Here is a 57,671-nt window from a genome sequence, read left to right on the forward strand (position 1 = left end):
ATTACTTGGGGTAGTTTGATTCCCATTACTTGGGGTAGTTTGATTCCCATTACTTGGGGTAGTTTGATTCCCATTACTTGGGGTAGTTTGATTCCCATTACTTGGGGTAGTTTGATTCCCATTACTTGGGGTAGTTTGATTCCCATTACTTGGAGTAGTTTGATTCCCATTACTTGGGGTAGTTTGATTCCCATTACTTGGGGTAGTTTGATTCCCATTACTTGGGGTAGTTTGATTCCCATTACTTGGGATAGTTTCAGTTCCAGCAACTACTCGTACATCACTTTTGCCAGACCAAGTCATATCTGTTTCAACACCTAAGATAATACCATTTCCAAGATCAAAGTTAGATCCTGTATAAATACCGCCAATCAAACCTGAAAGTTTAGGTGATAAGTCTTTAAAAATTGAAGTATCTTTATCTTTATCTTTTAGGTCAATGTTACTTGAAAAACCACCAATCTGAGCACCAAGATAGAAACCTGTCCAAGAAAATGTAGGGGCTGTGATAACAGGTGCAGCTTCGTGAGGGATGACAACATCAGCAGCTTGTACCGCAGAAGCCGAAATCAAAGCAACGACAGAAGTCGTTATTAAGGATTTTATATTCATAAATTTGCTCCATAATTTATTTATGTCGCAATGCTATACGTCTAGATAAAAAAAATCTGTAGTAAAAATAACACAGCTATACAAAATAAAAATCCCATTTAGAGACAAAATCTCTTTATAACTTGGTTTTACACGAAAAATTGCATGTTATATATTACTATAACCAATTGATATTATAACTAAATCGTCATCTGTTGTTGATGAATTTATTTTTACTATGTTCAAAATGTATCAACATTCCACATATACAAATAATATGTGGAATGTGATAATATAAACACAATAAAACTCCCAAATCATAACTAAAGATAGAACATCTCTCTTAGACTATGGTATTAACCCGTGCCTTTTAGTGACTTAGCCTACCGATAGATTAAAATTTGTAAGCGACACCAACACGGAAATCATTGGTTTTGTAAGAAGTTTCATACTTATCGTTCGAGAATTTCTTTTTACCAAAATCTGTGTAACGATATTCCGCACGGACAATGACATTATTGGTCATGGCAAAATCAACACCAGCGCCAAGAGTGTAACCAACCATCGTCTTTGTTTCATCAGATAAATTACCAGAAGCTATTACTTTTCCTGTATCCTTTTTGGTTATTGATATCGACGCGATATCTTGAAGCTGTGTATAGGCAATACCACCAGCAACATAAGGCATAATGCGCTCAGCTGCAAAACCAATCCGCACCCTTGTAGCACCAGCCCACTTTTCTTTAAAAGTGAAACTATGGGAGCGCTTATCACCAACTTCGATTTTATTTTCACCAATATTAATACCAGCGTCTTTCACTATCTTATTAACATAAGCCACGTGAGCTGGAGTAATTTCGTATGCTGGTACTGTTTTCGTATCATTTTTATCAGTCCAAATGATGTCTGTATCAACACCTAAAATAAGGCCATTACCGAGATCAACATTCGAACCCGCATAAATCCCCCCCATAAATCCAGAGAGTTTAGGCAAATAATCATCATGCACCGGAAAAGTTTTTCCATTATTAAGGATGTCCATCTTTGTTTTACTTGAAAAACCGCCAACCTGACCACCAATATAAAAACCTGTCCAAGAAAAAGTTGGATTCACAATAACTGGTGCAACAGGTGTAGGACTGGGGGGCATAACAACATCTGCTGCATACGCTACTGAAGCTGAAACAAAAGCGAAAGCAGAAGCTGTTATTAACCATTTCATATTCATAATTTCTCTCCATAGCTGAATATTTGAACACCTAGCCTCATATAGAGCCCCAACTCTGGATATCTGTAGTAAAAATGATACACTCATAAAAAAAACAAAATTCCCTCCCCTTTAATCATTTGGTCTGTAATATAAGCTATGGCAACATCGAAATTATTTCTATCTCCGTTCTTTAATCATAAAAACACACATTTGATTATCCTTTCAAAGGTATAAAATATTCCCTAACTCTTGCATGACTGTATGCAATGGTGTGGCTTATCAGAAATCGGTATAACAACGACACAGACAAAAATTATTTCTTTAACCCTACTCCGTCTACCCCCCCTCTAGACTTCGCAAAATATATCGCTTAGCATACCGCTTTGCTTATTTATAACTCATCGGACCCCTAAATATCGTGGGCCGTGGTTTTGGGTGTTTAGGACCACGACCTCTTCTTTTTCCCAAAGATGATACAGCTACCAATTCAGCAGCTGCTTCCCCATTATCATCAAGATGAGAAGACTTCGTTTGCGAAAGTTTAGATAAAGTACCACTAGGCTGTTTCTGCAAAAAAAGTTTTCCAGAAAAACCCGCAGAAGGTATTTCCTGTTCTAATTGAGCAGTTAACAAACTTGCTCCCTGTGCTATAGAAATTGAAAAAAAAGTAGCTAAAGCTGTAATTAAATATTTCATGTGCATAGAATTTTCTCCATATTTAATATCCATAATGGATTCTACCTAGTGCTTTCATTTCGAATTTCCATAGAAAAATGATAGCTTTTCTCTTTAAAATGAGGATTTGAGTGCTATGATTTTAAAATAAATGGAAATTACCAAGCTATGCTGACATGAAAATCACTTACTTTGTAATAAATAAGAATATAATGCGCTCTTGGATATAAAATCAACGACATAACTCTTTATATTCTCGCTTCTTTAGCAAAAATTTTTCTTATCCTTATCGCTCAATGCATCATATATAATAGCAAGATGGCACAACCATTCTATTTTTCTGCTTAAAACATTGTCATAGCTCTTTATACTTGAGATGGCTCATAAGAAGTATGTTCACTTCTTTCTCCCATAGTTTTTATCTATACAAACTCTACTCATGAAGCATATAGGCAAATGATTTTAATCGTTTTTATGGCAAATAAATTTGAAATGAGAAAATCTTATGTTACTCAAGGCTCTCATTCAATAAGCAAAAAGATAAATTATCTTTTATAAACCAATATGTTAAATCGAAAATGATATATTAACTCTTCCATTAACCGATCTCCCACATCTAACAGTTTTCTATAAAACTGTTTGTTTTTTGCAAATAAAAGCGGTGAGAAATACCAAAAAGCACATCTTTATAAAGATCTTTTTATCGTGCAATCTTTAAATTGAATAACACATCCTCCTCAATTGAGAACTGCGTTGTCATTAAATACTCTCATCAAAATAGAAGAAAGAACAAAATACCCGTGAAATACGGGTATTTTGTTCTTTGTATTAAATTACTTTTCTTATTTTTTAAAAAAGTAATTTAAAAGTCAGCTATGTGCAAAAATATCAACCTCCGCCCATCCCAAAAGATCAAGTTTAGCCCTCATAGGCAAAAATTCAAAACATGCCTTTGCAACATGCTCTCGTTCTTCACGCCTTAAGCGTTCTTCAAATATATCCTTTAAACGATGTAAATATAAAACATCTGAAGCTGCATATTCAATTTGCGCACGTGATAAAGTTTCAGCAGCCCAATCTGAAGATTGCTGCTGTTTAGAAATATTCACATTGAGCAATTCACCACAAATTTCCTTTAATCCATGACGATCCGTGTAAGTACGCGTGAGTTTTGAAGCAATTTTTGTACAAAAAACGACATCCGGCATCACGCCAAATGTATGTGCTAAAATAGAAAGATCAAAACGCCCGAAATGAAATATTTTTGTAATTGCCTTATCTTCAAGCAACTTAACCAAATTAGGCGCACTCTTTTGCCCTTTAGCAATTTGTACAACATCAGCAGTACCATCCCCCGAAGAAAGCTGCACAACACATAAACGATCACGATATGGTTGTAGCCCTAAAGTCTCAGTATCAATTGCAACGGCACCAATCTGATAATTGTCTAAGTTTGGTAAATCACCTTGATGAACGCGAATTTCAACCATTTACACCTCTATTTGCTAAAGCGGCAAGAATACGCGCCCAAGACCGCTGCCCTTTATGAAATGATTTTAGATTATATTTTTCATTAGGCGAATGCATACGGTCATCAGTCAGTGCAAAACCAACTAAAAGAGTTTCCATATCAAGAATTGATTGAAAATCTGCCACTATTGGAATCGAACCACCCATAGCTACTAATACAGCGGAAAATCCCCACTCTTGTGATAAAGCATCCTTTGCAACCTCGATAAAAGGAGAATCATAAGAAAGCTGAATTGCCGGAGAAGAACCGTGTTTCTTGAATTCAACTGTACAATCGGCTGGTATTGAGCTGCGTACATAATCACGCAAAGCTTGACGTATTTTCTCTGGATCTTGCTTATGGACTAAACGACATGATATTTTTGCACTCGCTTGAGAGGCGATAACCGTTTTCATCCCTTCCCCTTCATAGCCTCCACTAATACCATTAATTTCCATGGTAGGACGTGCCCACATCAGCTCTAAAACGCTTCGCCCTTTTTCACCAGAAGGAATAGAAAGTCCTATCGGTCCAAGAAGGTCTTCAGCCGTGCAATTCAGTGCATTCCATGATTGCAAAATATGTGGAGGCGTCTCTTCTACCCCATCATAAAAACCAGGAAGCGTTACCCTATTATTTTCATCATGAAGTCCTGCTAAAACTTTAGCTAAAATACGAATGGGATTAGCTGCTACCCCCCCAAAAGCACCAGAATGCAAATCACGATTAGCTGCAGTGATAATAATCTCTTCTGACATCATTCCGCGAAGAGCAACACAAATAGATGGCGTATCTGCATCCCACATTGCTGTGTCACAAACCAGTGCGCAATCAGCCTTAAGCTCATCCTTATTTGCTTTTAAAAATGGGACAAGAGAAGGGGAAGAACTTTCTTCTTCACCTTCACATAAAATAGTAACTTTAACAGGAAGCTGTCCCGTTTCTTTCTTATATGCACGGCATGCTTCAATAAATGTCATAAGCTGACCTTTGTCATCTGAAGCTCCGCGAGCACAAATAACTTTCTCTCCAGCTCTCTCTTTTAAAGAAGGAGTAAATGGATCATCTTCCCATAAATTCAGTGGATCAACAGGTTGAACATCATAATGCCCGTAAAATAATACATGAAAACAATCATCTGAAGGTCCTGGGTGATGCCCAACAACCATTGGATGACCTGGTGTATCTCGCCGAGAAGCCTCAAAACCTATAGTTTTTAAATCCTCTACTAACCAATCAGCTGCTCGACGACATTCATCCTTATAAGCAGAATCTGTAGAAATCGATTGAAAACGTAAAAAAGAAAAAAGGCGTTCAAGACTTTCTTCTAAATTTTCATCAAGATTTGTTAATACTTTATTCAACATAAAAAGCCTCCCAATCCTTATATTATTAGATAACACGACTTTAAGCCTCTTATAGGATTTTGCAAGAGTTCTTATTCATTTTTGAAACTGTGAATAATAAAAAGAAGGTATAATCTCCACCCATCCTCAAAAATCAAGTTTAATCCCTATAGGAAAAATTGAAAATATTCCTTTGCAACATATTCTCATTCTTCACGCCTTAAATGTTCTGCAAATATATCTTTTATCAGCAGTATCATCCCCCGAAGAAAGCTGCACAACACATAAACGATCACGATATGGTTGTAGCCCTAAAGTCTCAGTATCAATCGCAACGGCACCAATCTGATAATTGTCTAAGTTTGGTAAATCACCTTGATGAACGCGAATTTCAGCCATTTACACCTCTATTTGCTAAAGCGGCAAGAATACGCGCCCAAGACCGCTGCCCTTTATGAAATGATTTTAGATTATATTTTTCATTAGGCGAATGCATACGGTCATCAGTCAGTGCAAAACCAACTAAAAGAGTTTCCATATCAAGAATTGATTGAAAATCTGCCACTATTGGAATCGAACCACCCATAGCTACTAATACAGCAGAAAATCCCCACTCTTGTGATAAAGCATCCTTTGCAACCTCGATAAAAGGAGAATCATAAGAAAGCTGAATTGCCGGAGAAGAACCGTGTTTCTTGAATTCAACTGTACAATCGGCTGGTATTGAGCTGCGTACATAATCACGCAAAGCTTGACGTATTTTCTCTGGATCTTGCTTATGGACTAAACGACATGATATTTTTGCACTCGCTTGAGAGGCGATAACCGTTTTCATCCCTTCCCCTTCATAGCCTCCACTAATACCATTAATTTCCATGGTAGGACGTGCCCACATCAGCTCTAAAACGCTTCGCCCTTTTTCACCAGAAGGAATAGAAAGTCCTATCGGTCCAAGAAGGTCTTCAGCCGTGCAATTCAGTGCATTCCATGATTGCAAAATATGTGGAGGCGTCTCTTCTACCCCATCATAAAAACCAGGAAGCGTTACCCTATTATTTTCATCATGAAGTCCTGCTAAAACTTTAGCTAAAATACGAATGGGATTAGCTGCTACCCCCCCAAAAGCACCAGAATGCAAATCACGATTAGCTGCAGTGATAATAATCTCTTCTGACATCATTCCGCGAAGAGCAACACAAATAGATGGCGTATCTGCATCCCACATTGCTGTGTCACAAACCAGTGCGCAATCAGCCTTAAGCTCATCCTTATTTGCTTTTAAAAATGGGACAAGAGAAGGGGAAGAACTTTCTTCTTCACCTTCACATAAAATAGTAACTTTAACAGGAAGCTGTCCCGTTTCTTTCTTATATGCACGGCATGCTTCAATAAATGTCATAAGCTGACCTTTGTCATCTGAAGCTCCGCGAGCACAAATAACTTTCTCTCCAGCTCTCTCTTTTAAAGAAGGAGTAAATGGATCATCTTCCCATAAATTCAGTGGATCAACAGGTTGAACATCATAATGCCCGTAAAATAATACATGAAAACAATCATCTGAAGGTCCTGGGTGATGCCCAACAACCATTGGATGACCTGGTGTATCTCGCCGAGAAGCCTCAAAACCTATAGTTTTTAAATCCTCTACTAACCAATCAGCTGCTCGACGACATTCATCCTTATAAGCAGAATCTGTAGAAATCGATTGAAAACGTAAAAAAGAAAAAAGGCGTTCAAGACTTTCTTCTAAATTTTCATCAAGATTTGTTAATACTTTATTCAACATAAAAAGCCTCCCAATCCTTATATCATTAGAGACACGACTTTAAGCCTCTTGCAGGACTTTACAAGAAACCTTATTTATTTTTGACACCGTGAACAATAAAAACTTGAACGCCCCGACTGTAAAATACGTATAATAGGTGTTCTACATTGCAAACACTCCTTGCCTTCTCGTCCATAAACTGAAAAAGCATGTTGAAAATAACCAAGGGAACCATCTACATGCATATAATCACGTAAAGAAGATCCACCAGACAAAATGGCTTCAGAAATAACACTACATATATTCTGCGCTAAAGAATCTGCATCTTCCCGTGCACGTACAGTTTTCGACGCTAATGTATATGCACTGCGTTGTGGAGATAAGCGGCTACGCCAAAGTGCTTCGCAGACATAAATATTCCCAAGACCCGCAATAATAGACTGATCAAGCAAAACTCCCTTAAGCGATATTTTTTTATTAACGAAAGCTTTTTGTAGATAACGACCAGAAAACGCATTACTTATAGGCTCGATCCCTAGCTTTTTTAAAAGGGGATGCTCATAAAGTTTACTTGTATTTACTAAAAGCATAAACCCAAAACGACGCACATCATTATAAGTAAGATGATAAACTTTGCCATCCTTTGCTTGAACACCCATGACAAAGTGATCATGCTTAACAAATTTCTTTGTACTAGAAGATGCTTCTTTTAAAAGATCATCTTCTATGCGCCATGACCCTGACATTCCTAAATGACTTAAAATCGTTTCATCTTCTGAAAGATGAAACAATAAATATTTTGCGCGCCGCCCAAGCTCTATAATTGTCCTACCCAGAAGCCGCTCAGAAAACGCCTCAGGGAAAGGAAAACGTAAATCTCTACGATGAAGCGTGACAGATAGTATCTTCGCGCCAGTTATAACTGGCTCAAGTCCACGACGAACGGTTTCTACTTCAGGAAGTTCAGGCATTTATTTTTTAATAATTACATATTTTCCAACAATAGCATTGAAAAAATAAAATACTAAGCCCATTCACCTTTACGAAATACAGGGACTCTTGTACCATCTTGCGTAATACCATCAATATCAATTTCACCAGATCCAATCATCCAGTCAATATGAATGACACTTTTATTACCACCACGCGCTGCAATCTCCTCTGCCGTCAATGATGCTCCATCTAAAAAACACTTGGAATAACACTGCCCTAAAGCAATATGACATGCAGCATTTTCATCAAATAACGTATTATAAAAAAGTAGATCGCTTTTGGAAATCGGTGACGAATGTGGAACAAGAGCAACTTCGCCCAGTCGACTTGCACCCTCATCACTTTTTAAAACCCGCCGCAAAACTTCCTGCCCCGTCGAAGCACGCGCATCAACAATACACCCTGCTTCAAATCGTACCTCAATATTATCAATCAGTGCTCCTTGATAGGAAAGAGGCTTCGTCGAACGAACAAAACCTTCAACCCTATGAGCATGAGGAGTGGTGAACACTTCTTCTGTTGGAATATTAGGATTGCAGACAACACCATTTTTAGCAATGGATGCCCCCCCCTGCCATTCATGATCGTCTGCCAAACCGAGCATTAAATCAGTCCCTGGTCCTGTAAAATGCAAAGCAGAAAAACGCTGCCTATTCAACCAAGATGAACGTTCCTTCAAAGTTGCATTATGGGCAGTCCACGCCTCTATTGGATTTTCTTCTGTAACACGTGAAGCAGAAAAAATTGCATTAGCTAATTTTTTAACCGCTTCATGAAGTGGCAAAGAAGGGAACATCGCCTCAGCCCACCCTGTTGTTGGATAAGCAACAATGGACCAATTCATAGCAAAATTTGATATTTGTTTAAGAGCGAGCTGATAAGCCATTGAAGTAGCTTTATTTAAGCGTGCAACTTTATCAAAATCTTGATTGGAAAGCAGCAAAGGATTATCACCAACAATCGCCAAACGCGCTGCTCCATTTTCAAAAGATTTCGCCATTCCTTCATATAGCCAAGAAGGTGCACAATCAAAACTAGCAGTATGGGCATTTTCAAAACGTGTAAGCGATAACATATCATCACTAAAAAGTGGGGTAATTACACCTGCACCAACCTTATAAGCATGATATGCAATACGTCGAACAAGAGGTAATGCTGAAACTGGAGCAGTTAAAATAAGATCCTGTCCCTCTTGTAAATTTAACCCAACTTTTACCGTAACTTCTGCAAGACGATTAAGCATTTCAGGTGAAATTGTCTCATGAATATCAAAGTACATTACCAATATCCTTCTCTTTATATTATGAAAAAATTACCGGATTCTGTACTGTTTTTCTAACATTGCAACGATTGCATTTAACTGATCCGATGAAGGCATAGTATAGGCCACAATTGTTTTGCTTTCCTCTTCCTTTTCTATACGATGCGGTGCTGATGTGGGAATGGGAACTTTATCAAGTTGTACCGTAAAAAAAGATGTAGGACGCATCTCGTTTGCTTGCGCTATTTCTACTAAAGTAGATTTGTTTTGTTTTTCCTCTGTTTTCGCTCCTTTACGTGCTAAATCTATATCCACGAAATTCGGTGCATTTCCTGAGCGTTCTTGAGAAAACGCATAAGCGACATCATAGGGACGATCATTTGTGGGAACCTGAAGAGATCCATCACGTGAGCGCTTTTCATAAAAAGCATTTCCCCCCGCAATGCGAACATAATACATGTTTTTATAAGGAAAAGATAAACCTGCGGTATGAAAAAACTTAGCATTTTTAAGTTTTTTATCCCGTTCACCGCGTAAAACAGCGTCTGCTGCCTCTTTAACACGGTTCACAGATGAAGGCTCTGTCATAGGACGCGTTAAGACACCAGGAGCAAACTGCTTGTACTGACCAACAACACCACAAATCGTTCTTGGATAAGCACTTGAATTAACACGATTCATAACAACAGTGCCAACAGCAATCATTCCCTCACGGCTAGTACGATTTGATTCAAAATACATTGCACGTATAAGACATTGACGCTCTGTCAATGGATACATTACTGTTTTTGTCCTACTATTATCATTTCTATTTCCAAAACTAAAATGATTTGAAGCACACCCAACAATAACAAATGGCGCTAAAAAACAGCTTATAAAAACAGTTAAAAAATTTTTATTCATCTTATACAACAGATCCCCACCTCTTTGAAGTACTTAAAATCTGAATATTTTTTAAATGTACTTTCAAAGAAAGTATATGGTTAATTGTTACAACTTAGTAAAATTTTAATACAAGGAGTAACTAAAAGGTATTTATGCTCAATAAAGAGATACTCAACAAAAAATAAAAAAACCTTAATTTAGAGATCAATATTGCTGTTATTCATGGAATAAATGTCACTACAGAATACCCCTCTCTCCAGTTTGGAAAGTACAATAAAATAATACACACTTAAAAACCTTCCCGCAATTCTACATATGAGAAAGATTGAAATATTAAAAACTGTTTATATCAATATTGAAAAAACTAACACGAATACCCCCTCTCAACAAATTTCAATACAATGACCAAATATTATTTCATTTTGCCTAAAGTATAAAGAACGATATCACCCAATATCTAAATCTGTCAAATGAAGAATTAAAAATCCGCGATATTATCTTTAAAAGCTTTTTTCCGCTTCTTTACACTTGCTGATAACACCTCTAGCATACTCCTCTTACAACTATATTACAAAAAAGCAAATTAATACTTTGTATCTTCAAGAAAAATGTTAATCTATTTTTTCTCACCTACCACAACTTTATAGGTTAGATCATCACGAGGACGCTCTGAAGACATATGATGACCTGTTATAATGTAATGCAGCATCTCTGCAATATTGGTAACATGGTCGCCAATTCTTTCAATATTTTTTAAACAAAAAAGCAAATGCGTACAAACTGTAATATTACGCATATCTTCCATCATATACGTTAAAAGCTCACGAAAAAGGGAGGTATACAGAGCATCAATTTTACCATCGCGCTCACGTACAGCATCAACACGCTCCAATAAACGGCTCGTGTAAGCACTCAACACTTCTTTTAACTGATTGAGTGCTAAAGCTGTAATTGTTTCAAGCCCATGGTAAAAAGCTGCAGGTTGACGCGTTTCTGAAAGTGCAACCGTTCGCTTAGCAATATTTTTAGCCATATCACCAATCCGCTCAAGATCAGAAGAAATACGAATGGCTCCAATAATTTCACGCAGATCAACAGCCATAGGTTGGCGTTTGCAAATAATAGTAATCGCTTTCTCATCAATATCACGTTCTGCTTCATCCAAAAACAAATCATCCGCAATAACTGTCGTCGCAAGCTGAAGATCACTACACACAATCGAAGCAACAGAACGTTCAATCATTTTTTCTGCGTGGTTACCCATTTCTGTAATCCTTGCTTGCAAATATTTGAGTTCTGCATCATAGGAACGAACAATATGGTTCATAGACATCTCTTATTCTCCTCAATTCACCTATCCAAAACGCCCCGTGATATAATCTTGCGTACGTTGTTCTTTTGGTGACGTAAAGATCATTTCAGTTGCACCAACTTCTACCAAATGCCCCAAATGAAACATGGCTGTATATTGAGAAACACGGGCAGCCTGCTGCATCGAGTGTGTCACAATAACAATTGTATAATTTTGTCGTAATGCATCGATAAGCTCTTCAATACGTGCTGTCGCAATTGGATCAAGAGCTGAACAGGGCTCATCCATCAAAATAACTTCAGGACTAACAGCAATGGCTCGTGCAATACACAAGCGCTGTTGCTGTCCTCCTGATAAACTTGTTCCAAGTTCATGAAGGCGATCTTTTACTTCTTCAAATAGTCCCGCCTGCCTTAAACTCTTTTCAACAACATCATGCAATTCAGCACGTGATTTTACTAAACCATGAATACGTGGACCATAGGCAACATTCTCAAATATCGATTTAGGAAAAGGACTAGGCTTTTGAAAAACCATTCCTACACGGGCGCGCAATTCTACAACATCAATCCGTGAGTCATAAATATTTTCTCCATCTAAGGTAATCAGACCCGTTATTTTAGCGCCTTCAATCGTATCATTCATACGATTAAAACAACGCAAAAAAGTTGACTTTCCGCAACCTGAAGGACCTATCAAAGCTGTGACCTGATGTTCAGGAATATCAAGAGTAATACCATGAAGTGCTTCTTTCTCTCCATAAAAAACCTTTACATCTTGACCACGCATTTTAATTTTCATTACAAAACTTACCTTACTTTATATAAATCCTATTTTAGTTGTTGCTTTATTGAAATTACTTTTATCTACATTATTGACGACGTTCAAATCGTCGACGTAAAAAAACCGCCGAAATATTCATGATCGCAAGAAAAGTCATTAATATGATAATAGCACCAGAAGTCTTTTCAACAAAAGCACGCTCTGCTTCGCCTGCCCACATAAAAATCTGCACCGGCAAAGCTGTTGCCGGATCCATAGGGGTGGTAGGAATATTGACTACAAAGGCAACCATGCCAATCAAAAGTAATGGAGCCGTCTCACCTAAAGCCTGAGCCACACCAATAATTGTACCAGTCAAAATACCAGGAGCAGCTAAAGGAACAACATGATGAAAAACCATTTGTGTTTTTGAGGCTCCTAACCCTAAAGCGGCAGCGCGAATCGAAAGAGGAACAGCCCGCAAAGCAGAACGTGTCGCAATAATAATTGTGGGGAGCGTCATAAGAGCTAAAACAAGTCCTCCAACAAAAGATGCTGAACGTGGTAAACCCCAAAAATTAACAAACACTGCAAGTCCTAAAAGGCCAAAAACAATTGAAGGAACCGCAGCAAGATTATTGATATTAACCTCAATAAAATCAGTAAATTTATTTTTGCGTGCATATTCTTCCAAATAAACAGCAGTTGCTATCCCTATGGGAAGTGAAATCACTAAAACTATCGCTATCATATAAAAAGAGCCGATAATCGCAACACCTAAGCCGGCAGTTTCAGGACGGCTTGAAGCACCAAATGTAAAAAAACCAAAATTAAATGCTTTATAAAGTGTACCATCATGCGCTAAACGTTTCATCCATTCTACTTGACGATTAGAGACTTTGCGATTTTTTTCTGCTACATGTAAATTAATCTGCCCTTTGTAAGCGGAATCAATATCCGCTGCTGTTAAAACCTTGATTTTTTGCATTGTACCAATGAGCTGCGGATTTTTTGTCACCATTTCACGCAATTGAACACGTACACCACTTGAAAACATCCTGTTAACATCCCGTACCGATGCCCGATCATTTTGATCTATACCAAGCTTTTTCACCAAAGCATTCCGTACAAGAAGAGGATAATTAGCAGTTATGAGCACCTGCGGATTTGTTGTACGCAAACCACTTGGATCAATAACTTTCTCATCCAAATAAATTGATAATGTCATTTCACTGTGAAAAAATGCCGTGTAACCCTGACTGATAATAGACCATAAAAGCGCAAATAAAAAAAAGAGACCAATAAAAACGGCAATCACACCGTACGCACGAAAACGACGTTCAGCCCAATATCGACGTTTGAGTCCAATATTGCGACGAGGGAAAAGAAAATCTTCATTCATTCATATTGTTCCCGATATTTACGCACGATATAAAGAGCAAGAATATTCATCAAAAGAGTCATAACAAAGAGCGTCATTCCTAAAGCAAAAGCGACAAGTGTTTGGGGAGAATTAAACTCAAAATCACCTGTCAGTTGATTAACAATTTTAACCGTCATGGTGGTCATTGCTTCGAATGGATTCAGTGTTAAATTCGCAGCAACACCTGCTGCCAAAACCACAATCATTGTCTCTCCAATGGCACGCGATCCTGTCAATAAAATTGCTCCCATAATCCCTGGAAGTGCTGCTGGTATAACAACTCTTTTAATCGTTTCCGATTGTGTTGCTCCTAAACCATAAGAGCCTTCACGTAAAATGCGTGGAACAGCTGTAATAACATCATCCGATAAAGAAGAAACAAAAGGTATCAACATAATTCCCATCACAACTCCAGCGGTCAAAACACTTTGAGACATAATAAAACCAACTCCATCAGAGAGAGAAACGGAGAGATCACGTAAAAATGGACCGACAACCTTCAAAGCAAAAAAACCATAAACAATGGTTGGAATACCAGCGAGAACTTCCAGCAATGGTTTCACTATTGAACGTAAACGAGATGAAGCATATTCAGCCATATAAAGAGCTGAAAATAATCCTATTGGCACAGCAAAAAGCATTGCAACAAATGCTATATAAAGTGTACCGGCAAGAAGTGGTATTAAACCAAATTGCCCCACACCATCCTCCGAACCACTCGCTGAAAAACGCGGATCCCAAACTGTTCCAAAAAAGAAATTTGAAAAGGATACAGACTGAAAAAAGCTTATTGTTTGAAAAACCATCGAGAGTGCAATGGCAACTGTCGTCAAAACCGCAACAATAGATGCACAAATCAACCCAATAACAATCAAACATTCAACCTTATTGCGTGCACGCCGATGAGGAGCAACTTGCATAACCCCACAAACAAAACCAAAGAAGGCAACGACAAAAAGAAAACTATGACCAATAAACTTAAGCTTTTTAGAAGAATTAACCCATGATTGTGCCATCCTTAACAGATCATCTGATGCTTCATGAGGTAAAATAAATCCTTTCGCTAATAATTGTGCACGTATTTTTTCACACGAAGCACTAGCAAGATCCCCATCAAAGAGATGAAGCATTTTGACCAAACTTCGAAGTGTTCCCCAAAGTAGATCATAATTCATAAGCCCTGTTATATGCGCACTATATGCTTCAACTTCTTGAGAAGCACTATACTCTAAATAAATTGCACTTCCACCATCCCAAAAGAGTAAAAAAACAAGTGGTGGAATAATCGTCATTAAAAACGTCCACCAACCGTAATAATACGCACGAGAATGCATCTTGCCTTGTGTATATTCAAGAGTGCGTGCCCGCATATAAGAAATACAAAAGCCAACAAATCCAAAACACAATAACAGAAAAATAATAACGAAAATGCGCATATTGTCTTTCAATTTTCGTAAAAAAGCAGCAGAAAATGCCTACACTGGAAAATCCAGAAAATTATTCCAACGTCATTACTCTATCAGCAGAAAAAGTAGAACGCTGCACTTGACGTTCCTTTTCAGAAGCAACAATTAAACCATATTCAGCCAAAGGACTATCTGGACCAATCATTTGATCAGAAAGAAAAAAGTCAACATATTCCCGTAATCCTGAAACAATACCTAAATGCGCCTTTTTAACATAGAAAAAAAGGGGACGAGAAACAGGATATTGTCCACTAGAGATTGTTTCAACGGTTGGCGCAACACCATTAATATCTGCAACTTTCAGCTTATCAGCATTGTTTTGATAAAAAGATAAACCAAAAACACCAACCCCTGTTTTATTAGAAGTAAGACGCGCAAATGTTTCAGAATAATCACCGTCAATATCAATGGCTTTACCATCTTTACGCACAGCAACACACGCAGCATGTATTGCCTTTTCATCCATCCCCAAAGACTTCATCGCATCCACTGCTCCACTCTCCTTACAGCCTGCTTGTAATAGTTTTTCTTCAAAAACTTCACGCGTTCCATGCTTCTCTCCAGGGATATAAGCTGCTATTGTCCAATCAGGAAACGCATGATTGATTTCGCTCCATTTTGAAAGGTTATTAGGTTGTAATTTTCCGTCTTTTACAACCCGAGCAGCGAGCGCCCTATAAACATCTACCGGCTGTAATTTCCAATCAGGACCATTTCTATCTGTTGCAAAAACAATACCATCATATCCAATGCGTATCTCTTCAACATCTTTGATACCGGCATCAAAACAAGACTTTAATTCACTAGGCTTCATTGCCCGAGAAGCATTCACAATATCAACTGTACTCTCCCCTATGCCACGACAAAATTCTTTAATACCAGCTCCTGTTCCACCCGATTCGATAACAGGCACCTTAAACTGAGGATACATTTCTCCAAATGCCTCAGCAACGATCTTTTGATAAGGCAAAACTGTAGATGAACCAGTCATCTGAATTTGATCACGCGCATTGCTCACATTCACTGAGAACAATACCATGAAAATCAGTCCCACCCCAACTGATAAAAACCTACCCATTTATAAACTCCTTAACGTGAATCAAATTCTCTTGTTTACATTATATAATAATTTCGATTTTAGTTCATATTTGCAGTATAACAAATATAAAAAGTAATATTGATAACTTTTTCTGCTAAAATCATATTTGAACTCTCTGTTCAAATAAATTTAATGTGAACATTTGGCCTCAACAATATCCCAGAAAAGATGAGCGATATCTGTCCCACCAAAACGTTTAATTTCACGGATTCCAGTAGGAGATGTCACATTGATTTCTGTTATATAATCCCCAATAACGTCAATTCCCACAAGAAGAAGATCACGTTCCTTTAAAGCTGGACCAATACGTTCGCAAATCTCATAATCACGTTTCGTTAAATCAATATTTTCCGCACGTCCCCCAACATGCATGTTCGAGCGAACATCTGTTTCTGCAGCAATCCGATTAATCGCTCCAACGGGAATACCATCAAGCAAAATAATTCGTTTGTCCCCTTTTTGCACTGCATCTAAATAACGCTGAACAATAAAAGGTTCGCGATAAATTTGTCCAAACATTTCCAAAAGTGACGCTAAATTGCGATCATCTTGTTTCAAATGAAAAACACCAGCCCCTCCATTGCCATAAAGTGGTTTCACTATAATATCACCAAATGTAGCTCTAAAAGTCATTATTTCTTCAATGTCTTTTGTAATTAAAGTCTCTGGCATCAAGTCAGGAAATTCCGTGACTAAAATCTTTTCTGGACTATTACGCACCCATGCAGGATCATTCACAACGAGAGTTTGAGGATGAATACGTTCTAACAAATGCGTTGTTGTAATATAATTGAGATCAAAGGGAGGATCTTGCCGTAAAAGAATCACATCCATATCGATCAATTGCGTGCGACATGGCTTACCTAATTGATAATGGTTCCCTTCTTTATCACGTACCGTTAATGATTCTAGCCATGCAATCACACAACCATCGCGCATAGATAAACGATCTGGTGTATAATGAAAAAGAGTATGTCCGCGTTCTTGTGCTGCTAAAGCAAGAGCAAATGTTGTATCCCCTTGAATCTGAATGGTTGAAATATGATCCATCTGAATGGCAATTTTCATGTATAAAACCTCCCTATACTAAAACTAGACTGGTCTATGCGCCATAAACTCAGTAAATAATAAAAGAACTATGACGAGAGAAAGCCTATGATACAAGATGCTGATACCAAATTAAGCAGTGAAGAAATTGAACGCTATGCACGTCACATCATTTTGCCTGAAATTGGTGGAACGGGGCAACAAAAGCTTAAAGCTGCGCGTGTTCTTGTTGTTGGTGCTGGTGGCCTTGGGGCTCCTATCTTAACTTATTTAGCTGCCGCAGGCGTTGGTACCCTTGGAATTGTTGATGACGATATTGTTTCGCTTTCCAATTTACAACGCCAAGTGATTCATAAAACCAGCATGATTCATCAATGCAAAACGGAGAGCGCTACAGCTTTTATAAAAGACATAAACCCCCATGTTAGTGTTGAAAAACATAATATACGCTTGGACAAAAGTAATGTGGATAAACTGCTTAACACCTACCATATTATTATTGATGGATGCGATAATTTTACCACACGTTATTTGCTTGCTGATCACGCGGCTCAATGCAAAAAACCTTTAATAAGTGGCGCTGTAGAACGTTTTAGCGGCTCACTAACAGTCCTTATGCCTTATAAAGACAATAATCCTCACTATCGTGACTTATTCCCCAATTCGCCTGCCCCTAGTATTCTTCCGACATGTGCTGAAACTGGAATTATCGGTGTTTTACCTGGAGTCATCGGAACACTCCAAGCAATGGAAGCCATTAAACTTATCACAAATATTGGTGAACCATTAGTAGGAAAAATTCTCTTCTATAATGGATTATCAGCGCAATTTAATGTCATTACCTATAAACGATCAGATTGCAGTGCATATACCCACGCTCCTTAAGAATTTTGGAAAAAACTGATTTTTTCTGAGCTACCAAATGTAACACTCTTTCAGAATATACTGGACTCTAAAGCACCGTTGTTTTACTATAAATGACCAGAATACTATAGTAACAGAAGCTATTAAACTGATCATAAATATTGGCGAATCACGTGAGAAAAAATCTTCTCTATAATGGATGGTTCGTACGATTTAAAAACGTTCCTATGACTCATGAGAATCTAACGAGAATGCTGCTGCCATTAAACTTTTCGTATAAGAATTTTGGGGATAAGAAAAAATACGATCCGAAGGAATATATTCAACCATTTCTCCATTACGCATCACAATCACTTCATGTGGAAGCGCTTTAGTAACTTGTAAATCATGACCGATAATCAGATAACTCAAATGATATTTTGGTTGTAGATGTCGCAAAAGACCAATAACCTGTGCTGCACACTTACATTAAGAGAAGATGTAAGTTCATCAAGCATAATAAAACGTAGTTTAAGGATAACTGCATATGTGAAAGCGATGCGCTTTCTCTGTTCACGAGAAAACTCATGGAAATAACATAGCAGAGAAAAGGAACGAGACAAATCTCATGCAAAGCGTCAATATATCAATAATCTCTTCTTTTTTCATATCCTCACAACTTCTGTTAAAATTCTTTTCTCTATACTCTAGAATGAAAATAAAGTTGCTGTTTTTTAGAGAAATCTTAGAAACCGTGTTTGATGAAATAAAGAAAATTTAGCCGTACAGAATTCTGTATGATTTCAGTGCACTGCATTCAGTAATTTACATCATAGAAAAATTTCTGGCGACAAATCTTCCTGTTTCACTCGTAAAATAAATCCTGATTATTTTCCTGATCTCCAAAACTTCAGAAGCAAATATTTTCAACTGTATCTGTCATATTGTTTTTTTCAAAATAGATTTACCAGAGAGCAACATCCACTTGATAGTGACCAAACCACACATGAAAAAAGTTAAAGTCGGTAGTATAAGATAACAAGACGGTGAAATTTTTGCAGGAAGAAATGAAATAGCGCTTAACACCGTTATTGAAAATATTCTTCCACTGAAAGATACAGCACCAATAATACCAGAAATATGCCCAGTTTGTTTTTGGTTAAGCTCTGAGAAAAATAGACTCTTTGCTCCTATCGGTACAGTGCAAATAAATCCATGAATTAACGAAAAGGTGATAATTGCTAGAGCGGTTTGATTGCTATGGACAAAAAAATAAAGAGCAATACGCATAAGGGCAGAGAAAAACGAAAAATATTTTATATAATCCTTATATTTTTTATCAAGTACGTGATACTTAGACATCAGTAAATTAGAAATATATTGAGCTGAGAAAGCTCCAATATGGCAGAACATAAGTGTCAACATTTGCGAAGTGTTGAGATGGCTAATCTTTCCACCACAGAGTATTATTGGCTGCCAGAAGTGATAAATAACTTGAATGCCAGCGCTGAAAAGGCACATCAGCAAAATAAACCATACTCCACCCACGATGTTTTTAAATACCCAGAGCGTTTCCTTGGCATTTTGCAGAATATTTTTTGTTTTTGGTCCTTCCCTCACAAATGTTTTTTCTTCAGGAATAATAAGAAATATAAAGAAAATTACTCCCATCATGATGCCTGAAATAATATACCCCATAAAATATTGCCTAGAATAATAAATCGTTGCAATTCCTATGATACCACTGATAATATTGCCGAAAGAGTTTATCTGGTGAGAGAGATGTGCATAATACGAAAAGCGATCTTGTTGATGCCCTAGAGAATGATAAATCCATCCATCAATGGCGCTAGCAATGGGGAAAATTCCTGCTGCATAGAGGATTTGTGCAATGATAAGCGCTATCATATTAGCGGGCTTGAAGACAGAGAAGATAAAACAACCCCGTCATAAAAAACCAATCGTTACTGAATATTTACGCCGATATTTGTCAGCGAAAACAGCACAAGGAAAATCAAGAAGTAAAACGGTTACCGAAAAGGCGACTTGAAGTAAAGCCAATTGGGATAGAGTAACCCCCATAGACATGAGAAAAATAGCATGATAAACGCCGATTAACATCCGTACCGCGTGATAAGATCAGTAGGTTACTGCAAGCGTTCGAGATCTGTTCATTGTTTTGTTCCACAAACTTTGCAGTGGAGGATCTTTTTAAAGGAACGCTCTTCTGTGAAAAGCTTGCTACTCCATATTCCTATACGACAATCCGTGGAAAGGAAATCACCATAATTACCCCAAAAATTTAAGAGCATCGTTAGCACACATAGCAACTGAAAGAGCATTCACGGGAGGAACCGTTGCGACTTTAAAATTATTATTAATAGCAGCGCAAGCCTCATAGAGTAAACCGTCACTTTTTGGGGGAAGATTTCCTATGGATGAACCACATGCATAGCAACCAGTTTTTCCTAGTATGTAAAAAGGTCCAAATGCAGCTATATCATTGACATACCCAGAATTTATATAAGCTTGTTGATTCTTTACACACCACTCATTTACCCATGGCATCAACTGATCAGGTGTGTCAGCAGAAATAATCCATAAATCAGCTTTGGGTAATTTGTTGATATCCGTTTTGTCCATGATTGACATTTGTAGCTCAGTAACTTCACTTTCACTGTTTCTCTGCAATAATTCACGCCGAAGAACAGTGGTCTTAGGCAGTCCAACATCTTGTTCCGTAAAAAGAATTTGTCTGGTAAGGTTACTTATTTCGATCACATCATTGTCGACAAGAATTAATTTTCCTACGCCAAAGGATGCAAGTATCGCTGATACATGACTACCAATCCCACCACACCCTAAAATGACCACCATTTTTTGTGAAAGGGTATATTGAATGGTTTCTGGATCCATACCATAACTTTGATAATGGAGATGATTTCTTGAATATCGATTCTTGAAAATGTTGTCCGATGTCTCAGCCAAAACAAGAAAGTGGTTAGAAAAAAGAAAGTCAAATGCATGATTAAAATCCTCTTTTAACATGATTGACGATAGCGACTCGTAAGCTTCTTCTAGCGTCTTTTTCTCAATCCACTGCGCTGCGATAAGTACTAAATTTTCCCAGTATTTTCTTTCCTTGATATTGTCTAGTATGGAGATGATATCAATTTTGTTTTCAAGCAAAACTCTCAATGGAGTTTTGTTTAATGTTTATATTTTTTAACTCGCTAATTATTTTCATTCAACCAATCATAAGCATATTTTGTTTTATTACCAAAAAAAGAAGAAGAAATACAGACGGAATCTCTGTTACTAATGCATAATTTATATAGCGAATTCTACTATGTAATAAAGGTAAATTGATTGAATAGATTCAAAATACATTAAAATTCCAATTAAAATAAAAAAACTAAAAACCAATTACATCTCCTTCTAGATGATTTATTTTTGAAATAATTTATCTTTGTTCTAATTTAGTTCGTCTTTTTTATTATCCATTGGTAAAGGAGCGGGATGATCAGATAAACTGCGTAAATAAAGCAAAAGATCAGCACGATCTTGATCATTTTGTATTCCACGAAAAGACATTGTTGTGCCTGGAAATGCTTTACGTGGTGATTGTAGATAACGATCTAAATTTACAAAATCCCACCTTTTATTAGAATTTGCACGCAATGTTCGTGAATAAGCAAAGCTTGGTGATGCCGCTAAAGGACGATTCACCACATCCCAAAGCGCCGGGCCAACACGGCCAGATTCATTGTGTCCAGAAGTATGACATATAGCACATTGACGAAAAATTTTGCGCCCATTTTCAAGGTTACCCTGTTGAAGACGATCGTTTAATGGCAAAGAAGAGCTAGATATCTGTTGTTGCTCCTTGGAAACATTATTTTTTGTAACTGTAGGAGAATATTGAACCGCTGGGGAACTATCATAGATTATGTCGCTAAGTGTGGAAATTCCCTGAAAAATAATCAGCACAAAGAAACAAGAAAAAACAAAATAAATAACTGTTGAGCGATTCATAAATTAAATGTTCATCTTTTCATTACCATTCCCAGTTTAAGCTCTTTCCTTATAACATACAACATTATAAATACGTCACAACGGCATTTGGAACTTTGCAATGGCTCTTGAACCAATTATTCTTATTCCTGCCCGTATGGGCTCAACTCGTCTTCCTCAAAAAACTCTCGCTGAGATTTCTGGAAAACCAATGATTGTTCATGTTGCTGAACAAGCAAAAAAAGCTGCAATAGGACGTACTCTCGTAGCAACAGATCATAATGACATCGCCAAAGCCGTTACAGCTTATGGGCATGAATGTATCATAACATGTAACGATCATAAGTCTGGTTCTGATCGTATTTATGAAGCTTTAACGCTTATTGATCCTGAACAACGCTACAATACCATTTTGAATGTACAAGGTGATTTGCCCACAATAACACCTTATGAAATTATCAGTGCTTTACGCCCTTTGGAAAATAGCTTCACTGATATTGCAACCTTGGGTGCTAAAATCAGTGACGAAAATGAAAAAGTCGATCCGAATGTTGTCAAAATTATTGGAACACCACTTGCTCAAAATCGCCTTCGTGCTCTTTATTTTACCCGTGCAACGGCACCTTATGGAGATGGTCCCCTTTACCATCATATTGGGATATATGCTTACCGACGTGGAGCACTTGAGAAATTTGTGGCGCTTAAACCTTCTCCACTTGAACAACGTGAAAAACTTGAACAATTACGCGCATTAGAACATAATATGCGTATCGATGTAGAAATCATCGACACTATTCCCTTAAGCGTTGATACGCAAAATGACCTTGAAAGAGTACGTAAGATTTTAGCATGAAAGCACTTAAAAAAACCAATAAAATCTCTTTTCAAGGAGAATATGGTGCCAATTCTCATATTGCTTGCGCCAATATGTTTCCTGATATGGATGCTGTACCCTCTGCAACTTTTGAAGATGCCCTTAACTTAGTAGAAAGCGAGCAAGCTGATCTTGCTATGATTCCTATTGAAAATACTCTTGCTGGCCGTGTTGCGGATATTCATCATCTTTTACCACAATCATCCCTCTATATTATTGATGAATATTTTTTGCCTATTCATTTTCAGCTCATGGTTTTACCTGGCGTTACACATGACGAAATTAAAACCGTTCACAGCCATACACATGCCCTTGCACAATGCCGGAAAATTATACGAAATAATGGCTGGATACCTGTTGTTTCACCCGATACCGCTGGAGCTGCAAAATTTATTAAAAACAATGCAAAACGTTCACAAGCAGCTTTGGCGCCTCTCATCGCAGCAGAACTCTATGAGCTTGATATTCTTGAAAGAAATGTGGAAGATAACCCTCATAATATTACCCGTTTTGTCATCCTTTCGCGTTCTCAACGCTATGTTCCTAAACCCCAAAATGGCGAAAAAATTATCACTAGCCTTCTTTTTCGCGTACGCAATGTGCCAGCTGCTCTTTATAAAGCTATGGGAGGATTTGCCACAAATGGCATTAATATGACAAAATTAGAAAGCTACCAAATTGGTGGAAATTTCAATGCAACACAATTTTTCGTTGACATCGAAGGACATCCTGAAGATCCTATGATGAAACTTGCTCTAGAAGAGCTGTCTTTTTTCTCTGCTGAACTTCGCATTATCGGCATTTATCCGGCTCAAAATGGCCGAACTCCTCTATAAAAAATAATTCCATAGTATCGTTTTCATAGACATCGAAGAACATTTTAAAAATTTCATGATGCTATGCATCTTAGAAAGCCGTATCCTATTTTGCTAAAATGGCTTTATCATAAACATTGAAAAAAGTGAGCTTTACACTTCTTAAGGGAATACTTCCAATTTTCTAGATAATATATTTTCACGAATGACATAGATTAAGAACATAAATTCAGCACCAGTCAAAAAGATCAGCACAAAGTAAAAAGCTTCTCTTCAGCTCTCCTATTCCTGCCATACAAAAAACTCTTTAGAAAGATATGCTATCCTCTATAATAATTTATTTCAAAAGGAGAAGCATCAAATCTTACAAAGAAGGTTACACAATCATTCAATTTTTTTAGAAAACATCAAACAGTACCACTTTTCATCGTTTTGGATTCAAAAAATGTCAAAATGATTTTTATAAAGCTAAAAAATGCAATTTAACCCTGTTTTTCATAGTAAAGTTTGATCTTTCATATTGGTGGAAACTCATTTATAATCAGACTCCTTTTAGAATAAAAGGGGGAAAATAATGAAAAAAATTATCACTCAAGGACTGTTCGTTGCCAATATTCTCGTATGCTCTAGTGTTGCATTTGCTGGATTTGGTGAGACAAAATGGAACTTTGCGCCAAGTGAACGTGTTACAATTGGTGCGCCCGATAAGACAATGCATCAAGGTGTTGAATATGCTTGCAAAGCATTTAAACCTAAAAAAGCATCCTTTTATTTATCATACTCTTCGCCTACTGACCTAAAAAAACTAAAAATTGTTGCAGATGATGAAAAGAAAATAAAACATGATAAAGAACATAAACTCTTTACGCTTAAAGCTGTAAAATTCCTCGATATCAGTTTTCCTTCATCAGGACATTATACTTTTAAAAATATTACTAAGAGAAAAATTATTGGAATGGATTGTGATACAGGAGATTACAATTAATAATATTTCCAACAATATCTAAGCTTGTGTACGTTTTGAAAATACTTAAGTAAACCTTTTTTAGAAATTGAGCGTCGTAAATTATCAATGCTCGATTTTTGGAGGGGTAAACTTAAAAAATTGATGAGTGAACAATTTTTTAGCTAATAAATTGTTTTGTATTCTTGTTATCAGAGTAATTTTTAACAAAAACATAGTATCTATTATAGCAATGAACTCATCTCAAAAATTGTTACAGTCTCCACTTCTAACCATATACATAAACAAAAAATTACTTTGAGTTTATACGTATATGCCACATCCTGCAAAATGTGATCACAAAAAATAGCAAACATGTTCTGTTAACAGTTAAAGAAATGCAATAACATAGGATAAACTTAGATCTATTTGATTTCTAAGCATGCTGGAACTTACAATTGTATCATATTTTTGTTCACATCCATTTAAACTTAGTGCAAAAAATTAACTTATTCTCTTACAGTGCTAAAGACTGTATCATTCTTTAAAGTGATGTAATACCGATTACGCTGCACGATTTAAACAAATAATATTTCCCCCAATTTTAATTTATTACATGATCTGTATACTTTAATCTTTTTCTTTCCGTTTCTACAATTTTTTATAATGTCTTCAGAAGATATAATAAATAGTTTTATAGGATATAATTTGCTATTTATATTAAAATTTTTAAGGTACGGGATGTAAAAATAAAATCTTGAACATAGGATTTTTTAAACATGTATTTATTCAGATATAGCTTCAATGCTCATAAATCTTCTTGGAACAAACCATTTAAAAATCTCATAAAAATGAATGAGAAAATTTGATTATGAAACCCTTGCGAAAAGTCTAAGCTTCCTTGCTTTAAGAAAAAATTCAAAAAAAGTAAACACCCCTCTCCCTAAATAAATTTTAATCAATAGAAATCCCCTTAATACAGAACAAAACAACCATCTTGTGCATAATAAATCAAATAGGACAATCTCTCCCAATAGAAACCGATGAATCCCTAAACTGCTTATCATCCATAGTGCAAAAATGAAGTGCAAAGGAAAAATTCTTCGTTTTTCGTAGTATATTTCTTGTTTCTTAGCTTGATTTTTCCTTTTAAATCGACAATATGAGCGTGGGAGGTTGGTGATGGACGAACTGCTCGCCAACTGGGTCAGGTCTGGAAAGAAGCAGCCCCAACGAGTCTTTGTACGGGTCATTGTACCAGCCTCCTATGTTACTGTCTAAATCTTGTTCTTATTGTTTTCAGTGAAGTATTTTCAATTTTCAACGCTGTGTTATGTATGGAGCAGATAGGGGATTTTAGGCTGTCTTTAAGAAAATTGTCCTATTCCTTCAAAAAATAAATTGATTGAGAAAAAATCCTTTTATATTAAACTATGGTGTTAACCTGTTCCTTCGTATTATCGAACTATACGCATAAAGAGCTTCAAAGTTGGAATCGTTGATGGAAAATATACCGGTAGACACAACCTATCGTGTTCTTGCTCGCAAATATCGACCTCAAAATTTTTCTGACCTTATTGGTCAAGAGGCTATGGTGCGTACCCTCACAAATGCCTTTGAAGCAGGTCGCATTGCACAAGCATGGATGCTAACAGGAATTCGTGGAGTTGGTAAAACAACCACAGCACGTATTTTAGCACGTGCACTTAACTACAAAACAAAAGATATTGACCAACCAACAACCGTATTAAATACACTTGGTGAACATTGCACACAAATCATTGAAGGACGCCATATCGATGTTATAGAAATGGATGCTGCTTCACATACGGGTATTGATGACATTCGTGAAATTATTGAACAAATACGTTACCGTCCTGTTTCTGCTCGCTATAAAGTATATATTATTGATGAAGTGCATATGCTCTCGACACAGGCTTTTAATGGTCTCTTGAAAACACTTGAAGAACCACCAGCACATGTAAAATTTATTTTTGCAACGACAGAAATTCGCAAAGTTCCTATTACCATTCTTTCACGTTGTCAGCGTTTTGACTTACGGCGTGTTGAAGCAAAAATTTTGAGTGCACATTTGCGCCAAATTGCAAAATTTGAAAATGTAGAAGTGGAAAATCAAGCGCTCTCTATGATTGCTCGTGCTGCAGAAGGCTCTGTACGTGATGCTCTGTCCATTTTTGATCAAGCAATTGCTCATAGCAATGGGAATGTTAGTGCCATTGCAGTACGTGCAATGCTGGGATTAGCAGATCAAGCACGTATTATTGATCTCTTTGAATTCATCATGAAGGGCAATGTCGTAAGTGCCTTGCATGAATTACGTAGCCAATATGAGGCTGGTGCTGATCCTCTTACTATATTAACAGAATTAGCTGACTTCAATCATCTGGTGACACGTCTACGTTTCACTCCAGAAATAGCTGAAGACCTCTCACTCACCGAAGAGGAACGCTTAAAAAGCTTAGATTTTTCACAAAAACTTTCTATTCCTGTGCTATCGCGAAATTGGCAAATGTTGCTCAAAGGCTTACAAGAGGTGAGTCAGACAGCGCGTCCGCTTCAAGCTACTGAAATGTTACTCATTCGTCTTGCTCATACTGCCGATTTGCCCACTCTTGACGAAGCCTTGAAAAAACTTAACCAAGAAAAGACATCTCTCACAATCATTCCAAATTCTTCTCATCAAGAATCTACAAATGTAAAGAATACAACAAAAGTAACAACTGTATATGCCGATTCTTCCCAAAGCATTTCAAACATGCCTGCCAATCAGTCTGATTTAAAAACATCCGTAGGAAAAAAACTTAATCATTCCTTACAAGAAAAAGATTCAGTTGAAATTCAAACTTTTGAAAGCACAAATAATCCTGAAATAATAGAAACTCTTGAAACGTCAAAATCTGTTACGCTTTCTGAAAAGATTACACATCTATCACATCCCTCCACGGGGTGTGCAGAAGAAATGACCAAATCGCAAGCTACTGTTATCAATTCCTTGCACGATATTGTTAAATTAGCTGAACAGTATAATGAGATTCCTTTCAAACTCCTTATTAAAGAATTTGTGCATCCTGTTTCTTTTAAACCAAGGCATATTACCTTGAGGCTTTCTGAAAATGCTCCACATTCACTTGCTGGTGATATAGAAAAAATGCTTTTTCAATGGACTGAAAAACGCTGGACTATAACCTTTGTCAATGAAGGGGGAGGTCCTACCTTACAGGAGGAAAGTCTCGCTATCCAAAAGTCTCTTTTTTCCAATGCAGAAACAGATCCTGATGTTGCAAAAATACTTAACCATTTCCCAGAAGCAAAAATTGTCGATATTCGCCTTCATAAACAAGAAAATGACCTTGATTTACCACCTAATAGCTTTAAAAATGTTGATACTTTTGAAAATGACCGCGAAACTAACGATGAATAAGGATCCCCACTCCTATGCGTAACATGATGAACATAATGAAACAAGCCAAAGAAATGCAAGAAAAAATGCAAAAAATGCGAGAAGAACTGGCAAAACTTCAAGTAATTGGCACTGCAGGAGGTGGACTTGTCAGTATCACCTTAAACGGTCACAATGTTATAACAGCGATTCAAATTGATCCTTCTCTACTAACACCTGAGGAAGTTGAAGTCCTTGAAGATCTCATTATGGCGGCCTATAATGAAGCCAAAGCAAAAATTGAAATCGCTATAGAAGAAAGGACCAGACACATAACAGCAGGGATGCCTCTCCCATCAGGTTTTAAGCTACCATTTTAATGAAGCAAATTTTATGTAATCCTATGGGATAACAATATGTCTAAACACATTGCAGGACCTGAAATCGAGCGTCTTATTCAGCTTTTGGCACGGCTACCAGGTCTTGGTCCACGTTCTGCTCGTCGTGCTGCACTTCATCTTATCAAAAAAAAAGAAACATTGCTGGAGCCGTTAGGAGCAGCAATACAAACAACTGTGGATAAAGTTTGCATTTGTTCTGTTTGTGGAAACGTCGATACAATTGATCCTTGTTCGATTTGTACAGATCCACGCCGCGATGATACAACAATTATTGTTGTTGAGGATATCGCTGATCTGTGGGCTTTAGAACGTGCAAAAACTCTCGCCGCACGTTATCATGTACTGGGTGGGCACCTCTCTCCTTTAGATGGAGTAGGTCCTGACGAACTTAACATCACTCCCTTAATACAACGCGTTGTACAAAATCCAATTATGGAGATTATTCTGGCCGTCAATGCTACTGTTGAGGGACAAACAACGGCGCATTACATCACGGATCAGCTATCCAACTTTTCAGTTAAAGTGACTAAACTTGCCCATGGAGTACCTGTAGGTGGTGAACTTGATTATCTTGATGATGGAACTTTAGCTGCGGCTTTACAAGCGAGAACAAATCTTTAAAAGTTTTTTCTTATCCGCTATCTCTTTTATTTGTTATCATTGCTCTTTTTTGGGGGGAATATTAAATTGATAAAGAAAAATCTCTCACTTTTAAACGACTTTGGTCCCGGCATCTTGGTGTGTTTACTCATATCAGCCTTAGCGTATGGTCTAGAAGTTGTAGAAAAACAGCTCTTCGCAGAAGCGTGGCTTGAAAGTCTTGTTTTAGCAATTCTCTTAGGATCGATTACCCGTAGTTGTTTTACTTTGCCAGCATATTTTCAAAAAGGTATAATCTTTTGTGCAAAAACACTGCTTGAATTTGCTATTGTTCTTCTAGGAGCAAGTATTAGCGTACATGCCGTTTTTTCAGCCGGTTGGAGTCTGCTTGCTAGCATTGTATTTGTTATATTCATAACTATCCTTCTGAGTTTTTTTATAGGTCGAATTTTTGGGCTTTCTTCGCATTTAGCAATGCTTGTTGCTTGTGGGAACGCTATTTGTGGTAATTCTGCTATCGTAGCCGTTGCACCTGTCATTAAAGCAAAGCATGAAGAAGTAGCAGCATCTATTGCTTTTACCGCTCTTCTAGGGGTTGTTATTATTTTACTTCTCCCTGTTTTACATCCACTGCTCAATTTGTCATTGAGTCAATATGGTGTGCTTGCTGGCATGGTGGTTTATGCCGTACCACAGGTTTTAGCAGCAACGGCATCTGTTTCTTTTGTAAGCGTTCAAATTGCAACAGTTGTTAAATTGGTACGGGTTCTCATGTTAGGTCCTATTATTTTTGCCTTGTCAATTATTTACCATCGATCAGCACAAACCCGTTTGCGCTGGCATACCCTCATTCCATGGTTTATCATTGGCTTTATTATCATGATGTTGATCCGCTCCAGCAATCTTATTCCTGAAAGCACCCTTATCCCCATCCGATTTATTGCTCAGTTATTTACTGTCATTTCAATGGCAGCTTTAGGTCTAGGCGTTGATATCCGATCATTAAAAAAAGCAGGATGGCGTGTCATTTTGGCTTCAACCTGCTCCATACTGATCCTCGGAATTTGCAGTCTTATCATGATACAATTGAACGATTTAAACCATTTAACCTTTTGAAATATGCATTCTTAAATATTTTGACTTTTTTCAACGCAGCATGCAATCATTATACAGACTTACTAATATTGAAGCAGTTCTTCTATCAAATCAAATAAAAATTCTCTTATCATTTTAGATAAAAATGAAATACATTTTTGATATGCGTAGAAAACTATTAAACTGCTTTTTAGCACATCATTGTTTGCAACTAGAATTGTATAAAAATATAGACTTTATAAATGAACAATATTGTTTTTTATTCCATTTACTCTCGTTATAAGCAAGTTTTTATACAAGACTTACAAAATATGCTTTTATTGGAAAAATATAATGCGGCTTCAAAATTTCTCCTTTCAAATTGCTTTTACTCTCACTATGTTGCAATAGAGGTATGAAGGACAATTAAATCCATGTCAAAGAGAAAGGACTTTGTTGTTTATTAGTGCTCGCAATATTCCTAAATTATTGCAAAATAAACGAACAAAATAAAAAAACTAAAAAGCTCGGTGGACCTTTTGTTTATCACCTTATTCAACTAATGTATTTTTATGCTTATTCTTGCTATAGACACTGCTTCCATTTATTGTGCCGTTGCACTTGTTCGTCATAAATCTGTTATTGCGCGTATCAATGAGCGCATGCACAAGGGACATGCTGAAAAACTTATTGGACATATTGCACAAGTAATGAAACAAGCTAATATGCCCCTTCACCAAGTTGATCGGATTGCTGTCAATATTGGGCCTGGATCGTTCACTGGTGTGCGTGTAGGTGTTTCAACAGCACGCGCTTTGGCGTTAGCACTCGAAATACCAGCTGTTGGAGTAAGTGCTCTAGAGGCATTAGCGGCACAAACAACAAACAATACAAATACTGCACCAGCAATCACTGTTGTCATTGAAGCAGGAAGAGACATGTTCTACTATCAAAACTTCAATGAAGATCTCACCCCTTTAGGAGAACCAGGATTAAAAACGGTTGAAAACATCATCGTAGATTTACCGCAACAAACAAAATTAACCGGTCCAGCAGCTAATATTATTGCACGCTATATTATAGATAATAAAATAAACAACAAAATTATACGAGACCAAAGCTTCTGTGAAGCAGCTGACATTGTAAACTATGCCCATCTTGCTGCAAGCAAACAACCACAAAATCCGCCCCGCCCACTCTATTTACGTAATGCCGATGCAAAACAACAAACGGGTTTTGCTTTACCGCGGAAAAAATAATGTCTAAATTCTCATTGCAAAAAAAGTTTTTTGAGATTGCTCCGCTACAAGTTGATGATAGTGCTTCTCTTCATCAAATCCATCGCTCTTGTTTTGTTCCTGCTTGGGAGAAACACGCTTTTGCTGATTTCTTAACAGATTGTTCTATCTTTGGATACAAAGCCTTTCTTATTGAAAACCCTGAACAAATTATAGGCTTTTGCCTTTGCCGTCTTATTCTTGATGAAGCAGAAATTATCACAATTGCTGTTCACCCTCACTTTCGTCGAAAAGGAATTGGTACCTTTCTTATTGATAGTACACTTCGCCATCTCCACAATGAGCGTGCTATAAAATTATTCCTCGAAGTAGAAGAAATAAATCTTTCTGCTTTGAAACTTTATCACCGCTTCCAATTTAAACAAATTTCTAAACGTCCTGCCTACTACCAAACAAAAAATAGTTCAGGAAATGCAATCGTTATGCAAAAAACTTTTCAGCAAACAGATTGAGATTTATGTCAAAAACATTTAGACATGCACTATGAATAAAGTAGATCCTAAAAATACACCTTCTGTTCCCCCAAAAAAGGTTTTTATCAAAACCTATGGGTGCCAAATGAATGTTTATGATAGCCAGCGAATGACTGATAGTCTCAGTGCGCAAGGTTATGTTACAACACAAACACCAACTGACGCTGATCTTATTCTTGTTAATACCTGTCATATTCGTGAAAAAGCAGCAGAAAAACTTTATTCTGATCTTGGTCGCTTGCGGATAATGCGTCAAGAACGAGCCCCTGATAAACCTTTGATGGTTGGTGTGACTGGTTGTGTTGCACAAGCTGAGGGAAGTGAAATCTTACGCCGTGCTCCAACTGTGGATCTTGTTATTGGCCCACAAATGTATCACCGCTTACCAGATTTATTAGAAAAAGCAAAACAGGGGAAAAAAATTATTGAAACAGACTATGCTGTTGAAGATAAATTTTCTCACTTACCCCCTCATAATAAACGTGCTGTTAGAAAACGGGGCGTTAGCGCATTTTTAACAGTGCAAGAAGGATGCGATAAATTTTGCACTTTTTGTGTCGTTCCTTACACGCGGGGTGCGGAAATATCGCGACCTGTCGAACAAATTACCGAAGAAGCACGCCAACTTATTGAAGCAGGAGTCAAGGAAATTACGCTGCTTGGACAAAATGTAAATGGTTGGCATGGACAAAGTGTGGATGGTAAAACTTGGCGTCTTGGCGATCTTCTCTATCATCTTGCCAAATTGGATGGTTTAAAGCGTCTACGTTATACAACCAGCCATCCACGAGATATGGACGATAGTCTTATTGCCGCACATAGAGATCTTGACATATTGATGCCTTACCTCCATCTGCCTGTCCAATCAGGTTCGGATCGCATCTTAAAAGCAATGAACCGCCAACATAAAAGTATTGATTATCTTCAGCTTATCGAAAAAATCCGTACCGCACGACCCGATATTGCTTTTTCAGGTGATTTTATTGTAGGATTTCCAGGAGAAACAGACGAAGATTTTGAAGAAACTATTAAACTTGTTAAACAAGTCCAATACAGTTCTGCCTATTCTTTTAAATACTCGCCCCGCCCTGGAACGGCTGGTGCAACAATGAAAAATCATGTTGATGAAATTGTAAAAGATGCGAGACTCCAGCACTTACAAGTTCTGCTCCTTGAACAACAAGATGCATTCTTGCGTTCTAAAATTGGTCAAACAACCGATGTTCTTATCGAAAAGGCTGGGCGTCACGCTGGACAAATGGTAGGTCGTTCACCTTGGCTTTTACCCGTTGTCGTAGATACAGACGCTTCTACAGGATCGGTAGTAGAAATTCATATTAAAAACGCAAGTTCAAACAGTTTTGTCGGTGAAATGGCAAATCTATAGATACGTCTTTCATGCCTTGTGCACAACAGAGATTTTAAAAAGCTCTTTTATTTTTGCAGAAAATGATTACATTTAAAGCATGCATTTTATGAAAAATGTATTGTTTTCTATAAAGTTTACTGCAAAAAATATGCAGCACTTGTGTAAATATGGGAGAATAGGTTGAAAGCTTCAACCGAAAAAATAAAGCGCGTTAAAGAAAAAATAAATGCTTACTCTGAAAATACGCCTATCTTAGGAAAAGCAACCATACCAGATGCTCATCATGTTGTTCTCATTTTTGAAAACAATAAATATGCGAAAACGGTTTTTGGTAAACTCGACGAAAATCTTGCTCATATTGAAAAAAAACTTGGCCTTAGCATTCATCCACGCGGTAATGAAGTTTTTATCCATGGAAATATTGCTGCTATAAAACAGGCACAATACGTATTACAGCAGCTTTATGAACGCGCTAAAACACATCAAGAGCTCACTTTATCAGATACTGAAGGAGCAATTGCCATGGCAAATTTGCTACAAGAACAGCAAGAAGCCCCCATCACAATCCAACAGGGGGGAAAATATAGCCCCGCACGACTTAGTACCCATAAAAAAATAATCCATGCTAGGACCCCTACACAAGACGCTTATATACGCGCAATGGAACATAATGAACTTGTTTTTGGTATAGGACCTGCTGGAACAGGCAAAACATATCTTGCTGTTGCACATGCTGCAATGCTTCTAGAGCGTGGTATTATTGAACGTATTATCCTCTCACGTCCTGCCGTTGAAGCTGGAGAGCATCTTGGCTTTTTGCCTGGTGATCTGAAAGAGAAAGTTGATCCATATTTACGTCCACTTTATGATGCCCTTTATGATATGATTCCCGTTGAAAAAGTAGAGCGCATTTTAGCTTCCGGTGTCATAGAAATTGCTCCTCTTGCTTTCATGCGTGGGCGAACACTTGCTCATGCAGCTGTTATTCTTGATGAGGCACAAAATACCACACCTATGCAAATGAAAATGTTCCTCACCCGTCTTGGGGAAGGAACACGTATGATTATCACTGGTGATGTCAGCCAAATTGATTTACCTCGTGGACAAAAATCAGGTTTAAACGAAGCAATACGTATTCTTTCAAAAGTAGAAAATATTGCCATTATTCGGTTTGATGAAAAAGATGTTGTACGCCATCCCCTTGTTGCCGCTATCGTCCGTGCTTATGATAAAGATTCTGCTGTACAAATTGAAAAAATGTCATCCTCAAGCTCTTCCTTTTAAAAGTGAGTTTAATTTATCATGATTACTATCGATATAACTGTTGAGAGCTCTGGGTGGGATGATGAGCAGATACTTTATAACATCACTGAAAAAACATTAATAACGACAATGCATCATCTGTCATTAGAAAATATTGTAAGCGAAGTTAGCATGCTTTTTACGGATGACAAACATATGGCACAGATCAATGCAAAATGGCGTGGTAAAAACAAACCTACCAATGTCTTGTCCTTTCCTGCTTTTCCAATTAGAATTGGACAGATCCCAGGACTTATGCTCGGTGATATTATTATTGCACGAGAAACTGTTCTCCTAGAAGCGAAGAGAGAGGGAAAATTGTTTCACGACCATTTGACGCATATGATTGTTCATGGTGTTCTTCACCTCCTTGGCTATAATCATGAAACAGATGATGAAGCTCACCACATGGAAAAACTTGAAAGAGAAATTCTTCAAAAGCTTTCCATAAAAGATCCCTATATTGAATTGTTTTAAAAATGATAAAAATTAACTTCTTAAATTCATATCATCATCATACAATTTAAAGTTTCTTATGCCTCTATTATAATAAAGAAAGTTTGAAGATTTCAAAATCATGGCAAACAAAATAAATGTACCAAATAACCGTCAAACATCTTCTGTTATTGAAGAACATTCCTCTCAACAGACGAATCATACGGAAAAATACTCCCTGTTAAATCATTTATTTTCGTTTTTACGTGGACGTAATTCTACCTCACTGCGCGATGATCTTACCGTTGCACTGACAACCGATAATGAAAAAGATACAGCCCTCTTCTCACCTGAAGAACGTACTATGCTGCACAATATCTTACGTTTGCGTGAAGCACGTGTTGATGATGTCATGATTCCACGTTCCGAAATCAAAGCATTGGAAATAACCACTCCACTTGAGGAAGCTCTCAAATGTTTTGCAAAAATTGGTCATTCTCGCATACCTGTCTATGCTGAAACTTTAGATGATCCGCGAGGCATGATCCATATTCGCGATATCCTTAATTATATAACTCGCTTCATTATCAACTCAATCCAAACTGAGCAGAAATCCAATGTGCTACAATTAAATCATAGCTATTTACACACCCCCATCGGTGAATTGGATTTAATTCGAACCGTTCTCTTTGTTCCTAGTTCTATGCTAGCAAGCAAATTATTAACACGTATGCAAACCACACGAACACAGATGGCCTTGGTTATCGATGAATATGGAGGTACAGACGGTCTTGTTTCAATGGAGGATATTGTCGAATTAGTCGTTGGTGATATCGAAGATGAACATGATAATGTCGACAATGCTATCGTACGCGAACACAATAATAAATGGCTTGTTGATGCAAGGACAGAGCTAGAGGATGTTGAAAAAGCTCTTGGACCCGATTTTATTGTAGGGGAATATGGTGATGACGTTGATACTATTGGTGGTTTGATCGTTTCTATCCTTGATCGTATTCCTGCCAAAGGTGAGGTTATTGAAGCCGTACCTGGTTATCGATTTCATATTTTAGAAGCTGATAAACGCAGGATTAAGCGATTGCGCATTTTTCGTACTCCAGAAAATGAGAATTTTAAAAACAATGTCATCCCTAAAGAATAACCAAACGTTTTTAAACAATTTCACACTTTTCTTGTTTTCTGTTACCGGCTGGAAACGGCAAATGTGGGTATTCCTCTGTGGTGCCTTTACTTCTTTTGCACTTCCACCCTTTTATTTGACGCCTCTGTGCTTTTTAACTTTCCCCACCTTTATTATTTTACTTGATTCCATACGTGCTATCCAAAACAATAAAAAACGTTTTCTCACCTACGCTCTCAGCTGTGGAGTCTTTGGCTTTAGTTATTTTATTTGTAGCCTTTGGTGGTTGTGCAATGCTTTATTCACAGATCCAGTTGCTTTTGGTTGGGCAGTACCTTTTGCTATTTTGGGTCCTCCTCTCTACCTTTCTCTTTACTGGTTTTTTGCAGGATTCATTGTCGGTTTATTATGGACAAAAGGAATAGCACGCTTCTTTGTTCTGGCCTTCGCGCTAGGATTAGCAGAATGGTTACGCGCATTTTTATTTACAGGCTTTCCTTGGAATGCCCTTGGCTATACAGCTATGCCAACCACAATGTTCATGCAATCCGATGCTATCGTTGGGCTTTACGGTATGAATATTCTTGCCGTCTTAGTTTACAGCTTACCAACTGTTCTATTAACAGATGAAAAAAAGAAAGCCGCACTTTCTCTTTGTTTATCACTTATACTGGTCCACAGTGGTTTTGGGTTTTATCGACTCCATACCATACCCAATATAGCAGATGATCAAAAAAGTGGTTATTGGGTGCGTATTGTTCAACCTTCTATCCAACAAGATATAAAACTGAATAATACAACACGAGAAGCTATATTTGCAGCCCATATGCGTTTGAGTGCAGCACCAACATCTGGTCACAATCGAGAACCTGACTTTATTGTATGGCCTGAAGCATCTGTCCCTTATCTCCTCTATGATAATTCTACGACCACAATGCGTATTGCTTCTCTGCTAAAACCTAAACAGTGGGCTATTATTGGTGCAATACGAGCTAGTAATGTTTCCCTTAATGCGCCAATGCAATACTTTAATACAATTGCCGTTATTAATAATAAAGGGAATGTTTTAAATACTTCCGATAAACTGCATCTAGTTCCTTTTGGTGAATACCTCCCCTATCAGAATTTATTGAAAAAACTTGGATTGCATATCCTTGCTGATAATATTGGTGGATATAGTGCCGCAAGTGCGCGTGAAATTATCACGATGCCAAACGGTTTTTCTTATCTTCCACTAATTTGTTATGAAGTCATATTTCCTCATGAAATGACTTTTAAAGGCTCCTCTCCTCAAGCAATCATTAATGTTACAAATGATGCGTGGTTTGGTGTAACGCCTGGTCCTTATCAACATCTTCAACAAGCACAGCTTCGTGCCATTGAACTTGGAATCCCTCTCATACGCGCCGCCAATAATGGAATATCAGCTGTTATTGATTCTTATGGACGAATCGTTGTAGCTCTCCAGCAGAATGCTGTTGGCATTATTGATTCACCAATTCCATCATCTATTACTCCTATAGCAAGCAATGAATATAGAATATTCTCTACTTTTATCTTATTTGTTCTTATGCTATTGTGTCGTATCGGTTTTGGTTCTACAAGACACCTTAAATGATTCAAGTGCCCATCTTCGGTATTACATTATGTGTACCGGTAATGTTGGGAAAAAATATTACATATTATTTTAATTATATGATAAATCAACTTCATAGAAAGCTGATGTTGATTTAGAAGTAAAGTGCTGGAAATAAAGAGTTGCATTATGACCGAGACTAAAAAAAAGCCCGACCCTATAGATATCTATGTTGGAACCCGCATTCGTTTACGTCGTAATATTTTAGGACTTACTCAAGAAAAACTAGGTGAGAAATTGGGGGTTACTTTCCAGCAAATACAAAAATATGAAAAAGGTACAAACCGTATTGGCGCAAGTCGCCTTCAAGCAATTGCAGAAATTATGGATGTTCCTGTTTCCTATTTTTTTGATAAAGGCATTAATACGCAAAATGTGGAAGGCTTTGCTGAAAGCGATAACGATTTTATGGATTTTTGCTCTAGTAATGAGGGAATCCAACTGATGCGTGCTTTTACGAATATATCCGATGCGAAGGTGCGTCGAAAAATTATTGACTTAGCAAAAGCACTGTCTGAAGAAGATATGACAAACAAGCTATAAAATAAAGATTACGTTTTTTCTCTCCAGCTTATAAATTGAGCATTGACGATTTGCCATGGGATTGGCAAATAAGGGCGATTTTAATAGACAATTTCATAAACTGTTGGTTTTCTTTTTTGAAGGAGTTCCTATGCCGCATCAAGATTATCTTTTTACGAGTGAGTCGGTATCGGAAGGACATCCTGATAAGATTTGCGACCGTATTTCTGATGAAATCGTTGATATGGTCTATAAAGAAGCGCAAAAAACTGGTACAGATCCTTGGCTCGTGCGGGTAGCTTGTGAAACACTCGTAAGTGTAAATCGTGTCGTTATCGCTGGTGAGGTACGTGTACCTCATACTCTCTTAAAAAGAGACAAAAATAAAGAATTAATCTACGATGAAAATGGCTGTTCTCTCATTGATCCCACACGTTTTCGTGCAACAGCACGTCGTGCCATTCGTGCGATTGGTTATGAACAAGTAGGTTTTCATTGGAAGACTGTTAAAATTGATGTTCTTTTACGTCCCCAATCAACGGATATTGCACGTGGAGTTGATAATGCTACGGATCGCAATGGTGAAGAAGGAGCAGGTGATCAAGGTATCATGTTCGGATATGCTTGCCGTGAAACACCAGATTTCATGCCAGCTCCCATTTATTATGCGCATAAAATTCTCAAACTTCTTGCTGCAGCCCGCCATAAAGGAGAAGGAGAGACTGGAAAATTAGGACCAGATGCTAAAAGTCAAATAACAATACGCTATAAGAATGGAAAACCAATAGAAGTAACGTCCATCGTTCTTTCAACACAACATTTAGATGAGAGTTGGGATTCGGATAAGATTCGTACAGTAGTTGAGCCTTATATTCGTCAGGCTTTACAAGATATTCCCATTTCAGACCAATGCAGTTGGTATATTAATCCAACAGGAAAATTTGTTATTGGAGGTCCTCAAAGTGATACTGGACTGACTGGGCGCAAAATTATTGTTGATACTTATGGGGGAGCCGCCCCCCATGGTGGAGGTGCTTTCTCAGGAAAAGATACAACAAAAGTTGATCGTTCTGCTGCTTATGCCGCACGTTATCTCGCTAAAAATATTGTTGCGGCCAATTTAGCAGAACGATGCACCATTCAACTATCCTATGCGATTGGCATTGCACAACCCCTATCCATTTATCTTAATCTTCATGGAACAGGAAAAGTCGATGAAAAAATTCTTGAAGCAACCATTCGCAAAATAATGGATCTTTCACCAACAGGCATTCGAAAACATCTTGACCTCAATAAACCTATTTATACAAAAACAGCTGCTTATGGTCATTTTGGACGCACACCAAAAGATGATGGTTCATTTTCATGGGAAAAAACTGACTTGATTAAAACACTTCAAACGATGATTAAAATACCATGATTGATCATAATACACATGCGCGTGAAGCTTTTTTTGGTCGCCGACAAGGAAAACGGCTACGAAATAGCCAGCTTACGCGTATCGAAATGCTTCTCCCAACTCTTCATATTGATTTAAATACCCTCCCACCTTTAGATTTAACATCTCTATTTGCCAATAAAGTAAAAGAAGTTCGACTTGAAATCGGTTTTGGTGGAGGTGAACATTTGCTTCATGAAATGGAACATTTTCCACAAACTGGTTTTATTGGTATCGAACCCTTTGTCAATGGCATGGCAAAGATATTGCTGTCTCTTGAACAGCATAAACAGCATCAAAGTCAACTTCGCCTCTATGACGATGATGCCACACGCCTCCTTGATTGGCTTCCAGATGCATCACTTGATGGAATAGACCTCTTCTATCCTGATCCATGGCCTAAAAAGAAACATTGGAAACGACGTTTTATCAACATAAAAAATCTTAATCGTTTTGCTCGCGTTCTTAAAGTAGGAAAAAAATTCCGCTTTGCCAGCGATATAGACAGTTATGTAAACTGGACCCTTTATCATTGTGCACAACATCATCACTTTGAGTGGGAAGCAGAAAAACCTCAAGATTGGAAAACCCCTTATCCGCTCTGGATAAGTACCCGCTATGAAGCTAAAGCTCTGCGTGAAGGACGGATACCCACTTATCTTACCTTTGTCAAAAAATAAATGGTCAAATGCTTTTCTTATAAACAACTTGAAAAATTTTGAATTTAAGAGTATCAATAAGAAAATTCTTGGTCTTGTGATGAGGAGTGGGCCGTTGGACCCGCTCTTTTTTAATGTCATAAAGCCTAAGAAAAATGACTTGGGTAAAATCTATGAACGAAACTGAAAAAATAAGCGGCCTTGACGAACCACGTCTGTTTGAAGAAGATGGTGTTGAAGCACGCGTTGGGGCTCTTATCATACCATTACTTAAGCCCTTAGGTTATCGTCTGGTTCGCGTAAAGCTTCTTGGTTTAAATGGCTTAACACTTCAAATTATGGTAGAACGCGCTGATGGCTCTATGACCGTAGAAGATTGTGAAACTGTTAGCCGAACTGTTTCACCCTTTCTTGATGTGCAAAATATTATTGAGCGCAAATATCATTTAGAAATTTCATCTCCTGGAATTGACCGTCCACTGGTAAGAAAATCTGACTTTTTGCATTGGCAAGGACATATTGCAAAAATTGAAACTAAAAGAACAATTGATGGACGCCGAAAATTTCGTGGAACACTGACAAATATTACACAAGATGGATTTACTTTAAACACCGATAAAGTCGCTTATGGAGAAGCCATGTATATCTCTATTGCCTTTTGTGATATTATAAATGCACATCTGGTGCTTACTGATGAACTTATTCGCGACGCATTGAAAAAAAATAAAGATTTAAATCAACAATTTATTTCCGAAGATAATTCTATCTCAAAACAGACATCAAATTACAAAAGTTAATATCACTGGGAAATGCCTATCGTGTGGCACAAAGAAGGAGAAAATTGATGGCTACAAGCGCTAACAGGCTTGAAATTCTGCAAATTGCAGATGCTGTTGCACGTGAAAAATCAATTGACCGTGAAATTGTCATTTCTGCGATGGCTGATGCTATTCAGAAAGCGGCACGTTCTCGTTATGGTCAAGAAACCAATATCCGTGCTGAAATCAATTCCAAAACAGGTGAAATTAAATTACAACGCCTGCTAAAAATTGTTGATGTCGTTGAAGATTACACAAGTGAAATCACTTTGTCTGATGCACTTAAACGTCAAACGGATGCAAAAATTGGTGATTTTTTTGCCGATCTTTTACCTCCTATGGATTTTGGTCGTATCGCCGCGCAATCTGCTAAACAGGTTATTGTGCAAAAAGTACGCGATGCAGAGCGTGACCAACAATATGAAGAATTTAAAAATAAAATTGGTGAGATTATTTCTGGTACAGTAAAACGTGTGGAATATGGCAATGTTATCGTTGATCTAGGGCGTGGCGAAGCTATCGTGCGTCGTGATGAGTTAATTCCACGTGAATCTTTCCGTTATGGGGATCGTATTCGTGCCTTTGTCAATGATGTGCACCGTGAAACACGCGGTCCACAAATTTTTCTTTCACGCACACATCCTCAATTTATGGTAAAACTTTTTACTATGGAAGTACCAGAAATCTATGATGGTATTATCGAAATTAAATCCGTTGCCCGTGATCCTGGTTCACGTGCTAAAATTGCTGTTGTCTCACGTGATGGTTCCATCGATCCTGTTGGAGCGTGTGTGGGAATGCGAGGAAGCCGCGTACAGGCTGTGGTTGCAGAATTACAAGGCGAAAAAATTGACATCATTCCTTGGTCTCCTGATGCGGCAACGTTTATCGTTAATGCACTACAACCTGCTGAAGTTTCCAAAGTTGTGCTTGATGAAGATGCCGAACGTATTGAAGTCATTGTGCCTGATGACCAACTTAGCCTTGCGATTGGACGGCGAGGACAAAATGTTCGTCTTGCTTCACAATTAACGGGGTGGAATATTGATATTTTAACGGAAAAAGAAGAATCTGAAAATCGCCAAAAAGAATTTACCGAACGCAGTAAACTGTTTATGGAATCCTTGGATGTTGACGAAATGATCGGACAGGTTATGGCATCAGAAGGTTTTTCTTCTATTGAGGAAATCGCCTATATTGATCTCGAAGAAATCGCTTCCATTGATGGTTTTGATCGTGAAACTGCAGCCGAAATCCAAAGTCGTGCACGCGAATATATTGAAAATAAAGAAAAAGAGCTTGATGAAAAGCGTAAAGAACTTGGTGTTTCTGACGAATTGCTAAAACTGCCTGGAATAACAAGTGCTATGTTGGTTGCTGTTGGCGAAGACGGTGTAAAAACAATAGAAGACTTTGCTGGCTACGCAGTCGATGATTTGGCTGGTTGGAGAGAACGTAAAGAAGGACAGACACAAAATTTTTCTGGTATCCTGACCCCATTTGATATTACACGTGCTGATGCAGAAGCTATGGTTTTGTCAGCACGCGTGAAAGCAGGCTGGATAAATGAAGCAGATCTTGTTAAAGAAGCTCCTGTAGAAAGTGAAAATTCTGTGAAAGATGAAAAAACAGACAATTGAGAGCGTGGATAAACTTTAAATGAATGAACGAACCTGCATTGTGACCAGAAAGAATGCTTCAGCAAAAACGCTGATCCGTTTTGTTGTTGGTCCCAATAACCAAATTGTCCCCGATCTTAAAGCGCATTTGCCAGGACGGGGGGTTTGGATTTTTGCTCGTCATTCTACCATTGAAGCCGCAATCAAGAAAAAAGCTTTTCATAAGAGTTTTAAAAGAGATGTTGAAGTAGTACCAAATCTTGCGCATATTGTTGATACACTTTTGCTAAAATCTGCTCTTGCAAACCTTTCTCTGGCACGGAAAGCAGGTGCTGTTGTTATGGGAGCAACAAAAGTTGATGCCGCTATCCGCTCTGGTCAAGTTATTCTCGTACTTCATGCTAAAGAAACAACAGAAGATGGAAAACGGAAAATTGCGCAAGCTATCCATACAATACAACAACAAACAAATCAAAATATCAAAACCATATCTTTATTTACAAGTGATGAAATGCGCGTAGCTTTTGGTGCTAATCCTGTCATGCATGCAGCCTTATTAGACACTAAAGCTGCTGAAGGATTTCTTAAAACAATACATAAATTACTCGCCTATCGTGATGAAAAACACAGCAAGCCTGGTGAAATAACGGCTCAAGCCGTGAAGGAAGTACAATGAGTGAAAATAACAACGACAAAATAACAGGCAAAAAGACACTAACCTTAAAGCGGTCAGTCCTAGAAACAAGTACGGTTAAACAAAATTTTAGCCATGGTCGCACAAAAGCTGTAGTTGTTGAAACCAAACGGCGCAAAATTATGCGACCTGATGAAAAAGCTGAAGTACAACAGCCTATTACAAAACCACATGTGGCTTCTCAACGTTCTAAACCACGATTTGAAGAAGAGAAGCCTAGTAAACCAGTCGCTAAAAGCAATCTCTCATCCGCTGAAATGGAAGCGAGACTTCGTGCGTTAGAAGAAGCACATATCCAAGAAAAAATAGCGCGTGAACGAGCTGAAGAAGAAGCAAAACGTGCAAGAGAGAGTGAAGAAAGTTTGCAGCAATCAATTCAAGAAACAGAAATACATCAAGAAGAAGAAAGTCCACCGGTACAAACGCCCGCTCTTAATCCTGTTCACGCTCCCATAGAACCGATAGATATTCCTATCACACCTAAAAATACAACTGTCATTGAAAAACGTAAAGCCGATGACAATAAAGAAGATGATCGACATAGCCGACGTGCTAACCTTGCTAAATCAGAAGTACGTGCACCAAAAGTGGTAAAAGGTGCTGATGAGCGACGCCGTGGAAAACTAACCCTTAATAGTGCTTTGGACGAAGAAGGTAATGCACGTGGACGCTCGATGGCTGCAATGCGCCGCCGACAAGAGAAATTTAAACGTGCACAAAACCAAGAACCAAGAGAAAAAATTTCCCGCGAAGTTGTGCTTCCTGAAACCATTACAATTCAAGAACTTGCACAACGTATGGCTGAACGCTCCGTTGATGTTATTAAATTTCTGATGAAACAGGGACAAATGATGAAACCCGGCGATATTATTGATGCTGATGTTGCTGAACTCATCGCTGTTGAATTTGGTCATACTGTTAAACGTGTTTTAGAATCTGACGTGGAAGAAGGCATCTTTAATATCGCTGATAATCCTCAGAAAATGCGTCCTCGTCCTCCAGTTGTGACAATTATGGGCCATGTCGACCATGGAAAAACTTCTCTACTTGATGCTATTCGAAAAGCGAATGTTGTTTCTGGCGAAGCAGGCGGCATTACACAGCATATTGGTGCTTATCAAGTGGAACAAAATGGTCAAAAAATCACTTTCATTGATACGCCTGGACATGCTGCCTTTACAGCCATGCGTGCGCGTGGTGCGCGTGTTACTGATATTGCCGTTCTGGTTGTCGCGGCTGATGACAGCGTCATGCCGCAAACAATTGAATCAATTAATCATGCCAAAGCTGCTGGTGTACCCATTATTGTTGCTATCAATAAAATTGATAAACCCGCTGCTAATGCTCAAAAAGTGCGTACAGAACTTTTACAACATGAAGTATTTGTTGAAACTATGGGCGGAGAGACTTTGGAAGTCGAGGTGTCTGCTAAAACTGGACAGAATCTTGATAAACTTCTTGAGGCTATTCTTCTGCAAGCAGAGATTCTTGATCTAAAAGCAGATCCCCAACGAACCGCAGAAGGCGTTGTCATTGAAGCAAAACTGGATCGGGGACGTGGATCTGTTGCTACAGTTCTTGTTCAGAAAGGCACATTGCACCCTTCTGATATTATTGTTGCTGGCAATGAATGGGGGCGTGTACGCGCTTTGATTGACGACCATGGTCGTCATGTCAAAGAAGCCGTTCCTTCTACACCCATTGAAATTTTAGGTATGCAAGGAACACCGCAAGCTGGTGATCGTTTTGCGGTTGTCAGTCATGAAGCAAAAGCACGTGAAATTGCTGAATACCGTCAGCGATTAGCGCGTGATAAAGCTGTTGCTAGACAAACCGGTTCTCGTGGTTCTCTTGAACAGATGATGACAAAATTACAAACCACTGGTATTAAAGAGTTTCCTCTGATTATTAAAGGAGACGTACAAGGATCAATTGAAGCAATTGCTTCAGCATTGGAAAAATTAGGAAATGAAGAAGTGCGAGCACGCATTGTACATTCTGGTGCTGGGGGTATTACTGAAAGTGATATTTCTCTTGCTGAAGCTTCTCATTCCGCTGTAATTGGCTTTAATGTTCGCGCCAATAAACAAGCACGTGATTGTGCAAAAACACAAGGAATTGAAATTCGCTATTATAATATCATCTATGATCTTGTTGATGATATAAAAGCTGCCATGTCAGGATTGCTTTCACCAGAACAGCGTGAAACTTTCCTTGGTAACGCCGAAATTTTAGAAGTCTTTAACATTACAAAAATCGGAAAAGTTGCAGGTTGTCGTGTCACAGAAGGTAAAATAGAACGAGGTGCTGGTGTGCGGCTTATCCGCGATAATATTGTCATTCATGAAGGAAAGCTTAAAACACTCAAACGTTTCAAAGATGAAGTCAATGAAGTACAAAGTGGCCAAGAATGTGGGATAGCATTCGAAAACTATGAAGATATACGTGCAGGAGACAGTATTGAAACCTTCCGCATTGAACATATTAATCGTACATTATAAAATAACCCAATGACTTTTCTTTATCTTGAAATGAGAAAAACTATTGGTTTTTTGTATAGCACCTCTATCCTTTCTTAATTTTTTTAAGATAATCAAAAAAAGAGGTGTTGTGATAAGGATCAAACTTTAATGAAACATGCAGGGCCATCACAACGGCAACTTAGAGTAGGTGAACAAGTGCGCCACGCAGTAGCGCATATACTGCAGCGTGGCATTTTACTTGAGGATCTTCTCAAAAATATGGTAATTTCTGTCTCTGAAGTACGCATGTCGGCAGATTTAAAAATTGCTACCTGCTTTATTTCTCCTCTTAGCACTCTTAAAAACGCAACGCATATTGATGTCGTTGATATTCTCAATACACATAGCCGTTTTATCCGTAGAGAAATTAGTCATGTATTGCGGCAGATGAAATATATGCCTGAACTACGTTTTCGGCTTGATAGTAGTTTTGATAATTTTTCAAAAATTGATGCTCTTCTTCGCTCCCCTGAGGTAGCGCGTGATCTCCACCATAATGATGAAGTTGAGGATTAAAAATATGGTGCGGCAACGTAAAAAAAAAGGTCGTTCCATTTCTGGCTGGTTTATATTTGATAAACCAAAAGGAATGAGATCAACAGAAGCTGTCTCACAAATAAAATCATTCTTTCATGCGCAAAAAGCAGGACATGCGGGTACACTTGATCCTCTTGCTTCTGGTCTCTTGCCAATTGCGTTGGGTGAAGCAACTAAAACCGTTCCCTACGTGATGCAAGGTACAAAAACTTACCGTTTTCAAATTGCTTGGGGGGAAGAGAGATCAACAGATGATCTAGAGGGTGAAATTACAAAAACATCTCTCAAACGTCCAACACAAGAAGAAATACGTGCCCTTCTCCCTCAATATACAGGTGTCATTTTGCAAACACCTCCACAATTTTCGGCAATTAAAATTTCTGGTAATCGTGCCTATGATCTAGCCCGTGACGGTGAGACTGTGGAAATTCCACCACGCCAAGTCGAAATAGAAACTTTTAAATTAATAGAGACTCCTACCAACGAGCGTTCTATCTTTGAAGTAACCTGCGGAAAAGGAACCTATGTACGTTCCTTAGCGCGCGATATGGGACGTGATCTTGGTTGTTATGGACATATTGCTGATTTAAGACGTATCGCAGTGGCACCTTTTTGTGAAAATGATCTTATCACATGGGATACGCTAAAAGCGGCAGGACTCGATAAAAACATAACAGATGAAAATGATACTCCTCGCAAAAGAGATTTTTCAATACTGGATGCACTTTTAATTGAAACAGGTTCTGCACTGGATTGTCTGTCTCATTACACCCTTAATGAAACCCAAGCACGGCAAGTTATGAGGGGGGTCCCAGTACCTATCTACAATCACAATACATCTCTTGATGAAGATGAGGTTTGTGTTTTTTACAAAGAGCAACTTCTTGCTATAGGCATTCTTGACAAAATTCTCTTCAAACCAAAGCGAATTTTTACAATTTAATTCATTCTTTTTCACAATAAGATTTTGAAAAAACATTTTTTCTAAATAAAAAGAAAATAGCTCCTTGTATTGTCTTATACTCAGCCTTTTACAATAGTTTGTATTTAATGCTTAAAATCTGTGATCTGTTCAAAAGTCTCATCCTTACTTGCCTGATACAAAGACAAAAAACCAACTTCGTTGTTGTAAATTGTCTCTTTCAACTATTCTTGGATATACGCGTATATATTCCCTATGTTAAGAGATTTTTATGGAATAAAAAACAGGCTTTAGCTTAAACAAATTGCACTATTCACGACCTCTAATTCTTTGTTTAGAAGAAATTTATTCTCAACTGACTAGCAGTATAAAGTGTTCATTTAACCTCTAAAATTGCTGCTTTTTTGTTCATACTCATCACTTATTCATAAAATGGTATTGCGCATATTGAATAGATTACAAAAAATTGTTTTTGTTCTCTTACCATCAAGGTAATTGATCAGCAGAAGACTTTAAAATCATTTCATTGGCTTGTGGTATTGTTTGTCGTTCAATCATGCGATGGACTCTTATACCATTAGGTGCACGATTTAAATGACGCAGAAGTTTATTCACCTCTGCATCTGCTTTTATGCGACGATAATTATGGCGTAAATAGTCTACCCATGTTGGCATATGATATGCTTCTGTCCAATACTCAGGTCTTTCAAGATCGCGTAAGAGAACCCATTGGCGAGCGCCATCACGTAAACGAATATGGCGACGACGGGTCATAACTTGAAGAAACTCTTCGAGATCATTTTCATGAATTTGATAATCAATCATTATCATGATTGGACCACTTTGTGCTTTTAAGTCAAGTAAAAGCTCTGGTTCTCTAAAATGATCAAGTGGATCTAAATCTATCTGGGGAATTTCCTGAATTCTAAACTTTACTCCTGCAAGGGCTCCACAAACCAAGAAGAGAGAACAAATACTCAAAGCAATTGTTGGGGAATAACCATCAGCCAAAGCCCCCCAAATTGCACTTCCAACAGCCATCCCTCCATAGGAAGACGTTTGATAAAGTGCTAAAGCACGTGCAACAACCCAGCGTGGTGTAGAAAGCTGTACCGATGTATTAAACAGCGATAATGCCAAAACCCAAGATAAACCAGCAGGAAATAAGGCAATATGGCTTATAATCAATGAACGACTTATTGCTAAAACGAAGCAAGAAAAGGCAAAACCCATAAATGCACTTGCAATAATTGTCTCTAAACGAAAATAATTTCGCACAGATGAATTAATAATACCTGCTGTCATGGCTCCCAAACCAAAACAACCAAGTAATGTACCATAAAGAAGTGCGCTTCCTCCAAGAATTTTATGCACAACAATTGGCAAAAGTGCCAAAATCGAGATCGCCCCAATACCAAAAAGGAAAGCCCTGACCATAATACTGAGAAGATTAGGTGACATCGCAACATAACGTAAACCATCTGAGACAGCGCCTAAAAATCTTTCCCGTGGTAAGACATTGTTTTTATAGTTTGGTTTCCAGAAAAACAAAGCACCAATTAAAGGAATGTAACTTATCACGTTGAACAAAAAAGCGGCGGCGGCCCCTAACATTGCAATAATTGCACCACCAATAGCAGGACCTACACTACGCATCAAATTAAAGCCAACACTGTTCAAACTCACAGCAGCAGGAATATTTTCCCTGCTCACGATATCTCCTATTGTCGCCTGCCAAGAAGGATTATAAAAGGCTGTTCCACAGCCAATCAAGAACGTGAAACATAATAAAAGTGAAGGTGTTAGAAAGCCCATATAAGTTAAAATAGCCAAACTCATTGATACAACCATCATCATAATTTGCGCATACAGCATAATTTGACGACGATTAAAATTATCAGCTAATGCCCCTGCCATCAGCGAAAACATCACAAGTGGTAATGTTGTAGCACTTTGAACAAGCCCAACCATGGAATGCGAAGAACTAATCAACGCCATTAACCACCCTGCTCCTACAGCCTGTATAAGCCCCCCTAAATTAGAAATGAGCGTGGACAACCATAAATTTCGAAATACCGAATTACGAAAAAGTTTGAATGTTGAAACGCTCTGCATCTTTTGCCTCCAAGTCGGTATTTATCGCTTTTGTTATCATACATACACTCTGTAAAGCAGTCATCTTTGTATCAAAAGGATGCATAATTCTTTAAAAACTTCTCATACAACCCTGTTAAAATTAATATTTCAAAACAAAACCCCTCATTTAAGGAAAATCTTCAATGCTTTTAAGGGCTAGCATTTTAACCTCCTTTCCTATATAAGTGTCAAGGTAAGTGAGAGTCTTCAACTCTTCTTATTTCTTCATAGACCCTTGCTGAACGACATCTCGGCTATGGGTGACGTTTGTTTCTTTATTTTTTGAAAGGATGATACGATGTCGATTACAACTGAACGTAAACAAGCTCTTATTGCAGAATATGCAAATAAGGTTGGTGATACAGGATCTCCAGAAGTACAGGTTGCTGTACTGTCTGAACGTATTGCCAATTTAACGAACCATTTTAAATCACACAAAAAGGATAACCATTCTCGTCGTGGTCTTTTAAAGATGGTGTCTCAACGCCGTCGCCTTCTTGATTACCTTAAAGGAGTTGACCAAAATCGTTATCAAACACTTATCAAGAAATTAGGTTTGCGTCGCTAAAAGAAAAATGGGTGGATAATATTTCTACAAAATTCACCCATTTTTAGCTTGCTGCTTTTAGTTAAAACTGATGAGTAACTATCATGAGGCAGGATTACTGGTTGCTTCGCGTTTAAATTGCGATTTGTTTCTTTCTTTTCGCGAAAAAACAGAAGTATCTTGGTGTCCTGTCTATGGCTTTAAAATCTGCTACGCAAAACAAGAATGTAACCAATCAAAGATGTGAACACTGGTTATTAAGGATAAAAAATGTTCAAAACACACAAGATAGAAATTGAATGGGCTGGTCGGCCACTCACCATTGAAACAGGGAAAATAGCGCGTCAAGCTGATGGTGCAGTGATTGCTACCTACGGTGAAACCATCGTCTTAGCAACTGTTGTATCAGCAAAAAGTCCAAAACCAGATCAAGATTTTTTTCCACTCACTGTTAATTATCAAGAAAAGTCTTATGCTGTTGGTAGAATACCTGGTGGTTATTTAAAACGTGAAAGCCGACCAACAGAAAATGAAACTTTAATTTCACGTTTGATTGATCGTCCCATTCGTCCCCTCTTCGCTAACGGTTATAAAAACGATACACAAGTTATTGCTTCTGTTATACAACATGATCTTGAAAATAATCCTGATATCCTTGCCATGATTGCATCTTCTGCTGCTTTAACTCTATCAGGTGTTCCTTTCATGGGGCCCATTGCTGGTGCACGTGTTGGCTATTGTAATGGACAATATGTTCTCAATCCTCATATAGATGAAATGCCCGAATCAAAACTTGACCTTGTTGTTGCTGGAACGGAAAGTGCTGTATTGATGGTTGAGTCAGAAGCACAAGAATTACCAGAAGACATCATGTTGGGTGCTGTTATGTTTGGGCACAAAGGTTTGCAACCTGTTATTGATGCTATCATAAAGCTTGCTGAAGTCGCCGCAAAAGATCCACGTGATTTCATTCCCGAAGATCTCTCTGATCTCGAAAAAAACATGATAGAAATGGCCGAGCAAGATATACGAAAGGCGTATACAATTACTGATAAACAGGAGCGTTATGCTGCCATTGATGCACTAAAAACAGAAGTCATCAATAAATTCATGCCAGAAACAGAAGAAGACTGTAAATTTAGTGCAGATCAAATTGCTACCGTTTTCAAACAATTGCAAGCGAAGATTGTACGCTGGAACATTCTTGATACGGGAAAACGTATTGATGGACGTGATCTTTCAACAGTACGTCCCATCCAATCAGAAGTCGGTCTTTTACCACGAACCCATGGGTCTGCACTTTTTACCCGCGGAGAAACACAAGCAATGGTTGTTTCTACACTTGGAACCGGTGAAGATGAACAATATGTTGACTCCTTAACAGGTATGTATAAGGAAACATTTCTTCTTCATTACAATTTCCCGCCCTTTTCAGTAGGAGAAACAGGACGTCTTGGTTCTCCTGGTCGCCGTGAAATTGGACATGGTAAATTGGCGTGGCGTGCAATTCATCCCATGTTGCCAACAAAGGAATCTTTTCCTTATACTATTCGCGCCGTCTCAGAAATTACTGAATCCAATGGATCGTCTTCTATGGCAACTGTTTGCGGAACTTCACTTTCCCTTATGGATGCCGGTGTTCCTCTTGCACGCCCAGTTGCGGGTATTGCTATGGGTTTGATTAAAGAGGGTGAACGCTTTGCTGTGCTCTCTGATATCTTAGGAGATGAAGATCATCTTGGAGATATGGATTTTAAAGTAGCAGGAACAGAAAATGGTATTACTGCCTTGCAAATGGATATAAAAATTGATGGTATTACCGAAGAAATTATGAAAATCGCACTTGAACAAGCTAAAGGCGGACGAATCCATATCCTTCATGAAATGGGCAAAGCTTTAACCAGTGCACGTGCTGAACTTAGTGAATTCTCTCCACGCATTGAAGTGATGAATATTGCTGTGGATAAAATTCGCGATGTAATCGGCTCTGGCGGTAAGGTTATCCGAGAAATTGTTGAACAAACTGGAGCAAAAATCAATATTGAAGATGATGGAACAATTAAAATTGCTTCTGCTGATGCTAAAACCATTGAAGCAGCAAAACGTTGGATTCATTCTATCGTTGATGAACCTGAGATTGGTGCGATCTACCAAGGAACCGTTGTAAAAACAGCCGATTTCGGTGCATTTGTGAATTTCTTTGGCTCACGCGATGGGCTCGTTCATATTTCTCAGCTTGCATCAGAACGCGTCACAAAAACAACAGATATTGTTAAAGAAGGTGATAAAGTTTGGGTGAAATTGATGGGCTTTGATGAACGTGGTAAAGTGCGCTTATCAATGAAAATCGTTGATCAACAAACTGGTGAAGAAATTGCAGCAGAGCGACCAATAATAGAAGAACAAGAAAAATGTACCGATGAAAAAAATAAATCTGAGAACAAACGCCGTCGTAAGAAAAAAGAAGAGTGATTTTTTCGTCTTGTTATAAAATGCCATTCTCATATAAGGATGGCATTTTTTTCTGAAAGACCTACATGTGTTAGTGTTTTTGCCTTTTGAAAACTGTTACCTTCCTCTTCCCAGTTCAAACCAATTATGGTTGAGTTTTGGTTTAACAAAAATTCCTGCTCCAGAATGGATGAAAAACTTAAAGGTTATTACACCTTGGCGACAAGATTTTTTAAAATTTGTCAATGCTCAGTTTGATTGTACTCCTCAAATAAATAAAACTTTTACCTATGATGGTGCACTTTTGTGTTTGAGCAAATATCGTGGTTTTAACCAAAATTGTTTTCTTGATTTATTAGAATGTGTGAAACCTAGTGGATGGATTGTTATTGGTGGAAATAAAACTGCTGGTGCTGCTTCAATGATGAAATGGATTAAAACATTTATTCCCATTACCGATAAATTATCTAAAAATCACGGACTCGTATTCTGGCTTCAAGTTCCACAACAAATAGATAGACAGAAAATGACGCAATTGCGTTCACCACCACTCATTTTTGAAAATAAATTTCAGACCACTTCTGGCATGTTCTCGCATGGGCGTATTGATCCTGGATCTGCTGTGCTTGCCTCACATATGCATAAAGTTACTGGGAAAACTGCCGATTTTGGTGCTGGCTGGGGTTTTCTTTCTCATGCTGCACTTGAAAAAAGCAAAAAACTGACAATGCTCGATCTTTATGAGACCGATTACAATGCTCTGCAAGCAGCTAAACAGCATATCGAACATATAACAGCTTCTTGCCCGATTCATTTTTATTGGCATGATCTTGTGCATGAGCCAATCACAGGCCTCTATGATACAATCATTTCAAATCCACCGTTTCACACACAACAAACCACAGATGTCTCATTAGGACAACATTTTATTATAAATGCTGCAAAACACCTAAAGCCAGGTGGAAATCTGCTTCTTGTTGCTAACCGCCACCTGCCTTATGAAACATTGCTAAAAAACATCTTTCATACGGTAATCATAGATGAAAAAGCTCATGGTTTCAAAGTTATCGAAGCACGTCGATAAATACAAAGAAATGATAACTTTAAAGAATGAAACGTGAAAGATCTATATCAGCAGCAAGCTCTCCTATCGATTTTCTGACATAAGCAGCGTCAATCTTAAACGATGTTCCAGCTTTATCAGGTGCTGTAAAAGAAATCTCATCTAAAACACGCTCCATAACTGTTTGCAAACGACGTGCTCCTATATTTTCAATTCTTGCATTTAAATCTACAGCAATATCCGCTAAAGCATCAATTGCATCATCAGTGATTTCTAAATGAACTTCTTCGGTTGCCATTAAAGCAATATATTGCTTGATGAGACTGGCTTCAGGTTCGGTAAGAATACGTCGCAAATCCTCTCGTGTTAGAGCATTCAATTCCACGCGAATAGGTAAACGTCCTTGAAGTTCTGGCAACAAATCGGATGGCTTGGAAACATGAAATGCACCTGAGGCAATAAAAAGAATATGATCTGTTTTGACTTGACCATATTTTGTGGCAATCGTTGTTCCTTCAACCAAAGGCAAAAGGTCCCGTTGAACACCCTCACGCGAAACAGCTGCACTTGCCCCACCATCCCGAGTTGCAATTTTATCAATCTCATCGATAAAAACAATCCCGTCATTTTCAGTAACACGGAGTGCTTCTTGAATAATTTGATCTTGATCAAGGAGTTTTTCAGATTCATCATCAATAAGAGGCTTAAAAGCATCTTTTACTGTTGTTTTACGCACCTTTGTACGACTTCCCATTTTGCCAAAAATATCTGACAAATTCATAATTCCCATTTGCGCACCAGGCATACCAGGAATTTCAAAGGTCGAAGCACTATTACTGTTATTATCGGCTACTTCAATTTCAATCTCTTTCTCATCCAATTCACCTTCGCGCAATTTTTTGCGGAAACTATCACGGGTAGCGGGGCTTGCTGTCTTGCCAACGAGAGCATCTAAAACGCGCTCTTCAGCATTCATGTGAGCCTTTACTTTCACTTCATCTCGTTTTTTTTCACGCACTAGAGAAATGGCAATCTCAACAAGATCACGAATGATCTGCTCAACATCACGTCCTACATAACCAACTTCAGTAAATTTCGTCGCTTCTACTTTAACAAAAGGAGCTCCAGCAAGCTTTGCTAATCGACGCGCTATACCTGTCTTACCAACACCTGTTGGTCCTATCATCAAAATATTTTTCGGCATAACCTCTTCACGCATTGGACCATCAAGCTGCTGTCTACGCCAGCGATTGCGCAGTGCAATAGCAACAGAACGTTTGGCATCATTTTGGCCAATAATAAAACGATCAAGTTCAGAAACAGTCTCACGAGGGGAAAATACAACACACATTCAAATAGCTTTCTCTAATGAAGATAATTCTGCATCCAATGTTTCAATTGTAAAATGATCATTGGTGTAAACACAAATTTTAGCGGCAATATGCATAGCTTTACGAGCAATCGTTTCGGCATCTAAATCCATATCCATAAGTGCTCGAGCAGCTGAAAGAGCAAAATTGCCTCCAGAACCAATTGCCATAACTCCGTCTTCCGGTTCTAAGACATCACCAAGCCCCGTTAATGCTAAAGTTATTTTCTTATCAGCCACAAGCATCATTGCTTCAAGACGACGCAAATAGCGATCTGTTCGCCAATCTTTTGCAAGTTCTACACAGGCTCGCATGAGCTGATCAGGATATTGCTCTAGTTTCGTTTCCAATCTTTCCAGCAGAGTGAAAGCATCTGCTGTCGCACCTGCAAAACCAGCTATAACCATTCCACCCTTCCCAAGGCGACGAACTTTGCGTGCTTTGCCTTTCATAATCGTCTGCCCAAGTGAAACCTGACCATCACCGGCCATCACGACTTTGTCACCTTTTCGTACAGTAATAATCGTTGTACCATACATTATGTCTGGCTTATGTTCTGCCATAAGGAAACTCCTTAATATTGATCTTTTTTCTTAATATTGATTTCTTTCCACCAAATGTAAAATCCAATCATTATTGTCTCTATTTAAGAACATATATTGCAAAACACAATGATTTAGCACAATTCAATTTATTAAAATAAAAAAAATGAATGCATTGTTATCGATGCAAATTGTTGTTAAATAGCTCTTTTAAACAGTTTGCGTCTTCTAAGGGAAAAATTATGAAAAAAATAGCAATAGGAACATTGGGAGGAACAATCGCAATGGCTGCTGATAATTTGGGCCAAATGCAACCAACATTAACCTCAGATGTCCTCATCAAAAGTGTTCCAGATTTAAATAAAGTAGCGAATATTTACGCACAAACACTTACACAATTACCCAGTGGCTCTTTATCTTTTAAAATTCTTTTTGAAATCATAGAATGGGCAAAACAGCAAATAAAGGCTGGCGCAGAAGGTATTGTTTTAACCCAAGGGACTGATACACTAGAAGAGACAGCGTTTTTTCTTTCCCTTTATTGGGATAAAGCAGAACCACTCATTATCACTGGTGCTATGCGTATACCCCATGAAGCAGGTGCTGATGGGCCGGCGAATGTTTTAGCAGCAACGCGTGTTGCAGCTCATCCACAAAGCCGTAACAGAGGTGTCCTCGTTGTCATTAATGATACCATTCACTCTTCTTATTGGATCCAAAAGAGCCATACCGTAAAAATTGAAACATTTCAATCAGGTCTAACCGGTATTTTAGGCGCTATTTTGGAAGGAAAATTGATTTATTTTAATGATCGGAATTTTTTCCCTAAAACATTTAATCTACCCCAAAATCACGATCATAAAGTTGCACTTCTTCACTCCTCTTTATCCTCTGATACACATTTAATGAAATTCTGTCTTGAAAGTGGATATTATGCTGGACTTGTCATTGCTGGCTTTGGATCAGGACACTGCAGTTTTGAAGAAGCCGACATCGTGCGACAATATACACAAAAAATGCCTATCATTATTGCTAGCCGTACCTGTACTGGCTCAACAACTCGTACAACTTATGGCTATAAAGGTTCAGAAGTCGATTTGATTGCTTCAGGCGTCCTCATGTCTGGTTATTTATCAGCCATAAAAGCACGTTTACTTTTATGGGCTTTTTTAGCGCAAGGGTACTCATTGGCACAAATCAAAGCACACTGGAATGACTGGACTATAAGCTAACAAAAGATTATTTATTTTAAAGAAGAGAACATGCAAAATAAAATTCATTTGAAGACAAAACGGCCTGCTTATTTAGCCTTAAGCAACTACTGTGACAAAAAAGAGCTCGACTGATACAAATGATTGATACGATTCTCTCAAAAACTGATCAAGAAGATAACTTGGTCAAATCGATTTCTGATCGATACTCACCCTATCGCGTCTTTACTGCACAAGAGTGGTCAGGATTTCGTGCAGATACACCGCTTACTTTGACCTTTGATGAAATTAAACGTTTACGTTCAATTGATGATCCTATTGATCTTGAAGAGGTACAACGCATTTACCTTGCCTTATCGCGTCTGTTGTCGTGCCATGTTGAAGCAGTACAGGAACTTTTTTATAAACGTCAACAATTTTTACATCAAGAAGGAACGAGGAAGACTCCTTTTATCATTGGGATTGCTGGCTCTGTTGCGGTAGGAAAATCAACCACTGCTCGTATTCTTCAGGAGCTTTTGAAACGTTGGACTTCTAGCCTAAAAGTTGATTTGATTACAACGGATGGTTTTCTCTATTCTAATGCTGTTTTACAGCAAAAAAATCGCATTCATCGTAAAGGATTTCCCGATTCCTATGATATTAAGAAATTGCTGA

General features: G+C 38.0%; 49 protein-coding genes, 1 other RNA gene and 3 pseudogenes (1 of these 53 running past the window's edge). 30 read left to right on the forward strand and 23 right to left on the reverse strand.

Annotated features, from left to right (window positions below):
* The 16 genes and pseudogenes from ABD917_RS04800 to gshB form a co-directional block, all read right to left on the reverse strand.
* Positions 1–612 (reverse strand): annotated as a pseudogene (locus ABD917_RS04800) (hypothetical protein); the annotation flags it as partial.
* 373 nt (positions 613–985) lie between these two features.
* Positions 986–1,819, reverse strand: coding sequence for a porin (locus tag ABD917_RS04805; RefSeq protein ID WP_345118965.1), 834 nt, complete (start codon positions 1,817–1,819; stop codon positions 986–988).
* A 369-nt stretch (positions 1,820–2,188) separates the two neighbouring features.
* Positions 2,189–2,497 carry a hypothetical protein gene (locus ABD917_RS04810; protein WP_345118966.1) on the reverse strand — a complete coding sequence of 103 codons (309 nt, stop codon included), beginning with the start codon at positions 2,495–2,497 and terminating at the stop codon, positions 2,189–2,191.
* An 848-nt stretch (positions 2,498–3,345) separates the two neighbouring features.
* On the reverse strand, positions 3,346–3,966 hold the full coding sequence (locus ABD917_RS04815) for a ribonuclease D (RefSeq protein ID WP_345118967.1): 621 nt from the start codon (positions 3,964–3,966) through the stop codon (positions 3,346–3,348).
* Complete coding sequence (locus ABD917_RS04820) at positions 3,959–5,353, reverse strand: dipeptidase (RefSeq protein WP_345118968.1); 1,395 nt, start codon at positions 5,351–5,353, stop codon at positions 3,959–3,961. Before ABD917_RS04820 ends, ABD917_RS04815 begins: the two co-directional genes overlap by 8 nt.
* A 225-nt stretch (positions 5,354–5,578) precedes the next feature.
* Positions 5,579–5,731, reverse strand: a pseudogene (locus ABD917_RS04825) (ribonuclease D); the annotation flags it as partial.
* The gene (locus ABD917_RS04830) at positions 5,724–7,118 is read right to left on the reverse strand and encodes a dipeptidase (protein ID WP_345118968.1); all 1,395 of its coding nucleotides are present in this window, start codon (positions 7,116–7,118) and stop codon (positions 5,724–5,726) included. The gene ABD917_RS04830 and the pseudogene ABD917_RS04825, both read right to left, overlap by 8 nt.
* Positions 7,119–7,192: 74 nt before the next feature.
* Positions 7,193–8,068, reverse strand: coding sequence for a bifunctional DNA-formamidopyrimidine glycosylase/DNA-(apurinic or apyrimidinic site) lyase (mutM, locus tag ABD917_RS04835; RefSeq protein WP_345118969.1), 876 nt, complete (start codon positions 8,066–8,068; stop codon positions 7,193–7,195).
* Between the two features lie 53 nt (positions 8,069–8,121).
* The gene (locus ABD917_RS04840) at positions 8,122–9,369 is read right to left on the reverse strand and encodes an aminopeptidase (RefSeq protein WP_345118970.1); all 1,248 of its coding nucleotides are present in this window, start codon (positions 9,367–9,369) and stop codon (positions 8,122–8,124) included.
* A gap of 33 nt (positions 9,370–9,402) precedes the next feature.
* Positions 9,403–10,254, reverse strand: a complete 852-nt coding sequence (locus ABD917_RS04845; protein ID WP_345118971.1) for a cell wall hydrolase — start codon at positions 10,252–10,254, stop codon at positions 9,403–9,405.
* Positions 10,255–10,852: 598 nt separating this feature from the next.
* Positions 10,853–11,569 carry a phosphate signaling complex protein PhoU gene (gene phoU, locus ABD917_RS04850; protein WP_345118972.1) on the reverse strand — a complete coding sequence of 239 codons (717 nt, stop codon included), beginning with the start codon at positions 11,567–11,569 and terminating at the stop codon, positions 10,853–10,855.
* Between the two features lie 21 nt (positions 11,570–11,590).
* On the reverse strand, positions 11,591–12,349 hold the full coding sequence (gene pstB, locus ABD917_RS04855; RefSeq protein ID WP_345118973.1) for a phosphate ABC transporter ATP-binding protein PstB: 759 nt from the start codon (positions 12,347–12,349) through the stop codon (positions 11,591–11,593).
* Between the two features lie 70 nt (positions 12,350–12,419).
* Positions 12,420–13,712: a phosphate ABC transporter permease PstA gene (gene pstA / locus ABD917_RS04860; protein ID WP_345118975.1), complete on the reverse strand. Its 1,293-nt coding sequence runs from the start codon at positions 13,710–13,712 to the stop codon at positions 12,420–12,422.
* Positions 13,709–15,169 (reverse strand): phosphate ABC transporter permease subunit PstC, encoded by a 1,461-nt coding sequence (pstC, locus tag ABD917_RS04865; protein WP_345118976.1) that lies wholly within the window; start codon positions 15,167–15,169, stop codon positions 13,709–13,711. The genes pstA and pstC overlap by 4 nt, the downstream gene beginning before the upstream one ends.
* 61 nt (positions 15,170–15,230) lie before the next feature.
* Positions 15,231–16,277: a PstS family phosphate ABC transporter substrate-binding protein gene (locus tag ABD917_RS04870; RefSeq protein ID WP_345118977.1), complete on the reverse strand. Its 1,047-nt coding sequence runs from the start codon at positions 16,275–16,277 to the stop codon at positions 15,231–15,233.
* A 150-nt stretch (positions 16,278–16,427) separates the two neighbouring features.
* The gene (gene gshB / locus ABD917_RS04875) at positions 16,428–17,366 is read right to left on the reverse strand and encodes a glutathione synthase (protein ID WP_345118978.1); all 939 of its coding nucleotides are present in this window, start codon (positions 17,364–17,366) and stop codon (positions 16,428–16,430) included.
* Between the two features lie 87 nt (positions 17,367–17,453).
* On the opposite strand from gshB, the gene ABD917_RS04880 reads away from it, so the two are divergent.
* The gene (locus ABD917_RS04880) at positions 17,454–18,230 is read left to right on the forward strand and encodes a molybdopterin-synthase adenylyltransferase MoeB (RefSeq protein WP_345118979.1); all 777 of its coding nucleotides are present in this window, start codon (positions 17,454–17,456) and stop codon (positions 18,228–18,230) included.
* A gap of 204 nt (positions 18,231–18,434) precedes the next feature.
* Here ABD917_RS04880 and ABD917_RS04885 read toward each other — a convergent pair whose 3' ends face one another.
* The 4 genes and pseudogenes from ABD917_RS04885 to ABD917_RS04900 all read right to left on the reverse strand — a co-directional run bounded on the left by ABD917_RS04885 (position 18,435) and on the right by ABD917_RS04900 (position 22,223).
* Positions 18,435–18,647 carry a hypothetical protein gene (locus ABD917_RS04885; protein ID WP_345118980.1) on the reverse strand — a complete coding sequence of 71 codons (213 nt, stop codon included), beginning with the start codon at positions 18,645–18,647 and terminating at the stop codon, positions 18,435–18,437.
* A gap of 480 nt (positions 18,648–19,127) precedes the next feature.
* Positions 19,128–20,309 (reverse strand): annotated as a pseudogene (locus ABD917_RS04890) (MFS transporter).
* A 168-nt stretch (positions 20,310–20,477) separates the two neighbouring features.
* A complete protein-coding gene (locus ABD917_RS04895; protein ID WP_345118981.1) occupies positions 20,478–21,377 on the reverse strand; it encodes a ThiF family adenylyltransferase in 900 nt (299 codons plus the stop codon).
* 285 nt (positions 21,378–21,662) lie between these two features.
* The gene (locus ABD917_RS04900) at positions 21,663–22,223 is read right to left on the reverse strand and encodes a c-type cytochrome (protein WP_345118983.1); all 561 of its coding nucleotides are present in this window, start codon (positions 22,221–22,223) and stop codon (positions 21,663–21,665) included.
* Positions 22,224–22,323: 100 nt separating this feature from the next.
* Between ABD917_RS04900 and ABD917_RS04905 the strand changes: the two genes are divergently transcribed.
* The 24 genes from ABD917_RS04905 (at position 22,324) to truB (ending at position 47,715) form a co-directional block, all read left to right on the forward strand.
* Positions 22,324–23,055, forward strand: coding sequence for a 3-deoxy-manno-octulosonate cytidylyltransferase (locus ABD917_RS04905; protein WP_345118985.1), 732 nt, complete (start codon positions 22,324–22,326; stop codon positions 23,053–23,055).
* Positions 23,052–23,912, forward strand: coding sequence for a prephenate dehydratase (locus ABD917_RS04910; protein WP_345118986.1), 861 nt, complete (start codon positions 23,052–23,054; stop codon positions 23,910–23,912). Before ABD917_RS04905 ends, ABD917_RS04910 begins: the two co-directional genes overlap by 4 nt.
* 553 nt (positions 23,913–24,465) lie before the next feature.
* On the forward strand, positions 24,466–24,876 hold the full coding sequence (locus tag ABD917_RS04915) for a hypothetical protein (protein ID WP_345118987.1): 411 nt from the start codon (positions 24,466–24,468) through the stop codon (positions 24,874–24,876).
* A 1,129-nt stretch (positions 24,877–26,005) separates the two neighbouring features.
* Positions 26,006–26,103: signal recognition particle sRNA small type (gene ffs, locus ABD917_RS04920), an RNA gene on the forward strand.
* Between the two features lie 232 nt (positions 26,104–26,335).
* Complete coding sequence (locus ABD917_RS04925) at positions 26,336–28,276, forward strand: DNA polymerase III subunit gamma/tau (protein ID WP_345119068.1); 1,941 nt, start codon at positions 26,336–26,338, stop codon at positions 28,274–28,276.
* A 14-nt stretch (positions 28,277–28,290) separates the two neighbouring features.
* On the forward strand, positions 28,291–28,614 hold the full coding sequence (locus ABD917_RS04930; RefSeq protein WP_345118988.1) for a YbaB/EbfC family nucleoid-associated protein: 324 nt from the start codon (positions 28,291–28,293) through the stop codon (positions 28,612–28,614).
* 36 nt (positions 28,615–28,650) lie between these two features.
* Entirely contained in the window at positions 28,651–29,256 is a 606-nt protein-coding gene (gene recR / locus ABD917_RS04935; protein ID WP_345118989.1) for a recombination mediator RecR, read from the forward strand.
* 66 nt (positions 29,257–29,322) lie between these two features.
* On the forward strand, positions 29,323–30,351 hold the full coding sequence (locus tag ABD917_RS04940; RefSeq protein ID WP_345118990.1) for a YeiH family protein: 1,029 nt from the start codon (positions 29,323–29,325) through the stop codon (positions 30,349–30,351).
* Positions 30,352–30,881: 530 nt separating this feature from the next.
* Positions 30,882–31,568 carry a tRNA (adenosine(37)-N6)-threonylcarbamoyltransferase complex dimerization subunit type 1 TsaB gene (tsaB, locus tag ABD917_RS04945; RefSeq protein ID WP_345118991.1) on the forward strand — a complete coding sequence of 229 codons (687 nt, stop codon included), beginning with the start codon at positions 30,882–30,884 and terminating at the stop codon, positions 31,566–31,568.
* Positions 31,568–32,059 (forward strand): ribosomal protein S18-alanine N-acetyltransferase, encoded by a 492-nt coding sequence (rimI, locus tag ABD917_RS04950; RefSeq protein ID WP_345118992.1) that lies wholly within the window; start codon positions 31,568–31,570, stop codon positions 32,057–32,059. The genes tsaB and rimI overlap by 1 nt, the downstream gene beginning before the upstream one ends.
* 31 nt (positions 32,060–32,090) lie before the next feature.
* Positions 32,091–33,467 (forward strand): tRNA (N6-isopentenyl adenosine(37)-C2)-methylthiotransferase MiaB, encoded by a 1,377-nt coding sequence (miaB, locus tag ABD917_RS04955; RefSeq protein ID WP_345118993.1) that lies wholly within the window; start codon positions 32,091–32,093, stop codon positions 33,465–33,467.
* Between the two features lie 162 nt (positions 33,468–33,629).
* On the forward strand, positions 33,630–34,733 hold the full coding sequence (locus tag ABD917_RS04960; protein ID WP_345118994.1) for a PhoH family protein: 1,104 nt from the start codon (positions 33,630–33,632) through the stop codon (positions 34,731–34,733).
* Positions 34,734–34,751: 18 nt separating this feature from the next.
* Positions 34,752–35,228, forward strand: a complete 477-nt coding sequence (gene ybeY, locus ABD917_RS04965) for an rRNA maturation RNase YbeY (RefSeq protein ID WP_345118995.1) — start codon at positions 34,752–34,754, stop codon at positions 35,226–35,228.
* Positions 35,229–35,328: 100 nt separating this feature from the next.
* Entirely contained in the window at positions 35,329–36,348 is a 1,020-nt protein-coding gene (locus ABD917_RS04970; protein ID WP_345118996.1) for a hemolysin family protein, read from the forward strand.
* On the forward strand, positions 36,311–37,945 hold the full coding sequence (gene lnt / locus ABD917_RS04975; protein WP_345118997.1) for an apolipoprotein N-acyltransferase: 1,635 nt from the start codon (positions 36,311–36,313) through the stop codon (positions 37,943–37,945). Before ABD917_RS04970 ends, lnt begins: the two co-directional genes overlap by 38 nt.
* 147 nt (positions 37,946–38,092) lie before the next feature.
* Complete coding sequence (locus ABD917_RS04980; RefSeq protein WP_345118998.1) at positions 38,093–38,506, forward strand: helix-turn-helix domain-containing protein; 414 nt, start codon at positions 38,093–38,095, stop codon at positions 38,504–38,506.
* A gap of 130 nt (positions 38,507–38,636) precedes the next feature.
* Entirely contained in the window at positions 38,637–39,905 is a 1,269-nt protein-coding gene (metK, locus tag ABD917_RS04985; RefSeq protein WP_345118999.1) for a methionine adenosyltransferase, read from the forward strand.
* Positions 39,902–40,603 carry a tRNA (guanine(46)-N(7))-methyltransferase TrmB gene (locus ABD917_RS04990; RefSeq protein WP_345119000.1) on the forward strand — a complete coding sequence of 234 codons (702 nt, stop codon included), beginning with the start codon at positions 39,902–39,904 and terminating at the stop codon, positions 40,601–40,603. Before metK ends, ABD917_RS04990 begins: the two co-directional genes overlap by 4 nt.
* 152 nt (positions 40,604–40,755) lie before the next feature.
* Entirely contained in the window at positions 40,756–41,379 is a 624-nt protein-coding gene (gene rimP / locus ABD917_RS04995; RefSeq protein WP_345119001.1) for a ribosome maturation factor RimP, read from the forward strand.
* A 47-nt stretch (positions 41,380–41,426) separates the two neighbouring features.
* Entirely contained in the window at positions 41,427–43,040 is a 1,614-nt protein-coding gene (gene nusA / locus ABD917_RS05000; RefSeq protein ID WP_345119002.1) for a transcription termination factor NusA, read from the forward strand.
* Positions 43,041–43,059: 19 nt separating this feature from the next.
* Positions 43,060–43,695 (forward strand): RNA-binding protein, encoded by a 636-nt coding sequence (locus ABD917_RS05005; protein WP_345119003.1) that lies wholly within the window; start codon positions 43,060–43,062, stop codon positions 43,693–43,695.
* The gene (gene infB / locus ABD917_RS05010) at positions 43,692–46,214 is read left to right on the forward strand and encodes a translation initiation factor IF-2 (protein ID WP_345119004.1); all 2,523 of its coding nucleotides are present in this window, start codon (positions 43,692–43,694) and stop codon (positions 46,212–46,214) included. The genes ABD917_RS05005 and infB overlap by 4 nt, the downstream gene beginning before the upstream one ends.
* Positions 46,215–46,343: 129 nt before the next feature.
* Positions 46,344–46,751, forward strand: a complete 408-nt coding sequence (gene rbfA, locus ABD917_RS05015) for a 30S ribosome-binding factor RbfA (RefSeq protein ID WP_345119005.1) — start codon at positions 46,344–46,346, stop codon at positions 46,749–46,751.
* 4 nt (positions 46,752–46,755) lie between these two features.
* The gene (gene truB, locus ABD917_RS05020) at positions 46,756–47,715 is read left to right on the forward strand and encodes a tRNA pseudouridine(55) synthase TruB (RefSeq protein ID WP_345119006.1); all 960 of its coding nucleotides are present in this window, start codon (positions 46,756–46,758) and stop codon (positions 47,713–47,715) included.
* Positions 47,716–48,180: 465 nt separating this feature from the next.
* Here truB and ABD917_RS05025 read toward each other — a convergent pair whose 3' ends face one another.
* Entirely contained in the window at positions 48,181–49,809 is a 1,629-nt protein-coding gene (locus ABD917_RS05025) for an MFS transporter (protein ID WP_345119007.1), read from the reverse strand.
* Positions 49,810–50,128: 319 nt separating this feature from the next.
* Between ABD917_RS05025 and rpsO the strand changes: the two genes are divergently transcribed.
* From rpsO to ABD917_RS05040, 3 genes are all read left to right on the forward strand, one after another.
* On the forward strand, positions 50,129–50,398 hold the full coding sequence (gene rpsO / locus ABD917_RS05030) for a 30S ribosomal protein S15 (RefSeq protein WP_345119008.1): 270 nt from the start codon (positions 50,129–50,131) through the stop codon (positions 50,396–50,398).
* A 249-nt stretch (positions 50,399–50,647) separates the two neighbouring features.
* Positions 50,648–52,849, forward strand: a complete 2,202-nt coding sequence (pnp, locus tag ABD917_RS05035) for a polyribonucleotide nucleotidyltransferase (protein WP_345119009.1) — start codon at positions 50,648–50,650, stop codon at positions 52,847–52,849.
* A gap of 67 nt (positions 52,850–52,916) precedes the next feature.
* A complete protein-coding gene (locus ABD917_RS05040; protein ID WP_345119010.1) occupies positions 52,917–53,912 on the forward strand; it encodes a class I SAM-dependent methyltransferase in 996 nt (331 codons plus the stop codon).
* Between the two features lie 19 nt (positions 53,913–53,931).
* On the opposite strand, the gene hslU is transcribed toward ABD917_RS05040, so the two are convergent.
* Together hslU and hslV are read right to left on the reverse strand one after the other, a co-directional pair.
* Positions 53,932–55,242 carry an ATP-dependent protease ATPase subunit HslU gene (gene hslU, locus ABD917_RS05045; RefSeq protein ID WP_345119011.1) on the reverse strand — a complete coding sequence of 437 codons (1,311 nt, stop codon included), beginning with the start codon at positions 55,240–55,242 and terminating at the stop codon, positions 53,932–53,934.
* Entirely contained in the window at positions 55,243–55,824 is a 582-nt protein-coding gene (hslV, locus tag ABD917_RS05050; RefSeq protein ID WP_345119012.1) for an ATP-dependent protease subunit HslV, read from the reverse strand. It lies immediately after the preceding gene.
* 221 nt (positions 55,825–56,045) lie between these two features.
* On the opposite strand from hslV, the gene ABD917_RS05055 reads away from it, so the two are divergent.
* Positions 56,046–57,035 (forward strand): asparaginase, encoded by a 990-nt coding sequence (locus ABD917_RS05055; protein WP_345119013.1) that lies wholly within the window; start codon positions 56,046–56,048, stop codon positions 57,033–57,035.
* A 173-nt stretch (positions 57,036–57,208) separates the two neighbouring features.
* Positions 57,209–57,671, forward strand: partial view of a type I pantothenate kinase gene (coaA, locus tag ABD917_RS05060; protein WP_345119069.1) — the beginning only. It continues 482 nt past the right edge of the window; the window shows 463 of its 945 coding nt (coding positions 1–463); its start codon is at positions 57,209–57,211; the stop codon falls past the right edge of the window.

Origin of the sequence: Bartonella pachyuromydis (genome assembly GCF_039543065.1) — a bacterium.
In the GTDB taxonomy this organism is placed as follows: domain Bacteria; phylum Pseudomonadota; class Alphaproteobacteria; order Rhizobiales; family Rhizobiaceae; genus Bartonella; species Bartonella pachyuromydis.

What these genes read in the sequence shown, in the direction of transcription:
- recR (WP_345118989.1), top strand. Translation starts at nt 28,651, where the DNA reads ATGTCTAAACACATTGCAGGACCTGAAATCGAGCGTCTTATTCAGCTT.
- pstC (WP_345118976.1), bottom strand. Translation starts at nt 15,169, where the DNA reads ATGCGCATTTTCGTTATTATTTTTCTGTTATTGTGTTTTGGATTTGTT.
- lnt (WP_345118997.1), top strand. Translation starts at nt 36,311, where the DNA reads ATGAGAATTTTAAAAACAATGTCATCCCTAAAGAATAACCAAACGTTT.
- gshB (WP_345118978.1), bottom strand. Translation starts at nt 17,366, where the DNA reads ATGAAAATTGCCATTCAGATGGATCATATTTCAACCATTCAGATTCAA.
- rimI (WP_345118992.1), top strand. Translation starts at nt 31,568, where the DNA reads ATGTCTAAATTCTCATTGCAAAAAAAGTTTTTTGAGATTGCTCCGCTA.
- ABD917_RS05055 (WP_345119013.1), top strand. Translation starts at nt 56,046, where the DNA reads ATGAAAAAAATAGCAATAGGAACATTGGGAGGAACAATCGCAATGGCT.
- ybeY (WP_345118995.1), top strand. Translation starts at nt 34,752, where the DNA reads ATGATTACTATCGATATAACTGTTGAGAGCTCTGGGTGGGATGATGAG.
- ABD917_RS04870 (WP_345118977.1), bottom strand. Translation starts at nt 16,277, where the DNA reads ATGGGTAGGTTTTTATCAGTTGGGGTGGGACTGATTTTCATGGTATTG.
- ABD917_RS04820 (WP_345118968.1), bottom strand. Translation starts at nt 5,353, where the DNA reads ATGTTGAATAAAGTATTAACAAATCTTGATGAAAATTTAGAAGAAAGT.
- rbfA (WP_345119005.1), top strand. Translation starts at nt 46,344, where the DNA reads ATGAAACATGCAGGGCCATCACAACGGCAACTTAGAGTAGGTGAACAA.
- ABD917_RS05005 (WP_345119003.1), top strand. Translation starts at nt 43,060, where the DNA reads ATGAATGAACGAACCTGCATTGTGACCAGAAAGAATGCTTCAGCAAAA.
- ABD917_RS04980 (WP_345118998.1), top strand. Translation starts at nt 38,093, where the DNA reads ATGACCGAGACTAAAAAAAAGCCCGACCCTATAGATATCTATGTTGGA.
- hslV (WP_345119012.1), bottom strand. Translation starts at nt 55,824, where the DNA reads ATGGCAGAACATAAGCCAGACATAATGTATGGTACAACGATTATTACT.
- rpsO (WP_345119008.1), top strand. Translation starts at nt 50,129, where the DNA reads ATGTCGATTACAACTGAACGTAAACAAGCTCTTATTGCAGAATATGCA.
- metK (WP_345118999.1), top strand. Translation starts at nt 38,637, where the DNA reads ATGCCGCATCAAGATTATCTTTTTACGAGTGAGTCGGTATCGGAAGGA.
- ABD917_RS04815 (WP_345118967.1), bottom strand. Translation starts at nt 3,966, where the DNA reads ATGGTTGAAATTCGCGTTCATCAAGGTGATTTACCAAACTTAGACAAT.
- pstB (WP_345118973.1), bottom strand. Translation starts at nt 12,349, where the DNA reads ATGAAAATTAAAATGCGTGGTCAAGATGTAAAGGTTTTTTATGGAGAG.
- truB (WP_345119006.1), top strand. Translation starts at nt 46,756, where the DNA reads ATGGTGCGGCAACGTAAAAAAAAAGGTCGTTCCATTTCTGGCTGGTTT.
- ABD917_RS04900 (WP_345118983.1), bottom strand. Translation starts at nt 22,223, where the DNA reads ATGAATCGCTCAACAGTTATTTATTTTGTTTTTTCTTGTTTCTTTGTG.
- pnp (WP_345119009.1), top strand. Translation starts at nt 50,648, where the DNA reads ATGTTCAAAACACACAAGATAGAAATTGAATGGGCTGGTCGGCCACTC.
- tsaB (WP_345118991.1), top strand. Translation starts at nt 30,882, where the DNA reads ATGCTTATTCTTGCTATAGACACTGCTTCCATTTATTGTGCCGTTGCA.
- infB (WP_345119004.1), top strand. Translation starts at nt 43,692, where the DNA reads ATGAGTGAAAATAACAACGACAAAATAACAGGCAAAAAGACACTAACC.
- rimP (WP_345119001.1), top strand. Translation starts at nt 40,756, where the DNA reads ATGAACGAAACTGAAAAAATAAGCGGCCTTGACGAACCACGTCTGTTT.
- nusA (WP_345119002.1), top strand. Translation starts at nt 41,427, where the DNA reads ATGGCTACAAGCGCTAACAGGCTTGAAATTCTGCAAATTGCAGATGCT.
- ABD917_RS04840 (WP_345118970.1), bottom strand. Translation starts at nt 9,369, where the DNA reads ATGTACTTTGATATTCATGAGACAATTTCACCTGAAATGCTTAATCGT.
- ABD917_RS04880 (WP_345118979.1), top strand. Translation starts at nt 17,454, where the DNA reads ATGATACAAGATGCTGATACCAAATTAAGCAGTGAAGAAATTGAACGC.
- ABD917_RS04830 (WP_345118968.1), bottom strand. Translation starts at nt 7,118, where the DNA reads ATGTTGAATAAAGTATTAACAAATCTTGATGAAAATTTAGAAGAAAGT.
- ABD917_RS04845 (WP_345118971.1), bottom strand. Translation starts at nt 10,254, where the DNA reads ATGAATAAAAATTTTTTAACTGTTTTTATAAGCTGTTTTTTAGCGCCA.
- ABD917_RS04925 (WP_345119068.1), top strand. Translation starts at nt 26,336, where the DNA reads ATGGAAAATATACCGGTAGACACAACCTATCGTGTTCTTGCTCGCAAA.
- ABD917_RS04910 (WP_345118986.1), top strand. Translation starts at nt 23,052, where the DNA reads ATGAAAGCACTTAAAAAAACCAATAAAATCTCTTTTCAAGGAGAATAT.
- ABD917_RS04810 (WP_345118966.1), bottom strand. Translation starts at nt 2,497, where the DNA reads ATGAAATATTTAATTACAGCTTTAGCTACTTTTTTTTCAATTTCTATA.
- ABD917_RS04915 (WP_345118987.1), top strand. Translation starts at nt 24,466, where the DNA reads ATGAAAAAAATTATCACTCAAGGACTGTTCGTTGCCAATATTCTCGTA.
- ABD917_RS04930 (WP_345118988.1), top strand. Translation starts at nt 28,291, where the DNA reads ATGCGTAACATGATGAACATAATGAAACAAGCCAAAGAAATGCAAGAA.
- ABD917_RS04905 (WP_345118985.1), top strand. Translation starts at nt 22,324, where the DNA reads ATGGCTCTTGAACCAATTATTCTTATTCCTGCCCGTATGGGCTCAACT.
- ABD917_RS04970 (WP_345118996.1), top strand. Translation starts at nt 35,329, where the DNA reads ATGGCAAACAAAATAAATGTACCAAATAACCGTCAAACATCTTCTGTT.
- ABD917_RS05025 (WP_345119007.1), bottom strand. Translation starts at nt 49,809, where the DNA reads ATGCAGAGCGTTTCAACATTCAAACTTTTTCGTAATTCGGTATTTCGA.
- hslU (WP_345119011.1), bottom strand. Translation starts at nt 55,242, where the DNA reads ATGTGTGTTGTATTTTCCCCTCGTGAGACTGTTTCTGAACTTGATCGT.
- mutM (WP_345118969.1), bottom strand. Translation starts at nt 8,068, where the DNA reads ATGCCTGAACTTCCTGAAGTAGAAACCGTTCGTCGTGGACTTGAGCCA.
- pstA (WP_345118975.1), bottom strand. Translation starts at nt 13,712, where the DNA reads ATGAATGAAGATTTTCTTTTCCCTCGTCGCAATATTGGACTCAAACGT.
- ABD917_RS04990 (WP_345119000.1), top strand. Translation starts at nt 39,902, where the DNA reads ATGATTGATCATAATACACATGCGCGTGAAGCTTTTTTTGGTCGCCGA.
- miaB (WP_345118993.1), top strand. Translation starts at nt 32,091, where the DNA reads ATGAATAAAGTAGATCCTAAAAATACACCTTCTGTTCCCCCAAAAAAG.
- phoU (WP_345118972.1), bottom strand. Translation starts at nt 11,569, where the DNA reads ATGTCTATGAACCATATTGTTCGTTCCTATGATGCAGAACTCAAATAT.
- ABD917_RS04805 (WP_345118965.1), bottom strand. Translation starts at nt 1,819, where the DNA reads ATGAATATGAAATGGTTAATAACAGCTTCTGCTTTCGCTTTTGTTTCA.